At 34.3% G+C, this 57,671-nt stretch carries 44 protein-coding genes and 1 other RNA gene (1 of these 45 running past the window's edge); 22 read left to right on the plus strand and 23 right to left on the minus strand.

Translation table 11 applies throughout. The annotated features are described in order from the left end of the window. Positions 1-325: 325 nt before the first annotated feature. Together HNP25_RS17705 and HNP25_RS17710 are read right to left on the minus strand one after the other, a co-directional pair. Complete coding sequence (locus tag HNP25_RS17705) at positions 326-1,327, minus strand: zinc dependent phospholipase C family protein (protein WP_184136356.1); 1,002 nt, start codon at positions 1,325-1,327, stop codon at positions 326-328. 177 nt (positions 1,328-1,504) lie between these two features. Beyond that, positions 1,505-1,969 (minus strand): GNAT family N-acetyltransferase, encoded by a 465-nt coding sequence (locus tag HNP25_RS17710; RefSeq protein ID WP_184136358.1) that lies wholly within the window; start codon positions 1,967-1,969, stop codon positions 1,505-1,507. Between the two features lie 70 nt (positions 1,970-2,039). Here HNP25_RS17710 and HNP25_RS17715 point away from each other — a divergent pair, with 70 nt between their 5' ends. Continuing rightward, complete coding sequence (locus tag HNP25_RS17715; protein WP_184136360.1) at positions 2,040-2,657, plus strand: hypothetical protein; 618 nt, start codon at positions 2,040-2,042, stop codon at positions 2,655-2,657. A gap of 76 nt (positions 2,658-2,733) precedes the next feature. Here the strand turns inward: HNP25_RS17715 and HNP25_RS17720 are convergent, their stop codons facing one another. After that, on the minus strand, positions 2,734-3,549 hold the full coding sequence (locus HNP25_RS17720) for a substrate-binding domain-containing protein (protein WP_184136362.1): 816 nt from the start codon (positions 3,547-3,549) through the stop codon (positions 2,734-2,736). 367 nt (positions 3,550-3,916) lie between these two features. Here HNP25_RS17720 and HNP25_RS17725 point away from each other — a divergent pair, with 367 nt between their 5' ends. The 3 genes from HNP25_RS17725 (at position 3,917) to HNP25_RS17735 (ending at position 8,653) form a co-directional block, all read left to right on the plus strand. Then, positions 3,917-4,945: a GntR family transcriptional regulator gene (locus tag HNP25_RS17725; RefSeq protein ID WP_184136364.1), complete on the plus strand. Its 1,029-nt coding sequence runs from the start codon at positions 3,917-3,919 to the stop codon at positions 4,943-4,945. 198 nt (positions 4,946-5,143) lie between these two features. Beyond that, the gene (gene leuS / locus HNP25_RS17730) at positions 5,144-7,966 is read left to right on the plus strand and encodes a leucine--tRNA ligase (RefSeq protein ID WP_184136366.1); all 2,823 of its coding nucleotides are present in this window, start codon (positions 5,144-5,146) and stop codon (positions 7,964-7,966) included. 153 nt (positions 7,967-8,119) lie between these two features. After that, positions 8,120-8,653, plus strand: coding sequence for a YfiT family bacillithiol transferase (locus HNP25_RS17735; protein ID WP_184136368.1), 534 nt, complete (start codon positions 8,120-8,122; stop codon positions 8,651-8,653). Between the two features lie 170 nt (positions 8,654-8,823). Here the strand turns inward: HNP25_RS17735 and HNP25_RS17740 are convergent, their stop codons facing one another. Beyond that, entirely contained in the window at positions 8,824-10,176 is a 1,353-nt protein-coding gene (locus HNP25_RS17740; protein ID WP_184136370.1) for an MATE family efflux transporter, read from the minus strand. 219 nt (positions 10,177-10,395) lie between these two features. Between HNP25_RS17740 and HNP25_RS17745 the strand changes: the two genes are divergently transcribed. After that, complete coding sequence (locus tag HNP25_RS17745; RefSeq protein ID WP_184136372.1) at positions 10,396-10,848, plus strand: methylglyoxal synthase; 453 nt, start codon at positions 10,396-10,398, stop codon at positions 10,846-10,848. 109 nt (positions 10,849-10,957) lie between these two features. Here the strand turns inward: HNP25_RS17745 and HNP25_RS17750 are convergent, their stop codons facing one another. The 4 genes from HNP25_RS17750 to HNP25_RS17765 form a co-directional block, all read right to left on the minus strand. Next, entirely contained in the window at positions 10,958-11,899 is a 942-nt protein-coding gene (locus tag HNP25_RS17750; protein WP_310587180.1) for an NAD(P)-dependent oxidoreductase, read from the minus strand. A 133-nt stretch (positions 11,900-12,032) separates the two neighbouring features. Further along, complete coding sequence (locus tag HNP25_RS17755) at positions 12,033-12,911, minus strand: sugar phosphate isomerase/epimerase family protein (RefSeq protein WP_184136442.1); 879 nt, start codon at positions 12,909-12,911, stop codon at positions 12,033-12,035. Between the two features lie 82 nt (positions 12,912-12,993). Further along, positions 12,994-14,013 carry a 4-hydroxythreonine-4-phosphate dehydrogenase PdxA gene (gene pdxA / locus HNP25_RS17760; protein ID WP_184136374.1) on the minus strand — a complete coding sequence of 340 codons (1,020 nt, stop codon included), beginning with the start codon at positions 14,011-14,013 and terminating at the stop codon, positions 12,994-12,996. Positions 14,014-14,187: 174 nt separating this feature from the next. Then, on the minus strand, positions 14,188-15,408 hold the full coding sequence (locus HNP25_RS17765; RefSeq protein WP_184136376.1) for a DUF418 domain-containing protein: 1,221 nt from the start codon (positions 15,406-15,408) through the stop codon (positions 14,188-14,190). Between the two features lie 402 nt (positions 15,409-15,810). Between HNP25_RS17765 and HNP25_RS17770 the strand changes: the two genes are divergently transcribed. The 8 genes from HNP25_RS17770 (at position 15,811) to ssrA (ending at position 25,410) form a co-directional block, all read left to right on the plus strand. Continuing rightward, a complete protein-coding gene (locus HNP25_RS17770) occupies positions 15,811-19,668 on the plus strand; it encodes a pyruvate carboxylase (protein WP_184136378.1) in 3,858 nt (1,285 codons plus the stop codon). 150 nt (positions 19,669-19,818) lie between these two features. Further along, positions 19,819-20,829 (plus strand): threonine aldolase family protein, encoded by a 1,011-nt coding sequence (locus HNP25_RS17775; RefSeq protein ID WP_184136380.1) that lies wholly within the window; start codon positions 19,819-19,821, stop codon positions 20,827-20,829. 89 nt (positions 20,830-20,918) lie between these two features. Continuing rightward, positions 20,919-21,374: a DUF1801 domain-containing protein gene (locus HNP25_RS17780; protein ID WP_184136382.1), complete on the plus strand. Its 456-nt coding sequence runs from the start codon at positions 20,919-20,921 to the stop codon at positions 21,372-21,374. 74 nt (positions 21,375-21,448) lie between these two features. Further along, positions 21,449-23,482 carry a TonB-dependent receptor family protein gene (locus HNP25_RS17785; RefSeq protein ID WP_184136384.1) on the plus strand — a complete coding sequence of 678 codons (2,034 nt, stop codon included), beginning with the start codon at positions 21,449-21,451 and terminating at the stop codon, positions 23,480-23,482. 159 nt (positions 23,483-23,641) lie between these two features. Then, positions 23,642-23,893, plus strand: a complete 252-nt coding sequence (locus HNP25_RS17790) for a type II toxin-antitoxin system ParD family antitoxin (protein ID WP_184136386.1) — start codon at positions 23,642-23,644, stop codon at positions 23,891-23,893. Then, entirely contained in the window at positions 23,886-24,185 is a 300-nt protein-coding gene (locus tag HNP25_RS17795) for a type II toxin-antitoxin system RelE/ParE family toxin (protein WP_184136388.1), read from the plus strand. Before HNP25_RS17790 ends, HNP25_RS17795 begins: the two co-directional genes overlap by 8 nt. A gap of 91 nt (positions 24,186-24,276) precedes the next feature. Further along, entirely contained in the window at positions 24,277-24,858 is a 582-nt protein-coding gene (locus HNP25_RS17800; protein WP_184136390.1) for a hypothetical protein, read from the plus strand. Between the two features lie 154 nt (positions 24,859-25,012). After that, positions 25,013-25,410: a transfer-messenger RNA gene (gene ssrA / locus HNP25_RS17805) on the plus strand. Positions 25,411-26,279: 869 nt separating this feature from the next. Here the strand turns inward: ssrA and HNP25_RS17810 are convergent. Further along, entirely contained in the window at positions 26,280-27,959 is a 1,680-nt protein-coding gene (locus tag HNP25_RS17810; RefSeq protein WP_184136392.1) for a PHP domain-containing protein, read from the minus strand. Between the two features lie 12 nt (positions 27,960-27,971). Then, positions 27,972-28,487: a DUF4494 domain-containing protein gene (locus tag HNP25_RS17815; protein WP_184136394.1), complete on the minus strand. Its 516-nt coding sequence runs from the start codon at positions 28,485-28,487 to the stop codon at positions 27,972-27,974. A 545-nt stretch (positions 28,488-29,032) separates the two neighbouring features. Between HNP25_RS17815 and fumC the strand changes: the two genes are divergently transcribed. The 4 genes from fumC to HNP25_RS17830 all read left to right on the plus strand — a co-directional run bounded on the left by fumC (position 29,033) and on the right by HNP25_RS17830 (position 33,999). Beyond that, positions 29,033-30,436, plus strand: a complete 1,404-nt coding sequence (gene fumC / locus HNP25_RS17820) for a class II fumarate hydratase (protein WP_184136396.1) — start codon at positions 29,033-29,035, stop codon at positions 30,434-30,436. Positions 30,437-31,340: 904 nt separating this feature from the next. Further along, the gene (locus tag HNP25_RS21735) at positions 31,341-31,544 is read left to right on the plus strand and encodes a hypothetical protein (RefSeq protein ID WP_221432501.1); all 204 of its coding nucleotides are present in this window, start codon (positions 31,341-31,343) and stop codon (positions 31,542-31,544) included. 317 nt (positions 31,545-31,861) lie between these two features. Beyond that, positions 31,862-33,343 (plus strand): STM2767 family DEAD/DEAH box helicase, encoded by a 1,482-nt coding sequence (locus HNP25_RS21740; RefSeq protein ID WP_409012530.1) that lies wholly within the window; start codon positions 31,862-31,864, stop codon positions 33,341-33,343. Further along, entirely contained in the window at positions 33,340-33,999 is a 660-nt protein-coding gene (locus HNP25_RS17830) for an STM2766 family helicase-associated protein (RefSeq protein WP_184136398.1), read from the plus strand. The genes HNP25_RS21740 and HNP25_RS17830 overlap by 4 nt, the downstream gene beginning before the upstream one ends. A gap of 168 nt (positions 34,000-34,167) precedes the next feature. On the opposite strand, the gene HNP25_RS17835 is transcribed toward HNP25_RS17830, so the two are convergent. Both HNP25_RS17835 and HNP25_RS17840 read right to left on the minus strand, forming a co-directional pair. Next, positions 34,168-34,929: a LytR/AlgR family response regulator transcription factor gene (locus tag HNP25_RS17835; protein ID WP_184136400.1), complete on the minus strand. Its 762-nt coding sequence runs from the start codon at positions 34,927-34,929 to the stop codon at positions 34,168-34,170. A 225-nt stretch (positions 34,930-35,154) separates the two neighbouring features. Continuing rightward, positions 35,155-37,317, minus strand: a complete 2,163-nt coding sequence (locus tag HNP25_RS17840) for a histidine kinase (protein WP_184136402.1) — start codon at positions 37,315-37,317, stop codon at positions 35,155-35,157. Between the two features lie 425 nt (positions 37,318-37,742). Here HNP25_RS17840 and lacZ point away from each other — a divergent pair, with 425 nt between their 5' ends. Then, positions 37,743-40,856 (plus strand): beta-galactosidase, LacZ type, encoded by a 3,114-nt coding sequence (gene lacZ, locus HNP25_RS17845; RefSeq protein WP_184136404.1) that lies wholly within the window; start codon positions 37,743-37,745, stop codon positions 40,854-40,856. 130 nt (positions 40,857-40,986) lie between these two features. On the opposite strand, the gene HNP25_RS17850 is transcribed toward lacZ, so the two are convergent. The 3 genes from HNP25_RS17850 to HNP25_RS17860 all read right to left on the minus strand — a co-directional run bounded on the left by HNP25_RS17850 (position 40,987) and on the right by HNP25_RS17860 (position 44,717). Next, positions 40,987-41,253 carry a VF530 family protein gene (locus tag HNP25_RS17850; RefSeq protein ID WP_184136406.1) on the minus strand — a complete coding sequence of 89 codons (267 nt, stop codon included), beginning with the start codon at positions 41,251-41,253 and terminating at the stop codon, positions 40,987-40,989. 114 nt (positions 41,254-41,367) lie between these two features. After that, a complete protein-coding gene (locus tag HNP25_RS17855) occupies positions 41,368-42,294 on the minus strand; it encodes a DUF4249 domain-containing protein (RefSeq protein ID WP_184136408.1) in 927 nt (308 codons plus the stop codon). 26 nt (positions 42,295-42,320) lie between these two features. After that, positions 42,321-44,717, minus strand: coding sequence for a TonB-dependent receptor (locus tag HNP25_RS17860; RefSeq protein ID WP_184136410.1), 2,397 nt, complete (start codon positions 44,715-44,717; stop codon positions 42,321-42,323). A 548-nt stretch (positions 44,718-45,265) separates the two neighbouring features. Here HNP25_RS17860 and HNP25_RS17865 point away from each other — a divergent pair. From HNP25_RS17865 to HNP25_RS17875, 3 genes are all read left to right on the plus strand, one after another. After that, complete coding sequence (locus HNP25_RS17865) at positions 45,266-45,472, plus strand: helix-turn-helix transcriptional regulator (RefSeq protein WP_184136412.1); 207 nt, start codon at positions 45,266-45,268, stop codon at positions 45,470-45,472. 84 nt (positions 45,473-45,556) lie between these two features. Beyond that, positions 45,557-47,458 (plus strand): glucosamine-6-phosphate deaminase, encoded by a 1,902-nt coding sequence (gene nagB / locus HNP25_RS17870; RefSeq protein ID WP_184136414.1) that lies wholly within the window; start codon positions 45,557-45,559, stop codon positions 47,456-47,458. A 108-nt stretch (positions 47,459-47,566) separates the two neighbouring features. Continuing rightward, complete coding sequence (locus HNP25_RS17875) at positions 47,567-48,406, plus strand: maleylpyruvate isomerase N-terminal domain-containing protein (RefSeq protein WP_184136416.1); 840 nt, start codon at positions 47,567-47,569, stop codon at positions 48,404-48,406. A gap of 100 nt (positions 48,407-48,506) precedes the next feature. Here the strand turns inward: HNP25_RS17875 and HNP25_RS17880 are convergent, their stop codons facing one another. The 6 genes from HNP25_RS17880 to amaB form a co-directional block, all read right to left on the minus strand. Next, positions 48,507-49,907 (minus strand): S8 family peptidase, encoded by a 1,401-nt coding sequence (locus HNP25_RS17880; RefSeq protein ID WP_184136418.1) that lies wholly within the window; start codon positions 49,905-49,907, stop codon positions 48,507-48,509. Between the two features lie 32 nt (positions 49,908-49,939). Further along, positions 49,940-50,653, minus strand: a complete 714-nt coding sequence (locus HNP25_RS17885; protein WP_184136420.1) for a tetratricopeptide repeat protein — start codon at positions 50,651-50,653, stop codon at positions 49,940-49,942. Between the two features lie 79 nt (positions 50,654-50,732). Then, positions 50,733-51,323, minus strand: a complete 591-nt coding sequence (locus HNP25_RS17890) for an RNA polymerase sigma factor (RefSeq protein ID WP_184136422.1) — start codon at positions 51,321-51,323, stop codon at positions 50,733-50,735. A 230-nt stretch (positions 51,324-51,553) separates the two neighbouring features. Continuing rightward, positions 51,554-52,609: a saccharopine dehydrogenase family protein gene (locus tag HNP25_RS17895; RefSeq protein WP_184136424.1), complete on the minus strand. Its 1,056-nt coding sequence runs from the start codon at positions 52,607-52,609 to the stop codon at positions 51,554-51,556. Between the two features lie 166 nt (positions 52,610-52,775). After that, positions 52,776-53,696, minus strand: coding sequence for a DUF1338 domain-containing protein (locus tag HNP25_RS17900; protein ID WP_184136426.1), 921 nt, complete (start codon positions 53,694-53,696; stop codon positions 52,776-52,778). A 132-nt stretch (positions 53,697-53,828) separates the two neighbouring features. Then, positions 53,829-55,355 (minus strand): L-piperidine-6-carboxylate dehydrogenase, encoded by a 1,527-nt coding sequence (amaB, locus tag HNP25_RS17905; RefSeq protein WP_184136428.1) that lies wholly within the window; start codon positions 55,353-55,355, stop codon positions 53,829-53,831. A gap of 469 nt (positions 55,356-55,824) precedes the next feature. Here amaB and HNP25_RS17910 point away from each other — a divergent pair, with 469 nt between their 5' ends. Further along, positions 55,825-56,058 carry a hypothetical protein gene (locus HNP25_RS17910; RefSeq protein WP_184136430.1) on the plus strand — a complete coding sequence of 78 codons (234 nt, stop codon included), beginning with the start codon at positions 55,825-55,827 and terminating at the stop codon, positions 56,056-56,058. Positions 56,059-56,170: 112 nt separating this feature from the next. Here HNP25_RS17910 and miaA read toward each other — a convergent pair whose 3' ends face one another. Then, on the minus strand, positions 56,171-57,091 hold the full coding sequence (miaA, locus tag HNP25_RS17915; protein ID WP_184136432.1) for a tRNA (adenosine(37)-N6)-dimethylallyltransferase MiaA: 921 nt from the start codon (positions 57,089-57,091) through the stop codon (positions 56,171-56,173). Positions 57,092-57,292: 201 nt separating this feature from the next. Next, positions 57,293-57,671, minus strand: partial view of an NTP transferase domain-containing protein gene (locus HNP25_RS17920; RefSeq protein WP_184136434.1) — the 3' portion only. Its footprint extends 233 nt past the window's final position; the window shows 379 of its 612 coding nt (coding positions 234-612); the start codon falls outside the window, past its right edge — the gene reads right to left on this strand; its stop codon occupies positions 57,293-57,295.

Raw genomic sequence — 57,671 nt, forward strand, 5'->3', positions numbered from 1 at the left:
AACTTATGAAAATTTGGAGAATCGAAATCAAACAGTGTATATTGCATCTGTATTTATATTTTTTAGCAGAAACAAAATACAGAAAAACCCCGAAATTTGCCAGTATTGACACTTTTTCGGGGTTATTTTATTGGTAATATATTGATTATTAAAAGATTACACTCATAAAGGGAAGCCAAGAATTCGTAATCGGAGTGGCGAACCACCTCGCTTCGCTCAAACAGTAGGAATTCGTTGCCCATCAATAATAAAAAAGCGGTCGAAATTAGTTTTTTAACCGCTTTTTTGTGATTTTAAAATTTGGGATGACTCATGTTTGTGATATTTAAAATTCCTCTCTCTTCCCTTTTCGTGATTGTAACAAACCTTGTTTGATGAGTTCGTTATTTTTCCAAGCTTTGATGGCTGTTTTAAATTTAGCTTTATCCTCTTTGGAAACTGTTTCTAAATCTGATAAATCTGGTTTACCAGCATTTATCCAAGCGGTGTACCAAAAATCTGCAACACTTTCGCTTGCTAATATCATTTGATTGTTGACAGTATTTCCTAAACGTTCTCCGTAAGCCTTGGCAAATTCGCCTGTATAATTCTTTCTCATTTGTCCGAAACGCTCAGAACGTTTGAACTTTCTTTCTTCGGTAAAACCAACACTAGCATTAATTTCTTCTTTAAAAACGCCATCTAATAATTTATTGGTTGCTGCTATTTTTTTCCAAATTTCAGCCAATGGGTCTTTAATGTATTTGGCTTTGTGTTTTGTTTGAAGATTATAACTTTCGATGTTCATTTCTGGCACAGCCGTTTCCCAAAGAGAGTGAAGTCCTTTTTGGTTGGTCAATTGTCCATCATAATTATAACTTGTGTGCAAAGGCACATGAGCATCTGAAATATAATGACCTAAATCTGCTGCATAAAACAAAATACTGTCTTTCATTTTGTTACGGAAAGCATTTGTCAATTTCTCTTGCATTTCCACAACTACCCACGGTAATGTTCCGTATTCTTTCAAAGTATCGACAGAGTATTTTTTTACGGCCGAATCCCAATCTTGTGGAATGGCACTTAAAGGGTCTTTTCCATAAATCGGTGCATCTAAATCAATAAAGTGTTTGGGAGCTTCTGTTTTATCTGTATTTCTACGAACATCTGGACGAACAGAATTATAAACCATGTAGTCTTCATTCTTCATAAAAAAAGTTGACAGTTTCTTCGGCAAAGCATAAGCCGTAATTTGGTGGATAGTCTTGTGACCTAAAAATCCCCAAGAGCAGCAGCCAATTAAAATTAAGAGAGCAAGGATTACATTAAATTTTGGTAGTTGTTTCATGAATTTAGTTTTACTGATGAAAAATTAGTGAATTGATTATGGTTAATAAATTGTGAACCTTTTCGATTTAATTGACAGACATCAATCAAGGTAAAGATAAAACTAAAGAGATTATTTTATGAACTTGATGATTTAAGTAATAGTTAATTCTTACAGATTTTAGCAACAAATTACTTTTTAAAAGCTTAATTCAAAGTATAATACTTCATCCAAAGGATTGTAAACATAAGCTGAAGTTTCTTTAAACCCAAAAGAGCGATACAAAGCGATAGCTTCCGTCAGACTGGTTAAAGTATCTAATTTCATGGTTTGATAATTGGCATTTTTTGCGAAGGAAATTAATTCTTCCACCAATTTTCTGCCTACTTTATGTCCTCTGGCTGTCGGTTTTACATAAAGGCGTTTCATTTCGCAAACGCCATCTGCGATGGGCTTTAGTGCAACGCAACCTACAATTTCATCATTGATTTTGGCAAGAATAATACAACCGCTTGGAGCAGCATATACTTTTGATAGCGACTGTAATTCTTCTTCAAAATGTTGAAAACAAAGGTCAATCTTCAAGTATTCAGCATATTCTATGAAGATTTTTCTTACCTCATCTAATTCCTCGGGAGAGTAATTAACATAATGAAATTGCATATTTTTAATTTTGTGAGTAAATAATTAGCGATAAAAAAAATTGAATGAAAATCACTTACTAATTTTGGGTATGAAATTACAAGAAATATTCCGAAACATCATTGCGACCGATTCTCTTCATGCTCGATTCTTGAACACGCTTTCATTAATGGAGAATACTGGTGCAAGAAAAATATCGGCTTCAGAAGATAAAACTAAGGTTTCTTACATCGTTTTGAAGCACGCAGCCGAAGAAGCACGCCATGCTTTTTACTTGAAAAAGCAGATTCAAAAAGTTGGAAAAATAGAAGATTTCCCATCTTACGAAAACGCTTATCTCATCGCTCCTTTTGCTAGTTATACTTATTTACATACTTTGGATATTCAGGTTTGTAGGTATTTGAAAAATAGCTTAAAGCTTTCAGGAAGTGATTTGAAGTATGCAGCTTATTTATTGGTTACTTATGCCATTGAAGTAAGAGCCGACGAATTGTATCCTGCTTATCAAGAATTACTTGATGAAGTATCGTCTAAAGTAAACATGAAATCAATCATTGTTGAAGAAGAAGGGCATTTGGCAGAAATGATTACGCAATTAAAAGAATTTTCACCTGAATGGGAAACACATGCTAAAATCGCTTGTGATATTGAAAAAACTTTATTCGAACAATGGATTGATTCGATTGGCAAAGAATTAGGGGTTAATTGAGTTGATGAGCTTATGAGTTTATGAGTTTAAATCTTTTTACTCATAGACTCATAAACTTTAAACTCATGAACTCCCCTTACAAAGAATTTCTCTGAATAAACAAAAACTGATTTCTAATATGTTCTTTTTTACCGCTAAGTATTAAATCGGCTGCATTTTTCCCTAGTTGAAAATGGTCGGTTGAAACGACGGTAATTCCTCCAGAAAGTATTTCCTTAATCGGTGTTTCGTTATAAGAAACAATCCCAATATCTTCTCCTACTTTCATTTTTTTATGTTGGCAACAAACTAATGTTTCTGCCAAATATCTTTCCGAAAGAATCAAGTATGCTTCCTTACTCCTAATCGTATTTTCTTCTACTTCAGAATAAATATTACATTGTAATTTATTTTCTTTAGCGAACTTCTTTACACCTTCTATTACAAAATAAGCATTGGCATAATGTTCTTGAATAATACAATTAATAGTATTGTACTTCATGATAGATTCCTTCGCTTTGAACAAAGCTTCATAAATATCTTGCTCGAAATCTTGGTAAACACAAGCGTAATTTCCACGAATAAATTCATTCCTTTTTTCTAAAAGAATCAGTTTCCCAGTAGGAATGCTGTTAATGATTTTAAGAAAATCTTCGTTCGGACAATTGGCATGAAGCATAAAAGCAAAGTAATCGTATTGACTGATTTTCTCTTTTATAACCTTCTCAAAATGAAAAGCGTTCTGGGTACTGAACTGATGAATGTATAAATCTACCGTAGCTTTCCCTTCAATTTCATCCATAAAACCATCGTAGATTTCATGTTTAAAATCGTTCAGCCTACTAAAAACCATCAAGATTTTTAGCTCATTTTTTTGAAGGCTCTTGTGCGAATTGGCTATTTGTGCTGTCAATGAGAGTGTCTTTTTTGTCTTATTGAGTCCAAGTAACATATTTCCGAAGAACTAAATATCCTGTTTTGCACCGAGCGTATTAGACAGGTCATATCAGGACACAAAATACTCATTTTCACTGTTTTGCAAAATATATACCAGCATTTGCAAGAAATGTCCTAACCATCAGAAGCATTTTGCACCTAATTTTACGAAACAATTACTGCACTATTTCAATATTTTATTTGACTAATTAAATCATTCAATGAGTTTGTTTTACTTTAAGTCAAAAATTACAGATATGTCGAAATGTAATTGTGCTATTGATGGATTTGTGTATTACCTACTATTACCAATAAACAGCAACCCAATTTATCCAACCAATAAAATGATAAAGACATTCAGAGAGTTTTCTCAAAACAAGCAAGATTCAAAAACACCAAAGTATCAGCAATTAGTGAATACACTTTTGATTGATATTGAAAGCGGAAACTTACAAACTGGTCAACGCCTTCCTTCTATTAACGAAGCTAGTGAAGAGTGCTACTTGTCTCGTGATACTGTTGAACGTGCTTATTCAGAACTACATCGTTTGGGTGTAATTACTTCTATTTTCAGAAAAGGATATTTTATTTCTGGGAAGTCGGCAAAAACCAAAACGAAAGTGTTTTTCCTAGTTGGGAAAATTACAGAAAACAACAAAGCTATTTTCAATGCTTTTGTGAATGCTTCTAACAAAGATGTAACTGTTGATATTTTTACTTACAACTACAAGAGTGATAACTTCAGAGAAATTATCAACAACCATCTTGGTAATTATCATTACTATGTTATCATGCCTCATTTAATTGAGGAAAGTGAAGAAAATATTAAATGTTTGAAAAAGATTTCTGGCGAACGCCTTATTTTCCTAGAACAATCTCTGGCATCACTTCATGGATTAAATTCAAGTATTTTGAGTAATTCTGGTGATGAGATTGCACAAGTAATGCAACAGAATATTAAACATTTCAAGAAATACAAAACCTTGAATTTGGTATTAACCGAAGATGAGTATTTTGATTCAGAATTGATTACTGGTTTTAGAGATTTCTGTGAAACAAATCATTTCGATTTCCAAGTATTGGATGGATTTCAAGATGAAGAAGTAATGCCAGGAAATGCGTACTTAACGATGGATGACGTTGATTTAGTAGCAGTAATCAAATCAGCAGAACAACAAAACTTTACATTGGGTAAAGAAATTGGGTTAATTTCCTTAAATGACAATTGCTACAAAGAAATATTAGCCGGTGGCATCACGATAATTTCCTCTAAGCCTACCGAGATTGGGAAAATGGCCGCCAACATTATCCAAGTCGGTAAACGCCAACAAGTACAAGTACCAATGGAAATGGTTTTAAGAAAATCACTTTAAGAGAACTTTTTTAATTGAAAAATAGGCTAAGATTGAACAAATCTTAGCACTTGTTTACAGCCTTGACTATCTTTAGTCAAGGTTGTTTTGTTTTCATGGCTCTTTTTCTGTTAAAATCCTGTAATTTTGCAACTCTAAAAAAAATATCTTGTAGCCAATCACACTTATTGTTAATGACTACAACAAAAACCACAAGCAATGGAATACAATTTCAAAGAAACAGAACAGAAATGGAGAAAGTTTTGGGAAGATAACCAAACTTATAAAACTGAGATAGACCACGCTAAACCTAAATATTATGTGTTGGATATGTTTCCTTATCCATCAGGAGCAGGTTTACACGTAGGGCATCCACTTGGTTATATCGCTTCCGACATTATCGCTCGTTACAAACGTTTGAAAGGTTTTAATGTATTGCATCCAATGGGTTTTGATTCCTTCGGTTTACCTGCTGAACAATATGCCATCCAGACGGGTCAACATCCTGCGATTACTACCGAAGAAAATATTACTACTTATATTCGTCAGCTAAAACAAATTGGTTTTAGTTATGACTGGTCTCGTGAAGTACGTACTTCTGATGCCAAATATTACAAATGGACGCAGTGGATTTTCATGCAATTGTTCAAGCATTATTATGATAAAGATGCCAACAAAGCTTTACCAATTGCTTCTTTAGTTGAACGTTTTGCTGTTTCTGGTAACAAAGACATTAATGCCGTTTGTGATGAAGATACGCCAAACTTTACTGCGGAAGAATGGAATGGCATGAGCGAACAAGAGCAACAAACTTTGTTATTGAAATTCCGTTTGACTTTCCCTGATGATTCTGTGGTAAACTGGTGTCCAGCTTTGGGAACTGTTTTGGCGAATGATGAAATCAAAGATGGCGTTTCTGAGCGTGGCGGTTATCCTGTTGAACAGAAAAAGATGAAGCAGTGGGCAATGCGTATTACTGCTTATGCCGATAGATTAATCGACGGATTGAACGAAGTAGATTGGTCAGATGCTTTGAAAGAACAACAACGCAACTGGATTGGTAGAAGTACAGGAGCAAGTGTGAAATTTAAAGTTGATGCTTCGACTGTTCAAGAAAATGCTCCAGAATTTATTGAAGTATTTACCACTCGTGTTGATACAATTTATGGCGTTTCATTTATGGTAATTGCTCCAGAACATGAGTACGTTCCGTTCTTGACAACAGCAGCACAAAAGTCCACAGTTGATGAATATGTAAAATGGGTAGCTTCAAGAACGGAATTAGACCGTATGTCGGAAGTGAAAAAAGTAACGGGGGCATTTACTGGTAGCTACGTAATCAATCCATTCAACGATGAGAAAGTGCCGATTTTCTTAGCGGATTATGTTTTGGCTGGCTACGGAACAGGTGCTGTAATGGGCGTACCTTCGGGCGACCAACGTGACTGGAATTTTGCAAAATATTTCGATTTACCAATTGTGCCAATTTTAGATGCACAAAAAGATATTGAAGAACAAGCCGACAATACCAAAGAAGGAAAATACATCAATTCAGGAATTATCGACGGCATGGGATACAAAGAAGCTACGGCAACTTTGACAAAATGGTTGGAAGAAAGAGGCATTGGTAAAGGTAAAATTCAATATCGTTTGCGTAATGCAGTATTCAGTCGCCAACGTTATTGGGGCGAGCCAGTGCCAGCGTACTTCAAAAACGGTTCGGGCGACGTATCGCTACCATATTTGATTGAAGAAAGCGAATTGCCTTTAGAATTACCCGTAATCGACAAGTACTTACCAACTGAAACAGGCGAACCACCATTAGGACGTGCAGAAGGCTGGAAATACAAAGGCGAGTACGAATACGAATTATCAACGATGCCGGGTTGGGCAGGTTCTTCATGGTATTGGTACCGTTATATGGATGCTCAAAACGAGCAAGAATTTGCTTCTCAAGAAGCTATCAATTACTGGAAAGCAGTTGATTTATACTTAGGCGGTTCAGAACACGCTACTGGACACTTATTGTACAGTCGTTTCTGGAATAAATTCTTGAAAGATTTAGGATTAGTACCCGAAGAAGAATTTGCTAAGAAATTGATTAATCAAGGCATGATTCAGGGACGCTCTAATTTTGTGTATCGAGTAAAATCATCAGTAGGAGAAGGCAAAAATCCAGTTTTTGTTTCATTCGGTTTGAAAGAACAATATGAAACTACGCCAATCCACGTAGATGTAAATATTGTATCGAACGATGTTTTAGATTTGAATGCTTTCAAAAACTGGCGTTCAGATTTTGAAAATGCAGAGTTCATTTTAGAAGATGGCAAATATATCTGCGGTGTAGAAGTAGAGAAAATGTCGAAATCTAAATATAACGTAGTAAATCCAGATGTATTAGTTGATAAAGTGGGTGCAGATACTTTGCGTTTGTACGAAATGTTCTTGGGCCCATTAGAACAAGCCAAACCTTGGAATACCAACGGAATCGACGGTTCATTCCGTTTTATCAAAAAAGTATGGCGTTTGTTCTATGACGATTTGGGCAATTTCAAAGTAAAAGACGAAACCCCAACGCCAGCAGAATTAAAGGTTTTACATACTTGTATCAAGAAAGTAGAAGAAGATTTAGAGCGTTATTCATTCAATACAGTAGTTTCTACTTTGATGATTTGTGTGAATGATTTAGGTTCATTGAAATGTGCTAAGAAAGCAATCTTGCAAGAATTAGTCATTTTAATGTCGCCATACACGCCACATATTGCAGAAGAGCTTTGGGTATTGTTGGGCAATGAAGCAGGAACAATTTCTTATGCTACTTTCCCTAAATTCAATGCTTCGTTATTGGTAGAAGCCAATTTTGATTATCCGATTTCAATCAACGGAAAAGTAAGAGCCAATATCTCTTTCCCAACCGATGCTATTCCAGCGGATATTGAAGCAGGCGTATTAGCGAATGAAGTAGTACAAAAATGGTTAGAAGGCAAAGCTCCTAAAAAAGTAATAGTTGTGCCAAAACGTATTGTGAATGTAGTGTTGTAAGAGAATTTATTGACGCATATTTAATCCTATGAGGTTTTAAAAACCTCATAGGATTTTTTTGTTTTCCAAAAATAACAATCTCTTCAAGTGCTTTTAGTTTTTTATCCTTAACTTCAAAAACTAAAATATACCTTTCATCAAATTCTCTTTTTTATGGAATTACAAGCCTTACAATATCCCATTGGAAAATGGGTTCCTCAAGAAACGCATACTTGGGAAGAGATTCAAGAAAAAATAGCTTTGTTAAAAACGATTCCTGCAAAATATAAGGAAGTAAGTGCTGAATTAAGCGAGGAGGATTTATTGAAACAATATCGTGAAGGTAGTTGGTCGGTCAGACAAATCATTCATCATGTTGCCGATATGCACGTTTTGTATTTCGTTCGTTTTAAACATGCCCTCACAGAAGTAAATTCGGAAGCTGTGGTAGGAAAAGTAGATGCTTGGGCGAATTTAGAGGAAGCAAAATCTGCTCCTATTGATTTCTCTTTGACTCTATTAGCAGGTGTTCATCAGCGTTGGACTTACCTGTTAGAACAAATGACGGAAGAAGATTTTCAAAAAGGATTTTATCACCCAACACGCAAAATGTACATGACTTTGAAAGATGCCGTTGATATTGGCGTTTGGCATAGTCAACATCATTTGGCACATATTAAAATTGCACTGGGAATTGCCCAATCATAGGAATTATCTAACACAAAAAGTGTTAAAGTCTTCTATACAAATCTCCCACAAAAAGGATAAAAATTTACCCTTTTTGTGGGAGACTTCCTACTAAAAGAAGAAAAGTTTCCTCTTTTAGTAGGAAATTTTCGGTTTTTAGCATCTCTACTCTTATTCGTCTAATCGCAATTTTATAATTTCATTTTACCTACTTTATTATAAAATCGCCAGCTTAATAAACTGGCAGAAGCAAAAAGACTGAGGGTTAGTCCAATCCAAATACCAATATGTTTTAAATCATAAATAAATCCTAAAACATAACACAAAGGCAAGCCAACACCCCAATAAGCAAAAATGGTAATTAAAGTAGGAACATTTACATCTTGTACTCCTCTTAAAATGCCTAAACTTACTGCCTGAACACCATCGAATAATTGAAAAATTCCACCCCAAATAATTAATTGGGCTGCCAATAATATCACGCCTTCGTCTTTCACATAACTCGCAAAAAAGTCATTGAAAGTCAACATTAAAATTCCACAAACACCCATGAAACCTACTCCCATAAGTAAGGCTGCTGTTCCAGCTCTCAATATCGCCGTTAGGCTTCTTTCTCCCACTCCTGCCCCAACTCTGATGCCCCCTGCTGTGGCAATTCCAGTGGCAGCCATATAAGTAAGCGACACAAAACCAATCGCTACTTGGTGTGCAGCTTTATGTTCAATACTTATCCAACCCATCATCACAACGGCACCATAGAAAGCAGCAATTTCAAAAAAGCCTTGAAAACCACTTGGCACACCTACTTTCAAAATGTTTTTAATCAGTTTATATATTTCATTTTCATGAATTTTTGCTCCTAAATATTCTTTAAATTTTTCTGAACCAAAAACGTAATAAGTAATGGCAAGAAACATATAAACCCTAGCAATAAAAGTAGCATAACCAGCACCATACAAGCCTAATTCAGGGAAAATCCAAATACCATTAATTAAAAAATAATTCAGAATTACATTCAATAACAAAGCTGTCCAAGTAATATTCATCGCTACTTTGGTGTACGACAAACCATCTGTAAAGCTTTTGAAGGCAGAAAAAAGAAAAGAAAAAACCGTTGATGCAGTAATAATCCACAAGTAGTTTTGAGTAAGCCCTCTGATTTGCTTTGGCTGATCTAATATTTCCATATTCAAGCCAAAAGCTACTACTAATCCAGCACAAATAATACCCATTAATACCGCTACCCACAAGCTTGCTCTTAGTAATAAATTGCATTTGGCTAAATCGTTTTCGGCTTTCGCTTGAGCAACCATTGGCGAAACAATTTGCAAACAGATATAGCCAATGATGGAAATATTAATCGAAATACCATTCGCATCAGCAGCGGCCGCCAAAGATTCTACAGCACCTTTATCCATCCGACCCACTTGTATAGTATCTGCCAAACCCATAATCATGATGCCTAATTGCCCCGCAATAATGGGAAGCGACAAACGATAAGTAGCAATAAGGTCGGATTGGTAATTTTTAAATAAATTTTTCAAGGATATAATTTTTAAGAGATTGTTGATAAAATCAAAAAATGATTGAGAAAGCTTTTGTAGATGATGTTACAAATTTAAAGCCTAAATAATTGATATACTTAATTGGATTTTGATTTAAAACATCAAATGAAATAAATTAACATTAAAGACGAAAAACTGTACTTTTGTTGCTAGAAATCCTAAACACTTAACTTACCTAAAAAACAATCTAACGATACTATGTCGAATATTAGAATTTTAAAGCCTCGAAAAAAAATTGCCTTAATTGCCCATGATCATAAAAAAGCTGAACTAATTGACTGGGTTTATTACAACAGAGGAGTATTATCAAGACATGAATTATTTGGTACTGGTACAACAGGCAGACTCGTGGAAGAAGCAATTGACAGACCTGTAACAAAATTATTAAGTGGTCCTTTGGGTGGCGACCAACAAATTGGTGCTTTAGTAGCCGAAGGCCTTGTTGACATGATTATTTTCTTTTGGGATCCAATGGCATCACAACCGCACGACCCAGATATTAAAGCTTTATTGCGTTTGGGCGTAGTTTGGAATATTCCGATGGCTTGTAACCGTGCCACGGCTGATTTTATGCTTACTTCGCCATTAATGAATGATGAATACGAATCTCGCCTGACAGATTATTCTGTTTACTTGGCTAGAAAAGTGTAGCTTTTTATTTGGCGATTTGAATTTTGAAGATTTGAAAATAGGGAAAATAAACAAGCAAGTTTTATTCATCAATTACATTTTCAAATCTTCAAATCACCAAATTTTCAAATCAGTCCAAGCCATACATCTTCTTTATTTTCTCAAAAAGTACTTCATTAATTTTTCGGTAGCTTTCAACCGTCCAACCCGCAATATGTGGCGTTAGTATTACATTTTTCATTTGAAACAATTGCTCATAAACTTCTTCTTGTTGAGCCGTTAATTGTTTCATTTTCTCATTTTCTAATACATCCAAACAAGCCCCTCTTAATTTACCCGATTGTAAATTTTTCAAAATATCTGTCACTGAAGCCACTTCTCCACGAGAAGTATTTATTAGAAAAATATTCTTTTTGAATTTCGATAAATAGGCATCATTCACCAACATTTTCGATGATTCATTCAAAGGAATATGAAGAGAAAGCACATCCGTTTTTTCAAAGATTTCTTCCATCGTTACTTCTTTTACCAAGTTGGAAGAGTAATCTGTTTTGAAACAATCATAAGCCAATACTTCTACGCCAAAGCCCGTTAGTCGCTCAGAAAGGGCTTTCCCCATATTGCCATAACCGATAATTCCGACCGTCATGCCTTTTAATTCTATTCCACGATTGGCTTCACGTAACCAAATTTTCTGACGTACTTCTGCATCAGCCCAATTGATTTTGTTGAAAAGTGAAAGCAACATTCCTAAAGTATGCTCTGCAACAGCGTCTGAATTTCCCTCATTTGCTGCAAATAATTGGATATTTAATTGCTCTACGGCTTCAATATCAATCAAATCTAAGCCTGCCCCAGCTCTTCCAATAAATTCTAATTTTTGTTGATGCTTTAAAAACTCTTTATCAATTTTAGTTTTACTTCTAATCAATAATCCTTCGTAATCTTTTATGATATTTAATAATTCAGGACGTTGAATATTGGGTTGGTAATCTGGAGAAAAACCTATTTCACTCAGCATCGTCAGGATGCTTGGGTGCATATCATCAGCAATTAAAACTTTCTTCATCATATTTGTTGTTCGTACCGATTAATTAATTCCGCTTCGGTATGAATAAGTACTAAAAAAACCTGCCACTGAGGTGACAGGTTCATTTTCTGTTTACAAATTTAACAGATAAAATATTTTTCAGAAAAATTAACGACTAAAACTTTAACTTTTTCAAGTTGTTCAAGCCAATTTCGATACCTTCCATTGGAGTACGTTTGTAGTTTTCTAATTCAACCACAAAGTATTTTGTACCTGCAATTTTAGCTGCATTAAAAATCTCTTGGAAATTAATATCGCCTTCTCCTACTTCTACTGTTACATTTTTAACTGGATCGTGGTCTTTTACGTGGAAATGCGTAAATCTTCCCGGATGGTTTTTGAACCATTCGATAGGTTGTTCTTTACCCACAACTACCCAGTATAAATCCATTTCAAATGTTACTAAATTCTTATCAGTATTATTCAAAAGCGTTGTATAAAGTTGTTCGCCATTGTACTTTTTGAATTCAAAATCATGGTTATGATAACCAAATTTCACACCAGAAGCCTTGCAATATTCACCAGCTTTGTTGAAAGTTTCTGCCATTTGCTTACCAATCAGACGGTCTGGATCAGACATGTATGGAGCAATCACATATTTTTGACCAACTTTGATAGCATCTTCTACCAATTTCTTAAAATCATCAGAAAGTTGTCCGTTTGCATAGTCTTTTGAAGTAACCATCGCATGAGCAGATGGCATTTTCAAACCATTATCAGCCAACGTTTTAGCATAATCGGCAGGCGTTAAACCAAAGAATTTTCCGTCTGAATACCCAAAACCTTCTACTTCTTTGTAACCCATTTTAGCAATTTTAGCCAAAGTGCCTTTGGCATCTACTTTGATGGCATCACGCACAGAATATAACTGTACACCAATATGACGAGCCTCTTTTTTAGCAGCCCATAAATCATTCGCAAGAAGCGTTGCACCAGCAGTAGCAATTAAGCTATTTTTCAAAAAGTCACGACGTGATTGTTGTTCGATTGACATTGTTAATTAAGGTTGAATTTAGATTGAATAATATTTCCAAGAAATATTTTACTGTACAAATTTAAGCTTTTTTGAATTTCCCTTATACTGGACTAACTATTTCTTTTCTATTTCTTACTACATCAATGGCTGTAAAAATAGCTTCAAGCATGGATGTTTCTTTGGCTACATTTTTTCCAGCAATATCATAAGCCGTTCCGTGGTCTGGCGAAGTACGCACTATCGAAAGTCCTGCGGTAAAATTGACTCCATTTTCAAAAGAAATGTATTTGAACGGAATCAATCCTTGGTCGTGATACATTGCTAAAACAGCGTCATAATGTTTAAATTGAGCATTTCCGAAAAATCCATCCGCAGGAAAAGGTCCAAAAACAAGATTCCCTTTCTTTCTGAATTGTTCCAAAACTGGTGAGATTACTTCTTTTTCTTCGTTGCCTAATAAGCCATCTTCTCCAGCGTGTGGATTCAATCCTAACACAGCAATTTTTGGTTTTTGAATGCCAAAATCTTCTGTTAGAGAAGTAAACATCAAATTCAGTTTTTGGGTAATTTTCTCCTGAGTAATCGCTCCACGAACTCTCCCCAAAGGAATATGTCCCGTTACTACGCCAACTCTCAACACATCAGAAACCAAGAACATCAAAGATTCTTTGGAATCAAACGCTTCAGTAAAGTATTCAGTATGCCCAGGGAACTTGAATTCTTCAGATTGGATATTATTTTTATTGATAGGAGCCGTTACGATAGCATGAATATGCCCAGCTTTTAAATCTTCCGTTGCTTTTTGTAAACAAGCCAAAGCCGCAACACCCGCTTCTGGTGTTATTTTTCCCGGTGTTACTTCGGTTTGTTTATCATCCCAACAAGTAATAACGTTGGTAAATTTTGGATTGATTTGGTCGATACTCTGAATACTGTGCAAGGTCCAATCTTTTAATTCAAGTGCTTTTCTATAATAAGTAAATACTCTTTGTGAACCATAGATAACTGGAGTACAAAGTTTTAAGATTCGATTACTTGTTAATGCCTTTAAAATTACTTCTGGTCCAATACCATTATAATCGCCTAAAGTTATTCCTATGATTGGTTTTTGTTGTTCCATTGTTTTTGTAATGAGGGAATGGCTGATTCCTTGAAAATAACAGAGTTTTCACCATTCTATAAATTTGAGTTGCAAGTTATCTTAAAAGTAGGGGAAATAAAAAAGGTTCAACGAATTGCTTCGCCGAACCCAATATTGAATTTCAATAAAATCTCTTTTATCACAAGATGAATATTATCTTGTGATAGTCTGCCATTTCAAATAAGTTGCTGAACGCCAAAGCCATTCTATAGGGCCATAATAAAATTTACTTAGCCACCATTTACTAAAAATGACTTGAAAAATAAAAATTCCGATACCAATTACATAACACCAAGCAGGACTAATATCACCAGCGAACCCCAAACCAATTCCATAAAACAACAATACACCAAAAGCACTTTGCATTAAATAGTTTGTCATTGCCATTTTGCCAATTGTAGCGAAAGTCTTATTCACAAATACCATTTGCTTTAAGTTACTTAAATAAAATAATCCAGTGATGTAAGTCAACGTAATGAAAAGAGATTTCAATAAAATTAAAAAATTATGAAAAATGATTATTGGACTATTTCCTTCATGACTATTTAACCCAAAATCTACTTTTTTCAGTAAAATGACACATGAAGAAGTAACTATTATCAGTAACAGTAATATTTTGCTCAAATAAGGTCTGGTAAGTTCTAAATTCTCTAAAACCTTTCCCCTTCCAATAAAAAGTCCGAACAACATAAAGCCAAAGGTTACAAAAATTCTACTGGTATTAAACTGATAGTCAACTTTAGTTTTAAGTCCCTTCAAATTTTGAGAAATAATTTCTTGATAATTACCTTCCTTCAAAGTATAAAAACTTTGTATGTAGCTTTTTTCCTGATGTACATTTCCCATTTCTACACCTTTACGGGTTTGGGCTTTGGGAATTGAACCATAAAATTGGATTTGATTTCTTAAAAAACTTGGTAAAATAAGAATAAAAAATAATGCAAAACTTAATAAGGTTTTACTTCCAATATTCCTTAATAAAATTAAAAAAATACCTAGAAAGGCATATACTCCTAACACATCTCCATTCCAAAGCACATGGTGGATAAAGCCAATGATAAAAAGAACAAGTAACCTCCAAATAAATCTTGGAATAAACTTTTTATCTGAAGTTTTCCTCTGTGCTAATTGAATGCCAAAGCTAATCCCGAACAACAAAGAAAAAATGGTGTAAAATTTACCTACGATAAAAAAATTATTAAATTGATTCACAACAACACTTGCTAAATCATTTTGATACTTAATATTGATTATGCTAGGAATGATACTTAGGACAAACCAAGCTCTGATATGTGTTAAAACCATTCCTAGTAAAGCAAAACCCCTAAGGGAATCAACAAACAAAATTCTGTTTTTGGAGGTGTTTAGGTTCATCGTGATTAAAATTATTAGGATTTCTTAATGCAATTTATAATTTTATCCAATCTTTTCAAGTGATAGTATAAATTCAAGTAAAAGTATTCGCTACTTATAAATTTAATAAATGATTAGCTCAGGATAACAAATGATTTTTGTCATTTATTCCATTGAAACATCAAGCACATTTACAAAAATAGCATCTAACCAAAACTAAATTGCATCTTTCTAATATCTGCCAAATTTTCTTGTGTATAAGTAACCAAATACCCAATTTATTTTTGATTTTTGTATGATTTAATATGTTTTTGTTTTGTAGATTATAATTTCTTAATAGTTTTCCTAAACAAGAGATTGTTCAAAAAACAAGACCCTTTCAAATAAAGCATTTACCAATAATCGACAACCAATTTCTGAAATATGGCTCAGCCTTACGTCCAAAAAATCAACAGTCTCTTGGTAGCCAATCGTGGTGAGATTGCTATCCGAATCATGCGTGCTGCCTCTGAACTAGGTATTCGCACCGTTGCCGTTTATACGTTTGAAGACCGTTATTCTCTTCACCGATACAAAGCCGATGAAGCCTATCAAATCGGGAAAGATGATGAGCCTTTAAAACCTTATTTGGATATTGAAGGGATTATTAAACTCTGTAAAGAGAAGAAAATTGATGCGATTCATCCAGGTTATGGCTTCCTTTCTGAGAACGTTACACTTGCTCGCCGTTGTCGTGAAGAAGGTATCAAATTCATTGGGCCATCTCCAGAAGCAATGGATGCTTTGGGTGATAAAGTAGCTGCCAAAGTAGCTGCTAGAACCGCACAAGTACCAATGATTGAAGACTCTAAAGAAGATTTAATCAATTATGATATTGCTCTTTCGGAAGCACGTAAAATCGGCTTCCCAGTAATGGTAAAAGCTGCTGCGGGTGGTGGTGGAAGAGGAATGCGTGTAGTGCGTGAAGAAGAATCTTTAGAAAAAGCATTCAGCGAAGCCAAAAACGAAGCTAAAAATGCTTTTGGTGACGATACTATTTTCATTGAAAAATTTATCGATCAACCAAAACATATTGAAGTACAATTATTAGGTGACCAACACGGAAATTTAGTTCACCTTTATGAACGTGACTGTTCAGTACAAAGACGTTTCCAAAAAGTAGTTGAAGTTGCACCTTCTTTTGGTTTGAAAGAAGAAACTCGTCAGAAATTGTATCAATACGCTTTATCAATTGGTAAAGCAGTAAATTATTATAATGCTGGTACGGTAGAATTCTTGGTGGATAAAGACGAAAATATTTTCTTTATCGAAGTAAACCCACGTATTCAAGTAGAGCATACCATTACGGAAGAAGTAACAGGAATTGACATCGTTAGAACGCAAATTCTAATTGCTCAAAACTATAAACTTTCAGACAGTAATATCTTCATTTTAAAACAAGAAGATATTCCTTTGAATGGTTATGCAATTCAATGCCGTATCACAACTGAAGACCCCGCTAATGGCTTCAAGCCAGATTTCGGAACGATTATCGCTTACCGAAATGCAGCAGGTTTTGGCATTCGTTTAGATGAAGGTTCATCATATCCGGGTGTAAAAATTTCACCTTACTTTGACTCGATGTTGGTGAAAGTATCGGCTCGTGGTAGAACTTTAAAAGGAGCTTCACAACGTCTTTCTCGTGCTTTGACTGAGTTCCGTATTCGTGGTGTAAAAACGAATATTCCATTCTTGAAAAATGTAATTACGCACCCTGTTTTCCAACAAGGAAAATGCGTAGTTCAATTCATTGATTCACATCCAGAATTATTTGATTTCAAAACATCAAGAGACCGCTCTACGAAAGTACTTCGTTATTTGGGAGATGTTGTAGTAAATGGGAATCCTGATGTGAAAGTTAAAAACGAACGTACTTTCCGTACGCCAATTGTTCCTGCATTCGACCCTTTTGCAGCATATCCAGCAGGTAATAAACAATTATTAGAGTCGATGGGTGCTGACAAATTCACTCAGTACATCAAAGAACAAAAGCAAATTCTTTATACAGATACTACTTTCAGAGATGGTCACCAATCTTTATTAGCAACCCGTGTGCGTACCAAAGACATGGTAGCTGTAGCAGAAAGCTATGCTAAAAACTTCCCACAATTGTTCTCTATGGAAGTTTGGGGCGGAGCTACTTTCGACGTTGCGATGCGTTTCTTGAACGAATCTCCTTGGAAACGTTTGGAAGAATTCCGTGAAGCAATGCCGAATATGCTTTTGCAAATGCTATTCCGTGGTTCAAATGCGGTAGGTTATTCAGCATATCCAGATAATTTAATTGAGAAATTCGTAGAAAAATCTGCCGAAACAGGTATTGATGTCTTCCGTATTTTCGACTCGCTAAACTGGGTTGATGCGATGAAAGTATCTATCAAAGCCGTTCGTGAGCGTACAAACGCTATCGCAGAAGCTTCTATTTGTTATACAGGAGATATATTTACCAATGAAAAATATTCATTGCAGTATTACTTAGATATGGCTCGTCAGTTGGAAGACGAAGGAGCACACATCTTAGTAATAAAAGACATGGCGGGTTTACTTAGACCTTACCAAGCACAATTATTAGTAACAGAATTGAAGAAAGCTCTTTCAATTCCTCTACACTTACACACACATGATACGGCTTCGATTCAGGCGGCTACTTATTTAAAAGCTATTGAAGCGGGTGTTGATATTATAGATTGTTCTTTGGGTTCAATGTCTGGCTTGACGGCTCAACCAAACTTCAATTCAATAGTGGCAATGATGCAAGGAAACGAACGTGAATGTGAGATGAACTTGCCTTTATTGAACCAGTACTCAAACTATTGGGAAGATGTTCGTCAGATGTATTATCCATTTGAATCTGAATTGAAAGCAGGAACTGCCGAAGTGTATGATAATGAAATTCCGGGTGGACAATATACTAACCTACGTGGACAAGCCATTGCTTTGGGTGTAGGCGATAAGTTTGAGTTGATGAAGAGCAATTACGTTGAAGCCAACAAATTATTTGGCGATATTGTAAAAGTAACGCCTTCTTCAAAAGTAGTTGGCGATATGGCTATCTTTATGACAGCGAACTCTTTAACTGCTGAGGACGTATATGCAAAAGGGGCAACGCTTTCTTTCCCAGAGTCTGTAAAAGATTTCTTCAAAGGTGGTTTAGGGCAGCCTTATGGTGGTTTCCCGAAACAATTACAAGAAATTATCTTGAAAGGCGAAACGGCATTGACTACTCGTCCGAACGATACAATTCCTCCAATTGATTTCGGACAAGATTTTGAAGATTTCAAAGCGAAATTCCCAGAAAACGAGCAAGGAGAATTGGATTATCTTTCATACAAAATGTATCCGAAAGTATATGAAGATTACTACAAAGCACAACAAATCTATGGGGAAGTATCGTTGATTCCGACGCCAGCATTCTTGTATGGTTTGAAATCTGACGAAGAAATCTTGATTACAATTGACGAAGGAAAAACGATTATTGTAAAATATTTATACAAATCTGAGCCTGATGAATCTGGACTTCGTACTATTACTTTTGAATTGAACGGACAAGCTCGTAGAATTAAAGTATTAGACAAAAATATCAAAGTAGAGAGAGCTCAACACGCTAAAGCTTCATCAAAAGGCGATATTGGTGCACCTTTGCAAGGTCGTTTAAGTAGAATTTTGGTAAAACCGGGCGATGAAGTAAAGAAAAATGCTCCATTGTATATCATTGAAGCCATGAAAATGGAATCAATCGTTTCTTCTCCATTTGAAGGTATTGTTTCAAGAGTTGTATTGAATGAAGGAACAGTTGTTGAACAAGAAGACTTAGTATTGGCAGTTGAAGAAGCTACTTTACCAGAACCAGATAAAGAAGAATTTTTATTCGTTTACGGAACGCTTAGAAAAGACTTCGGCAACGAATTACATAAATTGATTACTCGTAATTCTGAATTTATCGGAATGGCTACTTATCAAGGGAAAATGTATAATATCGGTGAATATCCCGGCATTGTAGCTTCTGATGATACTGATAGCAAAGTAATTGGAGAATTATATAAACTTTCAAATTCATTAAGATTAATTAGAATCTTGGATGAATATGAAGAATTCTATCCAGAAAATATTGCTGAAAGTATTTTTGTAAGAAATGCCGTTTCTGTAAATATCGAAGGAACAACTTATGAAGCATACTCATATCTGTACAATCGTCCAACAGACGGTTTACCAGAAATAACAAGCGGTGATTTTTTAGCCTAAATAATCATTGACTTGAAAATTCATGAAGAGCCTTGGAGAAATTCAAGGCTCTTCTGGTTTATTACTTTCAAAAAAATGGGTTTTCAAAAGGTAAAGTAAATCACTTGGCTATCTTTGCAGGAATCTATTTCATCAAAAACTATCAACAACATGACCATTGAATTAAGAAGCGATACTTTTACAAAACCTACACCTGCGATGTTAGAAGCAATGTTTTCGGCGGAAGTAGGAGACGATGTTTTTGAAGACGACCCAACCGTTATTGCCCTTGAACAAAAAACAGCAAAGATGTTTGGCTACGAAGCAGGCTTATTCTGTACTTCTGGCACTATGACCAACCAAATTGCTATCAACGTCCACGTTAAACAAGGCGATGAAGTAATTTGTGATGCACTCTCTCATATTTATTTGTATGAAGGCGGAGGTATTTCAGCTAATTCTATGGCTTCTGTTAATTTATTGCAAGGTAACAGAGGAAGACTAACGGCTTCACAAATCAAAGAAGTAATTCAGCCTGACAATATCCATCATCCTATTTCAGCTTTAATTTCTTTGGAAAATACCGTCAACAAAGGTGGTGGTGCTTATTATCAATTAACTGATATTCAAGAAATCAAAAAGCTTTGTCTCGAAAACAACATTCCTTTGCATTTGGACGGAGCAAGAATTTTCAATGCTTTGGTAGAAACACAGGAAAGTCCTTTGGAGTATGGCAAATTATTTGATTCCATTTCTGTTTGTCTTTCAAAAGGTTTAGGAACGCCCATTGGTTCTGTTTTATTAGGCACAAAAGACTTCATCAAAAAAGCCAGAAGAGTAAGAAAACGTTTGGGTGGAGGTTGGCGACAAGCAGGATATTTAGCGGCAGCAGGTATTTATGCTCTTGATAATAATATTGAAAGACTAAAAGAAGACCACACTCGTGCTAGAATTATTGGTGAAACAATGGCAAAACTCCCAGCAGTAGAAGAAATTTTACCAGTAGATACCAACATCGTCATTTTTAGATTAAATGATAAAATACTTTCTTCCGATTATGTTCAGCAATTGAATGAAAAAGGAATTAGAGCAGCTACTTTTGGCAAACACTTAGTAAGGTTTGTAACGCATTTAGATTTTACGGATGAACATTTAGAAGCGTTTCAGAAAAGAGTTTTATAAATAACATTGGGCATAGTATTTATTTACTGTGCCTTTTTTAATGTCATCAGTATTCTGTAAATTTATCATAACGCTAAACAGATTTATTGATGCAAAGTAATGCCCAAACTCCCGACCAATACATTGAAGAATTGCCCGAAGACAGAAAAATCGCTATCAGCAATTTACGAAAAGTAATTTTGGAAAACTTACCTGAAGGTTTTCAAGAAACCATGAGCTATGGTATGATTGGCTATGTAGTACCACATTCACTTTACCCAAGTGGGTATCATTGTACTCCGAATCTTCCTCTACCCTTTTTGAGTATTGCTTCTCAAAAAAACTTTATTGCGGTTTATAACATGCTTGTTTACTCTGACCCAACCATTAATGAATGGTTTGTAAATGAATACACTAAGTATTCTAAAGCAAAACTGGACATGGGTAAAAGCTGTATTAGATTCAAGAAATTAGACCAAATTCCGTTTGATTTAATTGGAGAATTAGCCTCTAAAGTAACTGTTGATGAATGGATTAATATTTATGAAGCACAATTGAAGCGGTAAAAGAGTTAACTCACTTCAAATAAATCCATCTAAATCATTCCACTTTTTGAATTATCTTTCAGAAAAATTCAACAATGAAAATACTTTTATCCTTACTCTGCTTTATAAATTCCTTTGCTTTAGTGGCTCAAACAGACTCCATTTTGAAAGTCACTGAGCTTCAACCTGTTATTATTAGCTCTTCTCGTTTTGTTGGAAAGGATATTCAAACGCCTTTGGCTGTTACGGTTATCGACCAAGCTCGTTTACAAACTGGACAATCCAAGCTTTCTTTGTTTGATGCTTTGGGAGCTGTACCGGGTGTTTTTGCGATGAATTCTGAAAACTTTGCACAAGATTTACGCATTTCTATTCGTGGTTTTGGAGCAAGAGCGTCATTCGGAATTCGTGGATTAAAAGTTGTAATGGACGGCATTCCAGAATCTATTCCAGATGGTACCGCAAAAGTTGGCAATTTAGATATGGGTTTAATGGAACGCATGGAGGTAATTAAAGGACCAACTGCTGGTTTGTATGGCAATGCTTCTGGTGGCGTAATCAGTCTTTTTTCAGAAACACCTAAAACTTTTTTTGCCGAGGCACAAGCTACTTTTGGCTCTTTTGGCTTTCAAAGATTACAATTTAAAACTGGTCAAGAAATAGGGAAAGTCACTTATTTTTTCAACGCTTCTCGCTTGACAAGTACTGGTTATCGTAATCACAGTGCTTTAGAACGTAATTTTTTCAATGGAAAAGTGATTTATAAGTTTTCGGATAAAATTAATCTGAGTGTTTTGATGAGTTATGTAGATAGTCCAAAAGCAGAAGACCCAGGTGGATTGACGCAAGCAGATATTGACAAAGACAGACGACAAGCCCGACAAGTAAATATAGATTACAATGCTTATGAGACTTTCAAACAAAGTAAATTAGCCTTGATTTACGACCAAAAAATTGGCGAAAAGCATCAAATCAACGCTCGTGCTTTTTACTTAAATCGTGATTTTAATAGTCAACAAGCTACCAAAGATAAAGGACAAATTGCTTTCAAAAGAGATTTTTCTGGTGGTGGTTTTAATTATCAATTTACTGAAAAGAAATATAGGCTAAAAGCTGGATTAGACATTGAAAATCAACAGGATAATCGCCAAAGATATGATAATTTATTGGGTGAAAGAGGGATTTTAAGTATCGACCAAATTGAATCTTTCAGAAATATTGGTGCATTTATCTTACAAGAATATACTTTCAATCAAAAATTTAGACTTTCACTAAATACTCGTTTTGACGATATTCAATTAAAGATTTCGGATAAATTCTTGACTGGTGGCGACGAATCTTCATCACAATCTTTTCAGCGTTTTAGTCCGATGTTAGGATTTTCGTTTGCTCCAACAGCCAATCAATCCATTTACACTAATATTTCTAGCAGTTTTGAAACGCCTTCTTTAAATGAATTATCCAATAATCCGTTAAAAACTGGCGGTTTTAACCCCAATTTAAGTCCACAGCAATCAAGAAATTTTGAATTAGGTTATAAAGGTATTCTCAGTAAAAAATTCAGATTAGACCTAGCCTTGTTTACTATTGAAGTACAAGATGAGATTGTTCCATACCAAATTGCAGGACAAGGTGTAACTACCTATTTTAGAAATGCTGGTTTGTCTAACAGAAAAGGAATTGAAACGGGAATTACCTATAAAGTTTTCAATGGTTTAACAGCCTACCTAAACTATACTTTTTCAGATTTCAAATACAAGGAATACCAAACTACTGCTGGAAAATTTGATGGAAATACTTTGCCTGGCATTCCAAAACATAATATTTATTCGGAGTTTAGATATTTTGATAAATCTGGTTTCTTTGGCATTGTTCAGTTAAGAAGTATCAGCAAAATTTATGCGGATGATGCAAATACTGTAACCAATAATGGTTATTTCACGGCAAATGTAAGGGTTGGTTATCGTAAGCAAATTGGAGCTTTAACACTAGAACCTTTTATAGGCATTAACAACTTAACGAATACCGTTTATAATGCCAATGTTCAAATCAATGCTACGGCAAATCGTTATTTTGAACCTGCCTCTGGAAGCTTTTTGTTTGGAGGAATTAGTGTGAGAGCGTTTTAGATATGGGATTTCTGTTTTTTGGATATTTTTCGCCCTTAAGAAAACACTGATAAAAGCAAAAAAAGCACGTATTGATAAAGTAATTTTAATACAACAAATCGTACAGTAAAATTGTACAAGTTACCCAATTTTGGTAACTTCAATAAAAAACTGAAAGTTATGGGACGTAACACATCTGTATCATTAGGGACCTACTTTGAAGATTTTGTTGAAAACAAAATTACAGAAGGTCGCTTTAAAAATGCCAGTGAAGTAATCCGTGCTGGACTTCGACTACTTGAAGAAGAAGAAAATAAAATTCAAATTTTGAAAAGGGAAATTCAAGAAGGAATTGATAGTGGATTAGCAAAAAACTTTGATGCAAAAAAGCATTTAGAAACGTTAAAAGCCAATAAAAGAAAAAATGGCTAAATATATTCTAACTAACAAAGCTGTTGAAGACATTTCCAAAATTTGGGATTACACATACGAAGTTTGGTCAGAAAACCAAGCTGACAAATACTACAAACTATTAATTGAAGCTTGTAAGCAAATCGCAGACCAACCAACAATTGGGGAAAATTATAAAAAGATTTCTAACGAAATTTATGGTTTTAGCGTTGGAAAGCATATAGTTTTCTATCGAAGCTTAATCGCTAAAGATGTTGAAATTCTAAGAATTCTGCATGAACGTATGGACTTGAAAAACAAAATAGATGAATGAGAAAAACTCAAACAAAAATATACAAGTGATTTTTCTGAATTAGAAAAACAATAAACTCGTGAAACTTTATTCCTAACTCTTATACTTATCTATGAAAAATCATGAAAAAATTAAAAATACATTGGTAAATGCAGAGGAGGAAAAAGCGTTCAAGTTATTAAAGAGTATTGAAATGGATATAGCAATGTATTCTTCTTCTTTAATTGATTCATTTGTAGTATTAAAACCTTCTCAGGTAAAAAATGATATTGCTCTTTTACTTTCTGATATTAGTAATGAAGACTTTGTACCAATTGTTATCAATGATGTAAAAAAATATCTCAATGGTGAAGACATTGGGACATTAATTTATTCCCTGCTTGATAAAAATATAGGAGATTATATTGTTGACATCATTGGTATTTTATGTAATCTTAATCCTAAAAAGGACAATTTTGAAGCCTTTGAGATGATTCATTTAATCTTGAGGGAGTATGAAGGAAAAGTTTTAAAAAAAGATATAAATACATCTATTCTCTTAATTAACAATACCCTAAAATCAACAGCCCAAAATGAACAGCGATATAACTATGTAAGCTGGTGTTTGAATTGGCTACTGCAAAAAAGAACCATTCTTGAGTTTATCGATAAAATGGAACAAAATCCTGAAATTTCACTGGGTGATTCACACTGATTCTTTACCTGCATTTCTCTAAGAGAATCTACGATTATTTTCTCTGAAAATCTGCGGGTAAAAATATTTTTACCAAAATCTTCAAAAATTATATTATCTTCGCCATCCCAAAGAATGAAACAATTCATTTCATTTGAGGTTCTTTTAATCATTTGGGGGCGACCGGTATTGACAGCTTGTGCAGGTCGGTGGTAAGCACGTCGGGAGTTGGTCTAATCTCCTGTTAAAAATTAGTCCGAACAACAATCGGCAATACTCAGTATGCCATGGCAGCTTAATCCTTAAGGGATTTCGTTTTGGATAGTTATCAACGGAGTTGGAGCTATTCGCCACACCCCACTCGGCTAAACTCTGCCGCTGGGATACGGGGTGTCGAAACGCAGAGTCGAATGTTGTGATTTCTCTAAGCAAACATTTAGTACAAAGAGGATAAGGATAGTTTAAGGTCCGGCTTGAACCCTGCCTATCTCGAAAAAATAATCAAGACTAAACGTGAAGAAAGCTATCGAGTTCCTTGTCTGGACGAGAGTTCGAATCTCTCCGTCTCCACTCCTTAAACCGCTTATACAATGTGTATGAGCGGTTTTTGTTTTATGTCCCTTTCCCTATTCTTCCTAAAATATTCTATTTATTATACTCATTGTTGCAATTGTCTTCCTGAGAATTTTTCTAAAAAGAACGCTTATGTTTCTAGTTTACTCGGAACATTTTCTGGTAAGCAACGAAGTTTTTCTTATCTACTTTACTATTTTTCTTATAGGAAAAAATCTTTCGCTTATACACTTTATAATTTTTCCTATAAGAAAATGGCTTCGACTATACATTTTATAGTTTTCCTTATACGAAAAAATATTTCGCTTATACACTTTATAGTTTTTCCTACAAGAAAAAATCCTTTAACGATTTACTTTATAGTTTTTCCTACAAGAAAAAGTCTTTCGCTTATACTCTTTACATTTTTTCCAATAAGAAAAAGTCTTTCGACTATACATTTTACAATTTATCCTACAAGAAAAAATCTTTTGCTTATACACTTTACAATTTTTCCTGTAAGAAAAATTTGGATAATTATAAAGAATAAAACAAAGAAAAATAGACTAGGCTTATTGCAAATAAAGCCTCTACTTTAATAAATTGTTGACAGCTTTAAACATGAGTCATCCCGAATTTTTTCTTTGAATAATGAGGTTTAGGACAATTTGAACGGTTTTTATATTTATTATTGTATAGTCCTTACTTTTCTTGTCTTGAAACAAGAAAAGTAACAAAAGAAATTCAAGAATTCCTAAACTCGCTTCGCTCAAACAGTAGGAATTCATTACCCATCAATCATAAAAAAGCGGTCAAAACTATTTTTTTGACCGCTTTTTTATGATTTTAAAATTCGGGATGACTCATGTTTTATCAATTATCTTAAAGATTTACTTTTTAAAATACATTTCAATTTCTTGAAGATTCAAGGCATTGAATGTCATTTCCTTAGTTAAACCTCCTTTACGAGCTACGGCAACACCATAGTGCATATCAAAATATCCATCTTTTTCGTGTGCGTCTGGATTGATAGACAACTTTACGCCTTTTTCTAAAGCATATTGAATCCATCGCCAATCTAAATCTAAACGATAGGGACTGGCATTGATTTCAATGATTACATTATTGGCAGCACAAGCATCTATCATCTTTTTATAATCGACGGGATAACCTGCTCTTGATAATAATAATCTTCCAGTCGGATGTCCGAGTATCGTTGTATAAGGATTTTCTATCGCTCCAATGATTCTTGACATGGCTTTTTCTTCTGTCATTTTCAGATTTTGATGAATGGAAGCCACGATATAATCAAAACTTTTCAAGACATCTTCTGGATAATCTAAAGAACCGTCGCCTAAAATATCAGATTCTATTCCTTTTAGTATTTTAAAAGGTCTGTCTGTCATCAACGAATAAGCTTGATTTAATTTATCAATTTCTGCATGTTGCTCATAAACTCTTTCTTCCGAAAGTCCTTTGGCATAAGAAGCAGTTTTTGAATGGTCGGCAATTCCCAAATATTCAAAGCCTAATTCTCTGCAATAATCCGCCATTTCTTTTAAAGAATGTTTACCATCTGAATAAGTAGAGTGATTATGCAAAATACCTTTGAGTCCATCCCAAGTAATTAATTCCTCATTTTGATGTTTTTGTACCCAATCAAATTCAAAATTACCTTCTCTCATTTCTGGAATGATATAAGGAATATTTACGCTTGCATAAATGGCTTCTTCCGAATCAAAAACTTGTTTCTGAACAGTCCTTAAAATATTTTGACTTGCCAAATGCTTGGGCGAAGCAGAGTAAATAAATACTTGGTTGATAAACTGAGCAGGCGAACAAATCAATACTTCAATTTCTATGGCTTTTCCTTCAAAATGTCCACGCCAAGCAAAAGGAGAGGAGGCTTTTTCGTCTTGTTGTAAGGTCGGTAATGAATTGATAAGCTTTTGAACTTCCCAAGGTTTATCATGCCCAACTACTAATTGAATCTTTTCTACAATTTCATTTTTGCGTCTGACATCACCAACGATAGATACTTGTTCAAAAGATTTTTCTAATTCATCAAATAAAATTTCTGCCAATTCTTCGCCTTTTTCCATGCGAAGTTTCCCAGCGTTTGATTGTGCGTACAAAATAGATTCTTTGATGGTATTTTGAATTTTATCTCCAAAACCTTTCAATTTGGCTACTTCGCCATTTTCACAAGCCAAAAGCAATTCACGAGTATCAGTAATATTGAGTTCCTGCCAAATTGTGCGTACTTTTTTTGGGCCAATGCCTTTGATATTGAGCATATCCAATACTCCTTCGGGCGTGCGAGCAAGTAATTCTGTTAATTCTTGCGTAGTACCCGTTTGTCGGATTTCATCAATTTTTCCAGCAATACTTTTCCCAACACTTGGCAAAGTAGCCAACTGAGCTACCGACATATTCAATAAATCTTCGGTAGTTTTATCCAAAGCACGCACTGCAAAACCAAGATTTTTGATTTTGAATTCGTTTTCGTCGTGTAATTCAAGCAGCTTTACCGATAGTTCAAGTAAGGCGACAATTTCTTCGTTATTCATTGCTGATTCAATTTATTGATTCGCTTCTTCTGATAATTTGGTTTCTTGTTCAGCCAAAACCTCCGCTACTGGTCTAAAATTTCCTTTTTTTAGTAGTTCATTTTCAGGAACATAAGGACATACTTCTAAAATTGTTGTGATATTAATGTCCGTAATCAAGTAATCGCCCAAACTACCTAAGTTTTTCACCAAAGCATCATACACTTCTTTAGGATTCTCAGCATTAATCAACATCATGTGTGGTACTTTCTTTTCTTTCTGTGTTTTTTCGTCGAAAGTAATGTATTGTACTTTTGCTTTATACCAAATTTCCGAGCCGTTTTCTTCAAAGAAAACTTCGCTGAGTTTCATTTTAGCTAAATTAATCAACTGAAAATCAGGTGTATTACTTGCTACTACTTCAAACATTCTTGCTTCTGCTTCTGTATAAGAAACTGCATCAACTAAGTATGCTTCATTAATTGTTTTTAAAGAACCCGCTTCGTCTTCACGTTGGTAACGTATTTTACCTAAATACCAAGTTGCCATGTTTTGTTGTTTTATTATGAACAACCTCACCCCCCTGCCCCCCTCTCCTGTTGAGAGGAGGATTTTGGATGTCAAAGCTCCCCTCTCAACAGGAGAGGGGCTGGGGGGGTGAGGTTTATTTCTATTTGATACTTTCTCCTGTAAATTTTACAATTCCACAAAACTATCAAGACTTATGCAGGAATACAATTGCAAAGAGATAAGTTCTTGCAATAATTGTTTTTGGGCTTTCGGTCTTCGGTATTCGACTTTCGGATTTGGGGTTTTGGATTTCAGATGTCAGCTTTCGGCTATCGGATTACGATCATCAGTAAAGTAAAAAGCTTAAAATCTAAAACCTGAAGACTGACAACCGAAATCCGACGACCGAAATCCGAAAGCCAACATCACAAAAACTGACCTTCATCATTTTACCACAAAAAAATCAAAAAAACATCCTACGTTTCCTTTTCATTTCTACCTTTGCAGTCAAGTTTAAACGGCGAATAAACTTGTGAAGTCTAAGCAAGTTTATTTACTCATTTTCATATTTTCAAAAGGTAGAAATGGAATACAGAATAGAAAAAGACACGATGGGCAAGGTACAAGTGCCTGCCAATGTTTACTGGGGAGCTCAAACGCAACGTTCAATTATGAACTTTCCGATTGCTCAAGACATCAACAAGATGCCAAAAGAAATTATCCGTGCGTTTGCCTATTTGAAAAAAGCGGCAGCTATCACTAATTTTGAAGCAGGTGTTTTGGCAGAAGATAAGAAAAACCTTATCGGACAAGTATGTGATGAAATCTTGGAAGGAAAGTTAGACGACCAATTCCCATTGGTAGTTTGGCAAACTGGTTCGGGAACGCAATCAAACATGAACTGTAATGAAGTCGTGGCTTACAGAGCGCACGTAATTAACGGTGGGAACTTGTTAGATGAAACAAAATACGTTCACCCGAATGATGATGTAAACAAATCGCAGTCGTCTAACGATACTTTCCCAACTGCCATGCACATTGCGGCATATAAAATCTTGGTAGAAGTAACGATTCCGGGAATCACCAAATTACGTAATACTTTAGACGCAAAAGCAAAAGAATTTAAGAATGTTGTAAAGATTGGTCGTACTCACTTTATGGATGCTACGCCTTTAACTTTAGGACAAGAATTCTCTGGTTATGTTTCTCAACTTGACCACGGTTTGCGTGCTATCAACAATACTTTAGCTCACCTTTCAGAATTAGCTTTGGGTGGTACAGCAGTAGGAACAGGTATCAATACGCCAAAAGGATATTCTGAAAATGTAGCAAAACACATTGCAGCTTTGACAGGCTTACCTTTTGTAACGGCAGAAAATAAATTTGAAGCATTAGCGGCACACGATGCTATCGTAGAAGCACACGGAGCTTTGAAAACAGTTGCGGTTAGCTTAATGAAAATCGGTAACGACGTGCGTATGCTTTCTTCTGGCCCACGTTCGGGTATTGGTGAAATTTATATTCCAGATAACGAGCCGGGTTCGTCAATTATGCCGGGAAAAGTAAACCCTACACAATGCGAAGCCATGACAATGGTGTCGGCACAAGTAATGGGTAACGATGTAACGATTGGTATCGGTGGTTCGATGGGACACTTTGAATTAAACGTGTTTAAACCAGTAATGATTTTCAACTTCTTACATTCAGCTCGTTTGATTGGCGATGTTTGTGTGGCGTTTAATGATAAATGTGCAGAAGGTATTCAGCCATTACACGAAAATATCAAGAAACACGTAAACAATTCATTGATGTTGGTAACGGCATTGAATACAAAGATTGGTTACTATAAATCAGCAGAAATTGCACAGACTGCCCATAAAAATGGCTCAACGTTAAAAGAAACTGCTATCGCTTTAGGTTACTTAACAGCGGAGGAATTCGATGCTTGGGTAAAACCAGAAGATATGGTTGGCGATATTAATGTGTAGTAGCTGTTAGCTATGAGCTTTGAGGTACTGTCTTAAAATCCTATTGCCATTGCTCGTGTCTCTATTGCCGTTGCTCGTGTCTCCACGAGCGATATTGCGGAGTAATTCCAAATTATAAAAAATCCCCTTTACAGCGATGTAAAGGGGATTTTTGTTTTATGAAATTACAATTAAGAAACGACTATTTACAGTCAAGAAAATGCTACTGACAATGGAGAAACGACTGTTTGCAGTTAAGAAAAGGTTACTTACAATTGAGAAACGATTACTTACATTAAAGAAAAGGCTATTTACAATTGAGAAATGACTATTTACATTGAAAAAAGGGCTATTTACAATTAAGAAATGACTACTTATATTTAAGAAACAACCATCTACATTGAAGAAATGACTGCTAATAATTAAGAAACAACCATCTACATTAAAGAAATGACTGCTAATAATTAAGAAACAACCATCTACATTAAAGAAATGACTGCTAATAATTAAGAAATGACTATCTACATTGGAGAAATGAATAATTATAGTTGAGAAACAGCCATCTACATAAAAGAGAAAAACATCTACATTGAAGAAAAAGAGCATTACAAACACGAAAAGACAAGATTCTTTTATGTTTTAGTTTTGACAAATTTTGAAAATTTGTCAAAACTTGTTATGTCAATAATCACCACAAAATTAACCTTTAACGACATTATTCTGAGACAAAATACCGTTTAATAAGTTTTTAGGAAATAAATTAAGGCTAATTTTCTGTATTGTGATAGGAAATTCTAAATAGTATAGAAATTTAAATTATAATTTTCTATAACTTGTCCCCTTTATAACAATACTAAATACTAATATTTAATAATCTAAAACGATGCAACCAAACTTATCTATAAATATATAATATAAACTAAAAATGGAAAAGAATATATTGTACTTTCAGGTTGAAGAAAGTGAATTAAATAGTAATATCACAAAGGAAATAAAAACCTATTCTGTAAATAATCCTAATGAACAACTTTATATAATTAATGCACCGCTTGGAGAAAAAAATATACTTACTCATATCAAAAAAATGCCATTGTTATTCTATCACCTAAGCACAAAATTATATTCATAGATCTGCAAGGTGACACATCAAAATTTGAAGAATTTTACGATGATTTTATTGAAGACTTAAATTCAATTTCAGATAAATTCAATTATAAAAATCATATTGGAAGACCTCGAGATTGGAAAAGAAATAACACTATTAAGATATACAATACCAACTTAATATCAATTCAGGAATTATTAAATGATAACCGCTTAGAATCTTTACAGTCTCAAAGAATAAGTGAATTATTAATTTCCTTACTGATAGGAAGTATAAATGATATTGATAAAGTTGGGGCTGAAGTTCCTGAAACTATTTTAGAAAAAGTAAAGAAAAATATAATTCTTTTTGATGGAGAACAAACTAGGTTTATATATAAAGAATTTAATAAAAAAACTGTAGCCATTCAAGGTTTATCTGGAACAGGAAAAACAGAACTGCTATTACATAAATTAAAAGAACTATATACTCTTGATGATTCAAGTAAAATATATTTTACTTGCCACAATATAGCATTAGCCAATAATCTAAGAGAAAGAGTCCCTTCTTTTTTTAACTTTATGAAAGTCGAAAAGCAAATTGAATGGCATAAACGTTTATGGATATCACATGCTTGGGGTTCTGGCAATAATCCTAATTCTGGTTTTTATAGTTTTTTATGTAGCTTCTACAATATACCATTTCTTAGATATAGTATAATTAATGATTATAAAAAAATATTTAGTGTCGCACTAAACCATATTAATTCAATAAAAGAAGAGAATTTTAAATTTGCATTCGACTATATTTTAATTGATGAAAGGCAAGACTTTCCATCTGTATTTTTTGAACTTTGTGAAAAAATCGCAAAAAATAAAGTTTATATTGCAGGGGACATTTTTCAAGATATTTTTGAAAATACAAAAGATACTGAATTAGAAGTAGATATTGTTCTAAATAGATGTTACAGAACTGACCCTAGAACTTTGATGTTTGCACATGGAATAAGTCTTGGACTATTTGAGAAAAAGAAATTAAACTGGTTTACGGATAATTATTGGAATGCTATTGGATACAATATAAAAAGGCTAGCAAAAAGAGAGATTCATTTATTTAGAGAACCTATAAGAAGGTTTGAAAATCTAAAAACTGAAGAATTTGAAAGTGTTATCATCGACCCTTCCGTAACTCCTAACAACGTAATTAAAATAATTAAGGAACTAAAGCAAAAGCATAAAGACTTAAAACCAGATGATATAGCAATAATTATTTTAGAAGATGGCAAAAATGTATTTGATTATATTGATAGTTTAAGTTCTTCAATTGAAGCAATCCTAAAATGTAATGTAAACAGAGCACATGAAAATAAAAATAAAATCCCTAATTCAATATACATATCAAATCCTAACAATATAAAAGGATTAGAATTTCCATTTGTAATCTGTATAACAGCTTCAATTAAAAACAATTACAGATATAGAAACATACTCTATACAATGCTAACAAGGTCTTTCATTCAGTCTTATTTACTTGTGAAAAATTTAGAAGGAATAAGTGATAATAAGAATGGGTTGAAAATAATTAATGAAAGAAATTATATACAAACGATAGAGCCAGATGAAGATGAAAAGAAAGAAATTGAAAATAAGTTAACAACTTTTATCCAAAATAATACAAATATTTCTTACGAGGATTTCGTAGACAATATACTTAATGAACTTAAAATTGAAAAAAAATATTGGAAAAAATTTAGAGAGGCCTTATTCCATACAGATTTTGACAAATTTGACAAACAAAAAACAATAAAATTCATAAATGCAAACAAAGAGTTTTACGGAGCATGAAAACAGCCTTCCAAATTGAAATCAATATTGTTTCAAGAGCAATTTTTTTTCCCAAGGAAAGAATAAAAACAAAACTTCAAGTAGTTGAAATACTACTTGAAGCATGTAGATACATTTTATACAATGAAAAAAAAGAAAATGTTAAATCAGATAATAAAATTATTGTCCAAAAAAATAAGATGAATCGCTTATTTTTTGTCGGTGATTCAAAAATGTATTCTATCTACTTTCCTTTTAACCTACACTATGAAGACGGTATAGAAATTAAAATAAACTATAAAAATTTAATAGATATTGATTCCTATACGATTTCTAATCTACTTAGCATTATCAAAAATCCAGCTATTTTAAGTGAAAACTGTCTTGATTTTTTAGATCCAATACTAGATTTTGAAAATCAAGACAATTATTGGAGCATACTTAGAGATTTACTTTTTTCAGAAGATGGCTATATAAGATATGACAAAGATGAGCAAGGTTATAAAAAAGCAAAAAATAGCAATCAAGAACATCACCATCCTCTACATCATTTAGACATATTTTATACAAATCATGTAACATTCAAATTAGGTCTTGAAAAAGAAATCTTTGAGATTGAATTGATTGATACTCTTGACAGAAACACAAATTGTAAATATCTCAAAGCTTTTCATTAATATTTAGTCTTCTCATATATTATTTTCCCAAGCTCTTCCAAGCTTATAAACTTGGAAGTTCCCATAAAAATCTGTCTCAGACTGATTTTTATGGTTATTACGATTCTTAGACTACGTAAAGCGTGGAAAAAGTAAATCCGAAATCCGATAACCCAAATCCCGAAATCCCTAAATCTCCATCAATCGCTTTAAATTATCGTGGAAAGAAACGCCTGTTTCTAATTTGCTTCGTTTTTGGTCTTGCATTACTACCAAGTATTTGCCGTTGAAATGTCTTTCTAATTCTTTTATTCTGGTAGCATTGACAATACACGAGCGACTGATTCTGATAAAGCTGTCGGGTAGTTTTTCGCTAAGGTTGGCAATGGTATAATTGGTAATATGTTGTTTTCCATCGACAGTATTTAAAAATACATACTTATCATCTGCCTGAAAAAAGGCGATTTCGTGGAAAGCAATGATTAAAATTTTATCGCCATTCTTTACAGAAATAGAATGAATTTCTTTTTTAGGTTTTAGCAATTCCGAAATAGATTGAATACTCTCGGAAGAAAGTTTTAACGATTGGTTTTCTGTAAATTTCAGCAGTTTTTGTACCGTTTTATCCAACCTTGATTTTTCGATAGGCTTCAATAAATAATCAATAGAATTTTCTTCAAAAGCCTTCATCGCAAATTGGTCGAAGGCAGTGACAAAAATTACAATCGGCATATAAGTAAGCTTTGCCAACATTTCAAAACCCGAAAGAATGGGCATTTCGATGTCTAAGAAAATTAAATCAGGCTTTAAATCTTCGATGATTTCCAAGCCCTCTTGTCCGTTCAAAGCCTCGCCAATGATGTCGAAAGTATCGTCATAATCTTTCAAAAGTCTTCGCATTCGACTAATTGAAATCGGTTCGTCGTCTATGAGTATGGTTTTGTATTGCATTTCTAAGTGATTGGTGATTAGTAATTGGTGATTAGATTTTTTAAATTGAGAGTTAATAAATTATTTGTGTTAATTTTTTCAATAGTGGACTTAAGTCCACTCCTATTGAAAAAATAAGATGATTTTCGCCAATGTATGTATCTTCAAGAGTAATTAGTTTTATTAAAATTAATTTGGTTAAGTGTTAATGTAAATAAAAACTAATCACTAATTACCAATCACTAATCACTTCATAATCAAAATCATCACCACCTTCTCTGGCTGATTTTTAATATCAATGGTTGCTTTATCGCCGTAAACAATTTTTAGTTTTTCTTTAATACTTCGTAAACCAAAGCCTCCGCCAAAGGATTCGCCAAAATCTGGGCCGTTATCGTGGATTTTTATTAAAATATTTTGTTCTTCTTCGGTAATCTTAACAGAAATAATTCCTGCACTGGCAATTTTTGAAATACCATGTTTGATAGCGTTTTCTACCAGAGGTTGTAACAAAAATCGAGGAATTTTTTCTTCCAAAATACTTTCTTCACAATCAATGGAATAGGTTAAACGATGTCCAAAACGTACTTCTTCAATGGTTAAGTAAGCTTTAATGATTTCTAACTCATCTGCCAAAGTATGAAAATTCTCTTCGGTGCGTCCTGTTGTGTAGCGAAACAATTTTGATAATTGAATCGTCATTTCTTCGGCTTTATCAGGTTTATCATGAATCAATCCTGCAATGCTATTCAAAGAATTATACAAAAAATGCGGATTGATTCGAGCTTCTAAAGCATCTAATTGTGCTTTAGATTTTAGTTTTTCTAAATTCAATAATTGATACTCCTGTTCTGAAATTTTGCGAGTAATACTTCGTGTTTTGAGCCAATAAAAAAGATAAGCCCAACTAATCAATACAGGAAGAATAAAGTAAAAATAAAAAGCTGCCGTTTTGTTAAGCTCCCACAAATTATTGCCTATATCTTGCCAAATAAGCGTTGAATGAAAAAGATTACCAAAAAGTAAAGAACAGCCCATTAAAGGGAAAATCTTCACCCAATCAATAGGAATTCTATTTTCTATAAAGTTTAAAAAAACATAAATCGCTGCACAGGAAGCTAAAGCACTCATTAAAGTTAGGTAGAAAATATTTTGATAAATATTGGTAAAATCAATGGGTAGATGACTGATTTTTAAGGTAAAAAAAATAACACAAGTAAAAGCGTAACCCACCAACAAACAAAAAACAACACTAAAATAAATATCATACGAAGGCTTTAACACAAATTCGTGTTCATTTTTATCAAAAGGTTTATTGGCGACTGGTGGTTTTATTTTGGAAAAATTAGGGCTTTTTTTTTCCTCGTTTTGCTGAAATACTTCTTTCGGAGTATTTGGCTTATTGGGTTGATAAGTATTACTAAAAATACTGTTTGTAATATCAATTTTGCCTGCTAAGGTTTTAATAGTTACGTTTGCTCCACCGCCATTCAATTTTCCTCTGATACTTTGCTTGGTTTGATAACCCGAAAAATCAGTAAACATGGGCGTATAAACTCGACTGGCGGAGGCTTCTAAATCCATTGGTTGTTCGAGCGGAAGAGCAATTTTAATATTTCCACCTGCGGTATCAAACCATGCGTACTGATTGATTTCATTTACTTCTGCTTTGATATTTCCGCCTTTGGTGCTTGCTCCGATATTTCCATTTACATTTTTCAAGTAAATGTTTCCTCCAGCAGTATTACACTCTAAAAAGCCATTCACATTAAAAGCTTCGATATTTCCGCCCCAACTTGAACAATGAATTTCGCCTTCGTGGTTTTGGATATACATATTTCCGCCTTTGGTATCAATGTTAATATCTGCTTTATTGGCAGCCACAAAGATGTTTCCACCCATTGTTGAAGCGTTGATTTTACCTTCGCATTCTAACAAATGGATTTTTCCACCCATTGTTTTGCCTTCAACATTTCCTTTGGTTTGTTCGGCAGAAATATCTCCGCCCCAAGTAGAAAAAGCATGATTACCTTCCAGTTTTTTCAAAGCAACTTTTCCGCCATACGTTTTTGAATAACTATTTACCGTAGCAGGCAAGTAAATTCTGAAAGAAGTAGTCTGGAAATTAAACCAATTATAGACGTTAAAATAATCGGGTTTTGAAGAAATCATCAGCGTATCGTCCACAACGTTCATCAATAAATTGTGTGTGTCGAAATCAAATTCCAACAAAGGATCTTTGATGATAAAAAAAGTAAACACACTTCTCACAGTAGCAAATACTTCTACTTTGATGCTGTTTTCTTCATGTCCAATCAATTCGATATTGCCAGAGAAATTTTTGAGATGAAGATTCTTTATGCCTTCAACTTCATACGTCTTTGTGATGACAGGTTTGATATAGTCCATAGTTATTATCGGAAAAAGCACAAGCACAATTTTCAGTATTTACAAAGAGTACTTGATGCTAGTTTAAATTTAATGAATCGTTATTTTAAAACCATCACTTTTGAAATTTGAGCTAATCAATTCAAAATTCTTTGTTGTGATTTCTGATTCAAAACAATCAAAGATTACTTCATTTTGAAAAGTAATTCCGACAAATCCAGTTTTAGTCAGGATGAAATTTGTTTTTTGAAGGATAAAGAATTTTATAACATCATTCATTTAAACTGCTTCAATGAACAAGAAAATATTAGAATAATAATATTTATCGAAAAAATGGAGTATAAAAGCATACTTCCTTGCATCTAATAAATATAAGCACTTTGGCTAAACCTTTTTTAGGAAATGAAATCATAAATAATAATAAATAAAATAACTAGACAAAATAAATGAAAAAACTATTGTTGTTAAGTGTATTGATTGCTCATGCAAGTTTCTCACAAAGTAATAATCCTTGGGAAAATCCTGCTTTAGTAGATATACACAAAGAGCCAGCCCATACCGATTTTATGGTTTATGAGAACAAACAAACGGCACTTGAAAATGATTATGCAAAATCTCCTTTTTATCAATCTTTAAACGGTACTTGGAAATTTAATTTTGCTCCTTCTATCGAAAAAAGTCCTAAAAACTTCTTTGCAAGCAATTTAGACGACAGTCAATGGAATGATTTAAAAGTACCTTCAAACTGGGAACGCAAAGGTTTTGGAACGCCGATTTATACCAATATTATTTATCCATATCCTAAAAATCCGCCATTTATTGGTGGCGACAATCCCGTAGGAAGCTACCGCAGAAATTTCACTGTGCCAAGTACTTGGGATGGTCGTGAAATTTTATTGCATTTCGGTTCAATCACTGGCTATGCCGTTGTGTACGTAAACGGCAAAGAAGTTGGCATGACGAAAGTATCAAAATCGCCAGCCGAATTTGATATTACGCCTTATTTACAAAAAGGAAATAATTTATTGGCAGTACAAGTATATCGTTGGCATGATGGAAGTTATCTTGAAGACCAAGATTTTTGGCGTTTGTCGGGTATCGAACGTGATGTATTTATGTACGCTTTGCCCAAAACAAGTCTTTGGGACTTTTTCTTGAAAGCTGATTTAGATAAAAATTATATCGACGGCTTGTTCAGTGCTTCCATTTCGCTTCGCAAGTTTGGTGAAAGTAACATTCAAGCAGGAACAGTATTAGCTGAAATTCAGGATAAAGCTGGAAAGACGATTTTCTCGAAACAAGTAGCGGTAAAACCTAATACTTTAGCCGTAAATATCGACGGAAAAATCGCTAATCCAGCTAAATGGAGTGCAGAATTTCCAAATTTATACGATTGTATTTTGACTTTGAAAGATACAAAAGGCAATGTTTTGGGAATTACCAGTACAAAAATTGGTTTCAGGAAAATTGAAATCAAAAATGCTCAATTAATGGTAAATGGTGTACCTACTTTGGTACATGGAGTAAATCGCCATGAACACGACCCTGTGGAAGGACACGTGCCAAACCGTGAATTGATGTTGAAAGATATTCAATTGATGAAACAATTTAATATCAATTCAGTACGAAACAGCCATTATCCAAACGACCCTTATTGGTATAAACTCTGTGATGAGTATGGATTGTATGTAGTTGATGAAGCCAATATCGAAACACACGCAATGGGTGCAGAATGGCAAGGAAAATTTGACCAATCGAAACATCCTGCTTATTTGCCACTTTGGGCTGATGTACATAAAGACCGTACTGTTCGTTTGTTTGAGCGTGATAAAAACCATCCTTCGGTAATTATTTGGTCTTTAGGAAATGAATGTGGTAATGGGCCAGTTTTTTATGAAACTTATAAATGGTTGAAAGAAAAAGATTCAACTCGCCCAGTACAATCAGAACAAGCAGGTGAAAATGCCAATACTGACATCGTTTGTCCGATGTATCCAGAAATTGGCTTAATGGTATCTTATGCTAAAGATGCTACTAAAACTAGACCTTTTATCATGTGCGAGTACTCGCACGCTATGGGAAATAGTAATGGTAATTTTCAAGAATATTGGGATATTATTGCTAGTTCAAAACATATGCAAGGCGGTTTTATTTGGGACTGGGTTGACCAAGGAATGCAAACCACTACTACAGACGGAAGACCATTTTTTGCCTACGGTGGCGATTTAGGAGGATATTATCTACAAAATGACGAAAACTTCTGTGCCAATGGCGTTGTAGCTGCCGACCGTACGCCACATCCCGGTTTATTTGAAGTAAAAAAGGTATATCAGTCGATTTTATTCAAGAAAAAAGACCTTGCTAAAGGCGATATTATTGTTCAAAATGTTTTTGATTTTACCAATTTAGATACTTATCAATTCAAATGGATTTTATTGAAAAATGGGGTAGCTCAAAAAGAAGGAGATTTTACAGTTTCACTTGCTCCAAAGCAAGAAAAAGAAATTCACTTGCCAATTCCTGCCATTGATAACCAAGCAGAATATACCCTTTCGGTATTTGCTTTTACAAAAATAGAAAGTCCTTTAGTGCCAGTTGGACATGAAGTGGCTCGTGAACAATTTGTGTTGAGCGAACAATCGTATTTTGATATTGCTGCCAAATCACCAGTAAAAGCTGGCGTACAAATTACTCGTGAACAAAACAAAATACGTTTTACAGCTGGAAATATTACTGGTGAATTTGATACAAGAAGAGGACGTTGGACAAAATATGCGTTGAATTCGGGCAAAGAGTTTATCAATCAATTCCCTGAACCATATTTTTGGAGAGCTGCTACTGACAATGATTTTGGAAACGAAATGGGAACAGATTTAGGGATTTGGAGAAATGCACATGTAAACAAAACTTTGAAAAAAGTAGAAGTTGGCGAGCAACAAGCTGACGGAAGTTTACAAATCACGGTCAATTATGAGCTTTCAGGTATCAATGTTCCTTATTCAACGGTTTATCAAATTCAAGGAGATGGTTCAGTAAAAGTAACGGCAACGATGGATATGGGCGAACGTAATTTGCCAGAACTTCCTCGTTTTGGGATGAGATTACAGTTGAATAAAGCTACTAATCAGTTAAGTTATTACGGACGTGGTCCTTTAGAAAATTACAGCGACCGTAAAACGGCTTCTTTCTTGGGCGTTTATGAAGAAGTAGCTCCCAAAACTATCGTAAGTAATTATATTCGTCCACAAGAACATGGTTATCATACCGATACTCGTTGGTTGAAAGTTGTAAACGAACAAGGTCAGGGCTTGCAAATAGAAGCTCCAAAAGAATTCTGTTTTAGTTTGTTACCATTCAAAGCAGAAGATTTAGACCCAGGTAATACGAAAAAACAACAACACCCGACAGATATAAAGATTCGTGATGAAAATACTTTACACATTGACTTAAATCAGCGTGGTGTTGGTGGTGATAACAGTTGGGGAGAATTACCTCACAAACCGTACAGAATGTTGGATAAAAAATACTCGTACAGTTATGTGATTAAATTGATTAATTAGACTTTAGGACTTTAGGACTTTAGGACTTTAGGACTTTAGGACTTTAGGAACAAAAAAAATCCCGAAAGTGAATGGTTCACTTTCGGGATTTTTATGTTTGAGTATTTTATGAAGCTGAAAATCTAATTGCTCAAATCTCATTGCTTTTAGCCGCATTAAGCTTTTCAGCTTTAGCAATGTCTCTTAAACTTTTCATGTAAAGTAATTCTACTTTCGTTCTTGCCCAAGGTGTTTTTCTGAGAAAAGACAAACTTGATTTTACGTTTGGGTCATAATTAAAACAACGAATATTGATTAATTCTCCTAATTTTTCCCAACCGTAATAAGCCACCAAATGGTTCACGATATTTTCTAAGGTTACTCCATGTAATGGATTATTTTTTTGTTTGGTTTCCATATTCTTATTTTTGGTCTGCTATCGGCTATCAGTCGTCGGGTTTCAGTAATTGTAAAAACAACCGAAAGCTTATAGCCGAAAGCCGACGACTGAAAGCCATATTAAGCTACAAATCTAATCATTAAATTCTTTCACTGCTTTATTTTTATCTATCGTTACTTCAAATGAAGTAACGGCAGAAGTTCCAAACCAACCCGCAGCTTTCTTTTTTGAGCTTGAATTAACATTAATCACATTACAAGGAATTCTAGCCGCAGGTGTAGCAAACAAGCCTGAATTATTTAATTCTGTTCGCAACTGTGTCCAAAAATCAAAATGGGCTTCTGTAATAGAACTTAGTTCTACCTTCAATTTATCATTTTCAGCATATAATTCTGGAGAAATAGCACGACGAAGTGGTAAAATAAACATCAGTCCATCGCCAACACTACTTTTATTCAAAAGTGCATCATAAGCAATAACAATATTTTCTGCTCCGCTGAACAACTTTCCATTTTTATATACTTTTACACGATAGCAGTCCCCTACTCCCACAAAGTCTTTAGCATAAAAATTAGCATCGTAGCCTTCCTTGGGTTTGTCATCACCTGTTTGATTTAAGTTAGGACTATCTTCATACTTATAAACGATAGAATCAATTTTAGGAACTCTTTTCAATTCTGATACTGCTTGAAAGGTCTCTCCTTCTGCTTCTATTTTTAGAGTATAAGTTTTACCGATAGTACCCATTTTTTCTGTAGTACTCGCAGGAGACCAAACATACTTTCCTTCGTTTTTTAAGTCTTTAAACTCATAAACTTTTCCCGTATTATCGGTTACTTTGACTACAGCGTTTGTAATAGCTCTTGGCGTTGTGCTACTACTCAATAAAGCTTGAGATTCACTCAATTTAATAACTTGTTCGCCAGCAGCATCTGTTATTGTTCCTTCTATTACCAAATACTTTTCAGTTTCAGGAACATTTAAGTTTATGACATCCTCACAACTCATCAGTGACATGCCAATAAATAAGGAAAATATAGTTTTAATAATTGATTTCATGATTGATACTTTTAAAATTTCGTTATTTAGAATTTAAAATTGTACGTTACTGATGGAATAAATGAACCAATAATTGATAAACGTACAGCTTCATTCTGAACGACACCCACTTGCGACTGTGCCGATTCTTCTTTTGGTCTTGTATAAATTGAGAATGGATTTCTGCGATTATATAAATTGTACACAGAAAAAACCCATTCTGATTCGCCTTTTCCGAATAGTGCTTTTTTATTCTTTTTAGTCGCTGATATATCCAAACGATGATAAGATGGCACTCTCACGTTTCCTCTTACGCCATTATCAGTTATCCCAATCGGCAAGCCTTCATAGTAGCCTTGTGCTTTTCCTAAAGAATACGGAACACCTGAAATATAAGCAAAGTTGGCACCGAAACTCCATTTTTTATTGACTTCGTATTGAGCCACAACATTCAAAGTATGAGTACGGTCATAACGATTCGGATACCAATCACTATTATTCAATCCTTCTACCAAACGCTCTGTTCTTGCCAAAGTATAACTTACCCAACCTGTCAATTTACCTTTGTTTTTCTTCCCGTATAATTCTAAACCGTAAGCACGACCTTTTCCAAACATCAAATCTTTTTCAAATTCAGGATTCAAAAACAAATCTGAACGGTCGGCATAATCAATCTGGTTCTGTAAATCTTTGTAATATACTTCTACTGAAGTTTCATATTCATTCTCTCCGAGGTTTTTGAAAAAGCCCAAAGCAACTTGATCAATTAATTGAGGCTTGATATTATTAGTACTTGATGTCCAAACATCTAATGGCGTTGATGCCGCAGTATTTGACATTAAGTGAATATATTGAGCCATTCGGTTATAGCTTGCTTTAATAGAACTGCTCTCGCTAGTTTCCAATTTCATGCTAAATCTTGGCTCAAAGTTCTGATAACTTTGTAATACTTTATTCGGGTCGTTTGGTTTGGTGTTGATGTCATAACCAGAAGGAAATTCATCAGAAATTCCAACTTTTACTCTTTCATAATATACATCTTCTTTGCTGGTATAATCATATCTTGAAAAACGAATACCATATTGTAAAGATAATTTTGAAGAAACTTTCATTTCATTTCCTACATAAGCAGAATACTCTACCGCATTTTTAGGAGCAGAACCAAAAGTACGCTTATCTCCGTTTGAACTTGCTGTTGCCGAACCTGGCGTAAAATCATAATTCAATACTTGTCCACCAAAAGTCAAAGTATTTTCAGGATTGATATAATAAGTAAAATCAGGTTTGAAACTTAGATTTTCGATATTAGAAGTCCATCTGAAAGCATTATTAGGGCGTTTGTTAGCTAAATCAGAATCCAGTAAGTAATCGTAATTACTGTAAAAAGCCGTGGCATTCAAGAATAACTTCGAGCTAAATACATGGTTCCAACGAGCAGAAAGTGTACTGTTACCCCAGTTAAAGCCAAAGTCATTTCCAAAAACATCTCTACCAAAATAACCAGAAAGGAAAACTGTATTATTTTGATTGATGTTATAATTTACTTTGGCTGTTAAATCATAAAAACTGAATTTTGAATCGGCATTATCTCCCGTTAAAAATGGCTTTGCCAAAACATCAATATAAGAACGACGAGCCGCTACAATAAACGAAGCTTTGTCTTTTACAATAGGTGCTTCAATTGAAAGTCGGCTGAATATTGCTCCAATACCTCCATTAATTTCAAGCTTTTTGGCATTCCCTTCTTTCATTTTTACATCTAGAATTGATGCCCCACGTCCACCATATTGAGCAGGGATTCCACCTTTGATGAGCTTCACATCCTTCACAGCATCTGGATTAAAAATAGAAAAGAAACCGAAAAGGTGCGAAGAATTATACACTGGAGCATCATCCAAAAGAATCAAGTTTTGGTCAACTCCACCTCCACGCACGTTGAAACCACTTGCACCTTCGCCAACGGTAGAAACACCCGGCAATAACTGAATAGCACGCACCAAATCTACCTCGCCTAACAAAGCAGGGATTTTCTTGATGGTCTTCATGTCTATTTTATTGACAGACATTTCTATCGCCTGAACGTTGTCGTCTTCACGTTTAGCATTCACAACAACTTCTGCTAATTCCTGACCATCTTCTTGCACCTCTACGTTCAAAGTAACATTTTGGTCGATTAATTTGATGTCTTTAATCGATTTACGATAGCCAACTGAGCTAATTATTAACGAGTAATTGCCTTTAGGAAGTGTTAAAGAATAAAAACCGTAGGTATTTGTGGTAGTACCTGTCATTAATTCCTTTACAAAAATGGATGCGCCAATCAAGCCTTCGCCATTTTTATTATCTTTTATGTAGCCACTGACAGTTAATTTATCAGACTGGGCAAACATTTCAAACGGTAAAATTAAGAGTATCAGTAAGGATTTTCGAATAAGGTTTATCATAGACTGAAATTGGAAATGTGAAATTTAATATTTGGATATATGTTAGTACTTTTGAAACGCAAGAAATCAATTTTAGTTTTTAGTTTTGAAAGTATTAAAATTTAGTCTTCTTTTTAGAATTTCAAGGAAATACTAAAACACAAATTTCTGATTTACTTCTCATTATAAAAAAACATTCAACTATTCTCTAGAAATTATCAATTTTATCGTAAAGAAACGCTGCATAAATTCTCTTTAATTTATTTTAGAAACGCTTACAAACTCATAAAAATATCGCTTTTCAAAAAGGTTTTATAAAAGAATAGCTAAACCAATTCATTTGAATAATACAAAATTACTTCTCTTTATGAAGAAAGAAGCAGAAGTATATGATGAGTGGCAATTTATTTATTCTGACAGCCAAAAGAAGCTCTACCCCTACACATAATGATAAATTAACAAAAGCAATTAATTAATTTAACATATCGGAAACATATTGCCGAACAATACTTTTAATTTCAAATAATAATTGTATCTTTGCAAAAATATCAGTAAAATAATTCTGAAATATGAATCTCGAACAATTAGGCAGTGTTATCCGTGAGAGAAGAAATACTCTTTCTCTTAGCCAAGAAAACCTTAGTGAAAAAAGTGATGTTGCTATCAAAACCATTCACTCAATCGAATTAGGTAAGGCTAACCCATCAATAAAAACACTTAATAAAATCTTGGATAATCTAGGGTTAGAGGTAATTGTAGTTAGTAGAAAGGAATAAAATTATTATCATTATTAGTGTTTTTAACACGAAACAAGCCATAAAATATCATACAAATCTTTCTAATTTTCAAATTGATTTAACATGGAACAAGCCATTAGTTACGAACGTATTCCAACTATTATTTATGCTGATTCTGATGCTGCATCTCGGGCAATTGCTCATGAAATTGCTGGCATTATTCGTCAAAAAAGTATTGAAGGCAAACCCGCAGTTTTAGGTTTAGCTACGGGTTCTTCTCCTAAAAAAGTTTATGCGGAGCTTATCAGAATGCACCGTGAAGAAGGTCTAAGTTTCCAGAATGTAGTTACTTACAACCTTGATGAGTACTATCCGATGCAACCAGATTCTGTACAGAGTTATGTACGTTTCATGCGTGAACAACTTTTTGACCATGTTGATATTCCTTCAGGTAACTGGCATTTACCAGACGGAACTTTGCCGCTCGAAAAATTAGCAGAGTTCTGTAAAGATTATGAAGCACAAATTGAAAGATACGGAGGTCTAGATTTTCAATTACTGGGTATCGGTAGAAACGGACATATCGGTTTTAATGAACCGGGTTCGTTGATTAACTCAAGAACTCGTTTGATGACACTTGATTTAACTACCCAAATTGATGCCGCTGGCGATTTTGGTGGTTTAGCAAAAGTTTCAAAGAAAGCTATCACAATGGGTGTCCAAAAAATCATGGAAGCCAAACGTGTAGTTTTATTAGCTTGGGGTGAACACAAAGCAACCAACGTTGCTCGTGCTGTTGAAGGCTCTGTAAGTTCAGATGTTCCAGCATCATATTTACAATTGCATGAAAATGCTAGTTTCGTTATTGATACTTCGGCTGCTTCGCAATTGACAAGATTGAGAACGCCTTGGATGGTGGACGCTGTGAATTGGGACAGACCAATGATTAAAAAAGCCGTTATTCATTTAGCATTGACAGTTAATAAACCTGTTTTAAAATTGACCAATTCAGATTATAACGAAAATGGTCTTTCAGATTTATTGGCTTTATACGGACAAGCTTACGATATCAACATTGAAGTTTTCAATTATTTACAACATAGTATTACTGGCTGGCCAGGAGGAAAACCAAATGCGGATGACTCTAACCGACCAGAACGTGCTTATCCAGCTAGAAAGAAAGTAATTATTTTCAGTCCACATCCAGACGACGATATTATTTCAATGGGTGGTACTTTCCAACGTTTGCATGACCAAGGTCATGATGTACATATAGCCTACCAGACTTCTGGAAATATTGCCGTTGCCGATGATGAAGCATTGCGTTTTGCTGAATTTGTGGTTGATTTCAATGAAAGATTTGAAGCAAATAATGCAAAAGCTAACCGTATTTATCGTGAAGCAGCTAAATTCTTAAAAGCGAAAAAAGACTCTGAAATTGATACACCAGAAGTACGTTATATCAAAGGTTTGATTCGTAGAGGTGAAGCCAAAAATACTTGCCGCTACGTAGGCATCAAAAAAGAAAATATTCACTTTTTGGATATGCCTTTTTATGAAACGGGCACTGTTCAGAAAAATCCAATTGGCGAAGCAGACGTAGAAATTGTATTGAATTTGATTGAAGAAATTCAACCACATCAAATCTATGCCGCTGGCGATTTAGCCGACCCACATGGCACACACAAAGTATGTTTGGACGCTATCATTCAGGCAGCACAGAAATTGAAACACCGTGAGTACATGAACAATTGTTGGATTTGGTTGTATAAAGGTGCTTGGCAAGAATGGGATATCGACCAAATCGAAATGGCTGTACCGATGTCACCCGACCAAGTATTGAAGAAACGTTATGGTATTTTCAAACACCAATCACAAAAAGATGGTGTTCCTTTCCAAGGTTCTGACGACCGTGAATTCTGGCAACGTGCTGAAGATAGAAACAGTAACACTGCCAAACTTTATAACAAACTAGGTTTAGCAGAATACGAAGCAATGGAAGCTTTCGTAAGATGGAAGTTTTAATATTAAAATTCATCAGTAAAAGGTTGGCAAATTCATTTTGTCAACCTTTTTATTTTTATATCGAAGCCTCGATAAATTTTATTAATTTGAAAATCTAAAAACTAAACTATGATACTAACAAAGCCAATTTTCACGGTTGACCTTTTACCGAAACTTGACGAAAAGTTGATCGAAGTACTTCAATCTCTTTCTCCACAAGACTGGGAAAAACAAAGTATCGCTCCACTTTGGAACGTAAAAGATATTGCTTTGCATTTGTTAGATGGAAATATCAGGGCATTATCAATGCTGAGAGACCAATATTTTGGCGTGATTCCTGAAAGTATTAATTCATATCAAGATTTACTTGATTACCTCAATAAATTAAATCATGATTGGGTAACGGCAATGAAAAGAGTAAGCCCAAAAATCATTATTGAATTACTCACTTCAACTGGAAAGGAATACTGCGAATACCTAAAAACACTCGACCCTTTCGAGCCAGCAACATTTTCAGTTGCTTGGGCTGGCGAGGAGCAATCGTCAAATTGGTTTCATATCGCAAGAGAATACACAGAAAAATGGCATCATCAACAACAAATTAGGTTTGCAGTTGGGCAAACGGCTGAACTTTTAACTCAAGAATTTTACTTCCCCTATTTAGAAACATCCATGCGAGCTTTGCCACATCATTATAGAAATGTAGAAGCATCTAAAGGAGCATTAATAAAATTCAGCATCAGCGGTGATGGTGGCGGAGATTGGTTCATTGAATTTGATGGAAAACAATGGTATTTAACACTAAATCCTTCTCAAAAACCTGTTACCGAAGTAACAATAGAAGGAGAAATTGCTTGGAGAATTTTTACAAAAGGAATCAATAAACAAAGAGCTGCCAAACAGATAAGTATTAAAGGAAACCAATTATTCGGTGAAAAAATACTTAATATGTTGGCAGTAATGGCTTAAAAGGCGACCCATACATAGAATTACTAAAGGTGAAAGTATAAAAAATAGTCTGATATATCTTCCCAAAAAGACAATCAGACTATTTAGCATCTATCAATTTTTATGGATTTTGATAGACAGAAATACCACTGGCGGGTGGTGTTGCAGTTAAGGTATTAGCAAAAATTGTCTTATTAAACCTTGTGGGGTTTGTTAAATAATATTTTATTACTTCCGAAGTCACATAAGGTGCTGCAAAAGATGAACCACTTTGTGCTAAACTGTTAGGAACATTATGTTTACAATTTTCATCCGCTTTTACTGTAAAATTGATGTTCTTTCCTGATTTCGATTGATTCTGACAAATTGTACCGCTTTTACTAGTTACTGAAATCACATTGGTTCCTAAAGTATCATTACCCGCATAGCAAGCAGGCCAGAATTTCTCATCATCAATATCCAGATTATCATTTCCTGCTGAACAAATTAAAACCATACCAGCATTTTGTAAATCTTTCAATACAGCAGAAAAAACTGCATCTGATTGTTTCAAATAAGTACCCCAACTCGCATTGACGATGTTAATATTATTTTTATGGGCATAAATTAAAGCACAAACATTGTGATATAAATCTCCAGCATAATTTTCGTCAAAAGTCTTTAAACCGACTAATTGAATTTGGTCTTTTTTAGGAGCATTTTGGATAATAATTCTCGACACTTTAGTGCCATGAATGTCTGCGTTGTTATCTTGAATTTGATTGGTATTGTTCAAGAAATTATAATCCAAACCAGTAGTAAAATATCCATCATTAAAACTCTCTGCATTAAAACCAGTATCAATAATTCCAACCAAGACTTTCCCCTTCGCTCCATTTGGAACAATCGTTTGATTCGCTCCTTTAGCATTCACTAAAAACGAAACAGAATCAAGTGGAATACTTTCAGTACTTGGAATTGGCACAATATCATGTGGCGGTGGTCCACTACCAATTACTCCTCCATCTGGATTAGGAATTGTATTAATCAAGTGTAAATCTTTTCCAGAAAGAAGAATAAAGTTTTTATCACACTTACAATTATTAACAGTATCAATTTCAACTTTGATTAAATCTGTAACATCGAAAAGTTGCCCAACTCTGTCTGTAATTCCGGGAGTCTCTTGTGACGAAGCAACTGCACTTGAATCTGCCACAAGACTTTTATTGCCGAATAAAATTTCCCATTTCCAATAAGCTTCTAACTCTTTTTGAAATTCTGCAATTACTTCTTGTCTCCTAGCTTCGGTAGTATCTGATTTACCAAAATATACTACTTGCTTATCTTTTAAAACATAACCTGTTCCTTCCACATAAGAGTAGGGAAAGACATCTGGTTTGGCTTGAATCAGCGAATCAATTTTAGTTTTAATTGGTGCAACTATTTCTTTCCTAGCACTACTAGGTTTTAAACCCATAAAGTAAAAAAATAGGACTACCAGTAAAACGATGGAGAGTAGAAGTAATAATAGTGATCTTCTCATAGCAATTGAATATTAAGTTAAAATTGAGGCAGTTATAATTGTTTAAGTATTTCAATGGCAGTCTGTTTTCCTTCTAAATCATTATTAATTACTTCATTGAGTAATTCCTCTATAGCTTTTTTGTTCAAAGGTTTAATTTTCATCAATGCTAGAGCTTCATAGAATTTCCCTGGATTGGCAAATAGGTTTTCCTGTTCACCTAATTCATGAAAACGAATTACTGCTTTTTGATAATCGCCTAATTTCAATGCTGTAATGCCAGATACTTTTAAAACTTCTGCACTGTCAGGTTTTCTTTCTAACATTTCCTCAAAAACAGATTGAGCATTATTAAATGCTTTTTGATTGAAAAATCTCAAACCCATTTGTAAACTATCTGTGCTACCATCCATTTTCACAGGCAAATTCTCAAAATGCTCTTGGATATACACATCAGCAATTTCGTCAGCGTTTACACCATTCTTTTGAACAAAAACCCATGTAATAAATGCGATAAGAACCGAAGCGGCGATACCCGTAATCCATCCGTTCAGACGAATTTTATTATTTTTCGCTAGCTTTTTTCTAAGCTCTTCAAACTCCTGTTTCCTCTTTTCTTTGGCATTTTCACGGGCGGCAATTTTAGTGTTTAAATAAAATGCTACTTCGTTTGCCAAAGTTGTATCATTCGCCAATTGTGTTTCAAACAATTGACGCTCTTCATTACTTAAAGTATTATTAAAATATGATTCAATTCTTTCTAACATCTTCTTACAATTTTAATTGATTAATAGAAACAGAACGTATTCTTTAGATTCGGAAAAAGGTATCAAAAAAATTACAAGTTCAAATTTGTTTGTACAAGGCTTTTAATTTTTCTAAACATCTCAAACGACTCGTTTTCACTACTCCAGCAGACTGATAACCCATTTCAAAAGCTATTTTTTCATCTGCTAAACCTTCGCTCCAAGCCATCATCATTTGTTGACACTTCTCTCCTATTTGTTTAATCTTGGTTCTTAGAATATTTACTTCGTTTTCAGACACCATTTTTTGTAAAATACTCTTGGTTTCATCTGGCACAGCGACTAATAAATCATCTATTGATTCAGTTTTATAGACGCTCATCTTGTTAGTCGAAGCTTTTCGTAAGAAGTCAACACATTTATTAGAAAAAATTTGAAAAAGATATGTTTTTAAGGAAGATTTGCCTTCAAAGCGTTTATTTAAGATATTTTCGATAACAGCAAGAATGGTATCAGAGTATAAACTTGCTGCCTCATCCTCAGAAAGTTGATGTTTAAACGTAGCATCTTTCATCAAATAAGCGAATTGTTCGTACAGCTTATTTTCAGTAGCTCTTTTTAGTACTGAGTCACCTAAAATTCCTGACAAAATCTCATCATCCGATACTATTCCACGAGCAAAAAAAATCATTTCGATAAAGGTTAGTTAAACAATTTTAGTAGTTTTTGTTTGGAGGAGGTGCTAAGAAGCATTATCAATAAATTAATATTTTTAAACTTCTTTTTGGAAGATGTATTTTCATACAAAAAGGCAAAAACAGACATTTGAATCCGTTTTTTCACAAAAATAGAAAAAGTTTTCAATTGGCTAAATAAAACATTTAATAGCCAATTGAAAACCAAGAATTAAAAATTAATATTTTATTTAAAAAACGTCCCTGTAGTTGTCGTTAAAAAATCATTAAAGTCAATATCTTCTTGTTTAATAAATCCTTTTTGTGGTAATTTCTTGTCCGCTACCATTTCAATAACACTCACGATTGAAGCAGCTGTTGTCCATGAAATTGCTCGCCAATGTTTTCCATCAATCAAAATGGGCGAATAAGCCTTATAAAATTCTTCTCTTTCTATAACGCCATTTTTCCAACCTTCCACTACAGCATATACGTAAACAACATCTTCTTGCACAGGCGGTTTGGCTTCTGTAATAATTTCTTCTAATAATTCTCTGCGATTTTTTAAGATTAATTCATAGAGTAAAAACTTCATTAACTTTCCATGACCGGGATAGCGAATCGTTTTATAATTCAGTGTATCAACTTTTCCTTCAAAAGTTTCACACATAGTACCTAAGCCTCCAGAAGTACTAAAAGCTTCGAATTCATTTCCTTCAATATTGATGGTTTCTAAACCATCCAAAGCTGATACTAATTTCAATTTCCCATTATGAATTACTTCGCAATCGTTGATATACTCATTAATCACGCCCGCTGGCGACCACGTAAAAGAGTATCCCAGCAGTCCATTGGGGTATTTTGGCAATGCACCAACTCTTAATTCAATATCTCGAAGCTTGGTAAAACGTTTGGCTAAATCTGCACCAACAATACCTATCAAGCCCGGAGCCAAGCCACATTGTGGTGCTAAAACTGCTGTACTTCCCTCCTCTGCCATTTTTCGGATAGCACTTGTAGTTGGTACATCTTCTGTTAAATCAAAATAATGTTTCCCGTTTTTATGAGCCGTTTGAGCAATCTTTAAATTCAAATTATAGGGCATACAAGAAACGATAGCATCAAATGTTGGAATTAAATTTTCCAAAAAAGTTAAGTCTGTAACATCACCTTTGATTACTTCAAAAGGAATTGCTGATGAAGGAGAATTCTTATCTAAACCCTTTACTTCAAATCGTTTGGACAATAGAATCCCCACCAATGAGCCGACTTTGCCCATCCCAATTACTAATATATTTTTCATGATTTTATTCGATTAGCTGTCAGCTTTTAGGCAAGTCTAAAAACTGACAGTTTTTGAGAAATGAAGTTTACTTGTTGTGAAGTGTCGAGTTTTGATTGCATAACAAGCTTACTAAACTCGTTTGAAAATGCCGAAATCCGATTACTGAAATCCGAAAACCAAACTCCTAATTTCTTTTTGTCATTTCAAAAAGATTGGTTGCTTGTTCGCCTAAGAAACCATCAAACCAAACTTTTTTACCATCCGTTTCAAGGTATCCTCTTTCGGCTAATTCGTAATAAGCATACGACCAACTAAGTGTTCCTAAACTTCCATCCACTTCAATCACTGGACAATCTTCATCAATGGCTTGGGTTGAACTTTGGCGGAGTTTACTTCCTTTTTCACCTTCAATCGCAGGTTTTATCGGTACACCTATACCTTCCAAGGCTGCCATTGTGCCTTCAATTCCATCCCATTCTGGTACATTTTGATAATTAATATAAGCCGTAAAATGGTTGACTGAATTACCATGCAAGAGCGTCCAAGCAGCAAATTGAGATTCTTGATTAACCGCTAGAATTGTTTCCTTTTTAACTGGAGACCAAGTACGAGCAAAATATTTCACTAATGCTTCCACTAAACGGTCGGCTTCGGCAGAAATCAATTCTTTATTATGTTTTAAAGAAGCTAATAATTGACGAGCTTCACCAGCTAACAAATCAGGAGCATCTTTCACAGCTTCATTAATCAGATCTTGTGTTGCTTCTGAAAGTTCAGTTACTTCTAATTGTGTTACAAAAAATTTCGGAAAATTAATATTGGTAGGGTGTTGATAATGAAATGAATTCAAATGTTTTGAAGGAAAAGAATAGGGTGATATTTTTTCATAACCCATGGCTTCAAGTATTTCTGAAATCGCTGAAATACCCGCTGGTTGCTTACCTGTTAATGTGTTGAAAGTACGGAAAGCACAATGGTCATTCACTATATTTCCACCTTTTGATAACACCAAGTCTGCATATTGTTTTGCATATTTTACTCTTTGGCAATAGCCCTCCCAGAGCTTTTCCATGAGAGATTTAGTGATTGTTTCTTGCGTTTTCATAATTATATAATTAGTTGTGAATGAGTGATTTAGTGAATGAGTGATTGAATGAGTTGTGAATTAATGAACGATTTGAAAGGTAAATAATAGAATTACAAAAAATCACTCATTCACAACTCACTCAATCACTAACTATAAATTAAATTTTATTCCTTGTGCCAAAGGCAATTGTTTGCCGTAATTGATGGTATTGGTTTGTCGCCTCATATAAGCTTTCCAAGCGTCAGAGCCAGATTCTCTTCCGCCACCTGTTTCTTTTTCTCCACCAAAAGCTCCGCCGATTTCTGCACCAGAAGTACCAATATTTACATTAGCAATGCCACAATCTGAGCCATTTACTGATAAAAACATTTCTGCTTCTCGCATATTCAAAGTAAAGATTGAAGACGACAAGCCTTGTGGTACATCATTCTGAATATCAATTGCTTCTTCAATGGTTGAATACGACATAAGGTACAAAATTGGAGCGAAAGTTTCATGCTTTACAATCCTGAAATCGGGCTTTACTTCAGCAATACAAGGCTTCACATAACAACCAGATTCGTAGCCATCACCTAAAAGTACTTCTGCATCAACCAACATTTTTCCACCTTCTTGATGTACCGCTTCAACAGCGGCATTATATGCTTCAACAGCTTTGCTATCAATTAATGGGCCGACATGATTATTTTCATCTAAAGGATTCCCAATCCGTAATTGTTGATATGCTTTTATTAAACGTTCTTTTACTGATTCGTAAATTGACTCATGAATAATTAATCTTCTGGTAGAAGTACAACGCTGACCAGCCGTACCCACTGCTCCAAACACTACGGCAGGAATGGCTATGTTTAAATCTGCATTCTCGGTAATGATAATGGCATTATTTCCGCCCAATTCTAATAAACTTTTGCCCATTCTTGCGGCAACCGTTGCTCCAACAATTTTTCCCATTCGGGTTGAACCTGTGGCTGAAATCAAAGGCACTCTGGTATCTGAACTAAGCCATTCTCCTACTTGATAATCGCCAGTAATAATATTAGAAACACCTTCGGGAATATTATTTTCTTTTAATACTGAAGTAATAATATGCTGACAAGCAATAGCTGTCAATGGTGTTTTTTCAGAAGGTTTCCAGATACAAACATCGCCACAAACCCAAGCAATCATGGCATTCCAAGACCAAACGGCAACAGGAAAATTAAACGCAGAAATAATGCCAACGATTCCTAAAGGATGATATTGTTCGTACATTCTGTGTTCTGGACGTTCGGAGTGCATCGTTAATCCATACAATTGGCGAGATAAACCTACAGCAAAATCACAGATGTCGATGATTTCTTGTACTTCGCCTAAGCCTTCTTGTAAACTTTTCCCCATTTCATACGAAACTAATTTCCCAAGTTCAGCCTTGTATTCACGGAAAGCCATTCCCATTTGTCTAACAATTTCGCCACGGCGAGGTGCAGGAATATTTCCCCAAGTTTTAAAAGCATCATTAGCCTTTTCAACAACTTGTTGATAATCTTGAAAAGTAGTTTTTGTGACCTGAGCAATCAATTGATTATCTACAGGCGAAAAGGAATCGAGTAATTCTTCACCAGACGACCAAGCCTGTAAACCAGTACTTGTTCCGAAATTGACGGATTTAATGTTTAATTTTTCTAAAATAGTTTGCATGACGAGAAAGCTCAACTTTTAGAGTTGATTTATTTAATTTTTCCAAGAACTAATCTCCCAGAACAAAATATTAGTAAATATTGATTTTTCCGAAATCTATGCTCAATTATTCTAATTTGCAAGCACTTCAACCATACACAATATACGTAACAACCCTTCAAAAATATTAATATTCTAAGTCTAAAAAATTTTAGGCTATGCTAAAATTAGAGATTGTAGTATTTTTATGAGAAAAAAAATTACAAATATTTTTCAAAAAAAATATTTCTCTTGCAACGTTTTATACTTTTCTGACATCTTATAGACAAACCTAATTCCATTCATCCTTTTTCTTAACCACTTGTACAGATTTTAACAAAATTATGGTATTATGTATTGCATAGTACCTAACAAAACACTTAACTTTGTATTGTAATTAAAGAACCACTCCTGCGACACATATATAGAACATTTAAAACGAATCATAACGATGAAATCTTTTACAATTGCTCTTACATTATTTGCGGTTATCACTTTATCTAATAACACATTAGCCATCGGATTTCCACATAATTTGCTGTCAGGAAAGAAGGTTGAAAGAAAAGACATAAAGTCAAAAAATATTATTCCTGATATTCAGAAAAAAACAATATTGAATAAGGAAAGTCGTTTATTAAGTATTGGAAGCAGAATTTTACTTCAAGCTTTTAAGCGTGAAGAATAACAATAATCTTACTCGACCTTAGGTCGAATTTGCCTTAATTGGCATTTTTAGAACACATTATCTATTTAGTTTTGGTTTAAGGATGATTTGTAGCGAAGCCTTTTAGGTTTCGCTACATTTGTTTTAGCTCGTTTGTAATAAATTCGGTGATTTCCGCTACATTTTTAGCATCAAACCAATGAAATTCATCCTGATTTTTAAACCAAGTCATTTGGCGTTTGGCATATCGTCTTGAATTTCTTTTCAATAATCTTATCATTTCTTCACGGTCGTAGTCACCGTCCAAATGTTCGTAAATTTCTCTATAGCCTACAGTTTTCAAAGCATAATGTTCTCGGTAATCTATTACAGCTTTGGCTTCTTCTTCCAAACCTGCGGCTAACATAATATCCATTCGAGTATCAATTCTGGCATAAAGTTCTTCTCGTGGACGTTCCAAGGCAATTTTTAACATTTTGAAAGGTCGCTGAACTTTTTGATTTTTTCTAAAACTTGAAAAAGGTTTGCCCGTCGATAAACAAACTTCCAATGCACGCAATACTCTTTGTGTATTTTGTTCATCTACTTGTTCAAAATAGACTGGGTCGAGTACTCGTAATTCTTCTTGCAATTGTACTAAACCTTCTTTTTCAAAACGTTCAGCCAATTTTTGTCTCAATTCCAAATCAGCTTCGGGCATTTCGTCAATGCCATCAGTAATCATTTTGACAAACATTCCTGAACCACCTGTTAGAATTGCTACGTCTTTTCTACTAAATATTTCCTCTAAGACCTTCAAACAATCACGTTCAAAATCACCAACCGAATAATAGTCGTGAATGGAATGTGAATTAATAAAATGATGCACTACACCATCCATTTCTGCTTCGGTCGGTTTGGCTGTACCAATGGCTAATTCACGATAAAACTGGCGAGAATCTGCCGAAACAACTTCTGTATCAAGTAATTTGGCAAGTTTTACACACAAATCAGTTTTCCCAACAGCCGTTGGCCCGACGATGATGATGAGCGTTTTATTTAGGATTTCGGACATAATATTTTTTTAGCTGTGAGCCATGAGCTTTGAGCCTTGAGTTTTTTAAGGTATGTTTTGTTTATGAAGAATGAATATTTTAGGATTAAAAATATACTATTTTACTGAAATCCGACATCCGAAGTCCGATAACTGAAAGCTCATCGCTCACAGCTTTACTAATTGCCGAAATCTGACATCCGAAGTCCGAAAGCTCACAGCTCATAGCTGAAAGCTTCTAAACTCCTCCACAGTATTAATATTCTTCAACATTTTAGCATCTGGAACTTGAAGTAATGCGATGTCTAAACTTTGTAGCAATCGCATTGTCGATTTTTTTTCTTGCTGAATAAATACTTGTAAAGGCTCGAAAAATTTAGCTTCAAAAATCGTTAGCAAAGGTTCTGGGAAATGCTCTTCTGGGTTTTCAAAAGCCGTAGCGTACTTTTCAGGATTTCTATTATTGATTAAAAATTCAATCGTTTCCTCACTCACCAAAGGCATATCGCAAGCAAGAACCAACCAAGCTGTATCAGGAAATTGTTGAAAAGCAGAGTAAATTCCGACAATCGGACTTTTTACCGAAAGCTCAAGGTCTTGA

The sequence above is a fragment of the Arcicella rosea genome, assembly GCF_014204325.1.
In the GTDB taxonomy this organism is placed as follows: domain Bacteria; phylum Bacteroidota; class Bacteroidia; order Cytophagales; family Spirosomataceae; genus Arcicella; species Arcicella rosea_A.

What these genes read in the sequence shown, in the direction of transcription:
- HNP25_RS17725 (WP_184136364.1), top strand. Translation starts at nt 3,917, where the DNA reads ATGATAAAGACATTCAGAGAGTTTTCTCAAAACAAGCAAGATTCAAAA.
- HNP25_RS17785 (WP_184136384.1), top strand. Translation starts at nt 21,449, where the DNA reads ATGAAAATACTTTTATCCTTACTCTGCTTTATAAATTCCTTTGCTTTA.
- amaB (WP_184136428.1), bottom strand. Translation starts at nt 55,355, where the DNA reads ATGCAAACTATTTTAGAAAAATTAAACATTAAATCCGTCAATTTCGGA.
- HNP25_RS17890 (WP_184136422.1), bottom strand. Translation starts at nt 51,323, where the DNA reads ATGATTTTTTTTGCTCGTGGAATAGTATCGGATGATGAGATTTTGTCA.
- HNP25_RS17705 (WP_184136356.1), bottom strand. Translation starts at nt 1,327, where the DNA reads ATGAAACAACTACCAAAATTTAATGTAATCCTTGCTCTCTTAATTTTA.
- HNP25_RS17900 (WP_184136426.1), bottom strand. Translation starts at nt 53,696, where the DNA reads ATGAAAACGCAAGAAACAATCACTAAATCTCTCATGGAAAAGCTCTGG.
- HNP25_RS17775 (WP_184136380.1), top strand. Translation starts at nt 19,819, where the DNA reads ATGACCATTGAATTAAGAAGCGATACTTTTACAAAACCTACACCTGCG.
- HNP25_RS17835 (WP_184136400.1), bottom strand. Translation starts at nt 34,929, where the DNA reads ATGCAATACAAAACCATACTCATAGACGACGAACCGATTTCAATTAGT.
- lacZ (WP_184136404.1), top strand. Translation starts at nt 37,743, where the DNA reads ATGAAAAAACTATTGTTGTTAAGTGTATTGATTGCTCATGCAAGTTTC.
- HNP25_RS17810 (WP_184136392.1), bottom strand. Translation starts at nt 27,959, where the DNA reads ATGAATAACGAAGAAATTGTCGCCTTACTTGAACTATCGGTAAAGCTG.
- fumC (WP_184136396.1), top strand. Translation starts at nt 29,033, where the DNA reads ATGGAATACAGAATAGAAAAAGACACGATGGGCAAGGTACAAGTGCCT.
- HNP25_RS21735 (WP_221432501.1), top strand. Translation starts at nt 31,341, where the DNA reads ATGGAAAAGAATATATTGTACTTTCAGGTTGAAGAAAGTGAATTAAAT.
- miaA (WP_184136432.1), bottom strand. Translation starts at nt 57,091, where the DNA reads ATGTCCGAAATCCTAAATAAAACGCTCATCATCATCGTCGGGCCAACG.
- HNP25_RS17735 (WP_184136368.1), top strand. Translation starts at nt 8,120, where the DNA reads ATGGAATTACAAGCCTTACAATATCCCATTGGAAAATGGGTTCCTCAA.
- HNP25_RS17840 (WP_184136402.1), bottom strand. Translation starts at nt 37,317, where the DNA reads ATGGACTATATCAAACCTGTCATCACAAAGACGTATGAAGTTGAAGGC.
- HNP25_RS17800 (WP_184136390.1), top strand. Translation starts at nt 24,277, where the DNA reads ATGAAAAATCATGAAAAAATTAAAAATACATTGGTAAATGCAGAGGAG.
- HNP25_RS17780 (WP_184136382.1), top strand. Translation starts at nt 20,919, where the DNA reads ATGCAAAGTAATGCCCAAACTCCCGACCAATACATTGAAGAATTGCCC.
- HNP25_RS17715 (WP_184136360.1), top strand. Translation starts at nt 2,040, where the DNA reads ATGAAATTACAAGAAATATTCCGAAACATCATTGCGACCGATTCTCTT.
- HNP25_RS17790 (WP_184136386.1), top strand. Translation starts at nt 23,642, where the DNA reads ATGGGACGTAACACATCTGTATCATTAGGGACCTACTTTGAAGATTTT.
- HNP25_RS17830 (WP_184136398.1), top strand. Translation starts at nt 33,340, where the DNA reads ATGAAAACAGCCTTCCAAATTGAAATCAATATTGTTTCAAGAGCAATT.
- leuS (WP_184136366.1), top strand. Translation starts at nt 5,144, where the DNA reads ATGGAATACAATTTCAAAGAAACAGAACAGAAATGGAGAAAGTTTTGG.
- HNP25_RS17865 (WP_184136412.1), top strand. Translation starts at nt 45,266, where the DNA reads ATGAATCTCGAACAATTAGGCAGTGTTATCCGTGAGAGAAGAAATACT.
- HNP25_RS17910 (WP_184136430.1), top strand. Translation starts at nt 55,825, where the DNA reads ATGAAATCTTTTACAATTGCTCTTACATTATTTGCGGTTATCACTTTA.
- HNP25_RS17875 (WP_184136416.1), top strand. Translation starts at nt 47,567, where the DNA reads ATGATACTAACAAAGCCAATTTTCACGGTTGACCTTTTACCGAAACTT.
- HNP25_RS17860 (WP_184136410.1), bottom strand. Translation starts at nt 44,717, where the DNA reads ATGATAAACCTTATTCGAAAATCCTTACTGATACTCTTAATTTTACCG.
- nagB (WP_184136414.1), top strand. Translation starts at nt 45,557, where the DNA reads ATGGAACAAGCCATTAGTTACGAACGTATTCCAACTATTATTTATGCT.
- HNP25_RS17895 (WP_184136424.1), bottom strand. Translation starts at nt 52,609, where the DNA reads ATGAAAAATATATTAGTAATTGGGATGGGCAAAGTCGGCTCATTGGTG.
- HNP25_RS17795 (WP_184136388.1), top strand. Translation starts at nt 23,886, where the DNA reads ATGGCTAAATATATTCTAACTAACAAAGCTGTTGAAGACATTTCCAAA.
- HNP25_RS17710 (WP_184136358.1), bottom strand. Translation starts at nt 1,969, where the DNA reads ATGCAATTTCATTATGTTAATTACTCTCCCGAGGAATTAGATGAGGTA.
- HNP25_RS17815 (WP_184136394.1), bottom strand. Translation starts at nt 28,487, where the DNA reads ATGGCAACTTGGTATTTAGGTAAAATACGTTACCAACGTGAAGACGAA.
- HNP25_RS17755 (WP_184136442.1), bottom strand. Translation starts at nt 12,911, where the DNA reads ATGTCAATCGAACAACAATCACGTCGTGACTTTTTGAAAAATAGCTTA.
- HNP25_RS17885 (WP_184136420.1), bottom strand. Translation starts at nt 50,653, where the DNA reads ATGTTAGAAAGAATTGAATCATATTTTAATAATACTTTAAGTAATGAA.
- HNP25_RS17765 (WP_184136376.1), bottom strand. Translation starts at nt 15,408, where the DNA reads ATGAACCTAAACACCTCCAAAAACAGAATTTTGTTTGTTGATTCCCTT.
- HNP25_RS17745 (WP_184136372.1), top strand. Translation starts at nt 10,396, where the DNA reads ATGTCGAATATTAGAATTTTAAAGCCTCGAAAAAAAATTGCCTTAATT.
- HNP25_RS17770 (WP_184136378.1), top strand. Translation starts at nt 15,811, where the DNA reads ATGGCTCAGCCTTACGTCCAAAAAATCAACAGTCTCTTGGTAGCCAAT.
- HNP25_RS17880 (WP_184136418.1), bottom strand. Translation starts at nt 49,907, where the DNA reads ATGAGAAGATCACTATTATTACTTCTACTCTCCATCGTTTTACTGGTA.
- pdxA (WP_184136374.1), bottom strand. Translation starts at nt 14,013, where the DNA reads ATGGAACAACAAAAACCAATCATAGGAATAACTTTAGGCGATTATAAT.
- HNP25_RS17850 (WP_184136406.1), bottom strand. Translation starts at nt 41,253, where the DNA reads ATGGAAACCAAACAAAAAAATAATCCATTACATGGAGTAACCTTAGAA.
- HNP25_RS17855 (WP_184136408.1), bottom strand. Translation starts at nt 42,294, where the DNA reads ATGAAATCAATTATTAAAACTATATTTTCCTTATTTATTGGCATGTCA.
- HNP25_RS17750 (WP_310587180.1), bottom strand. Translation starts at nt 11,899, where the DNA reads ATGATGAAGAAAGTTTTAATTGCTGATGATATGCACCCAAGCATCCTG.